This window comes from Streptomyces sp. NPDC043870, from assembly GCF_056435785.1.
Genome location: NZ_JBWKDT010000001.1, coordinates 275,293 through 332,963 on the forward strand (window position 1 = coordinate 275,293; position 57,671 = coordinate 332,963).

Annotated in this window: 45 protein-coding genes and 1 pseudogene (1 of these 46 running past the window's edge); 13 read left to right on the forward strand and 33 right to left on the reverse strand. The window is 70.2% G+C overall.

Going from position 1 to position 57,671, the window contains the following annotated elements; translation table 11 throughout:
- Positions 1 to 132 precede the first annotated feature (132 nt).
- From AC0699_RS01300 to AC0699_RS01350, 11 genes are all read right to left on the reverse strand, one after another.
- Positions 133 to 2,964, reverse strand: coding sequence for a DEAD/DEAH box helicase (locus AC0699_RS01300; RefSeq protein WP_478654181.1), 2,832 nt, complete (start codon positions 2,962 to 2,964; stop codon positions 133 to 135).
- Positions 2,965 to 3,068: 104 nt separating this feature from the next.
- Positions 3,069 to 3,983 (reverse strand): twin-arginine translocase subunit TatC, encoded by a 915-nt coding sequence (gene tatC / locus AC0699_RS01305; protein WP_478654183.1) that lies wholly within the window; start codon positions 3,981 to 3,983, stop codon positions 3,069 to 3,071.
- Between the two features lie 59 nt (positions 3,984 to 4,042).
- Positions 4,043 to 4,330 (reverse strand): Sec-independent protein translocase subunit TatA, encoded by a 288-nt coding sequence (gene tatA, locus AC0699_RS01310; protein ID WP_469767807.1) that lies wholly within the window; start codon positions 4,328 to 4,330, stop codon positions 4,043 to 4,045.
- Between the two features lie 213 nt (positions 4,331 to 4,543).
- Positions 4,544 to 4,741 carry a hypothetical protein gene (locus AC0699_RS01315; protein WP_478654186.1) on the reverse strand — a complete coding sequence of 66 codons (198 nt, stop codon included), beginning with the start codon at positions 4,739 to 4,741 and terminating at the stop codon, positions 4,544 to 4,546.
- A gap of 126 nt (positions 4,742 to 4,867) precedes the next feature.
- Positions 4,868 to 5,122, reverse strand: coding sequence for a CpXC domain-containing protein (locus AC0699_RS01320; protein WP_453668843.1), 255 nt, complete (start codon positions 5,120 to 5,122; stop codon positions 4,868 to 4,870).
- Between the two features lie 97 nt (positions 5,123 to 5,219).
- Positions 5,220 to 6,188 carry a helix-turn-helix transcriptional regulator gene (locus AC0699_RS01325; RefSeq protein WP_478654188.1) on the reverse strand — a complete coding sequence of 323 codons (969 nt, stop codon included), beginning with the start codon at positions 6,186 to 6,188 and terminating at the stop codon, positions 5,220 to 5,222.
- 17 nt (positions 6,189 to 6,205) lie between these two features.
- Positions 6,206 to 7,186: a helix-turn-helix transcriptional regulator gene (locus AC0699_RS01330; RefSeq protein WP_478654191.1), complete on the reverse strand. Its 981-nt coding sequence runs from the start codon at positions 7,184 to 7,186 to the stop codon at positions 6,206 to 6,208.
- Between the two features lie 122 nt (positions 7,187 to 7,308).
- A complete protein-coding gene (locus AC0699_RS01335; protein ID WP_469767803.1) occupies positions 7,309 to 7,683 on the reverse strand; it encodes an FKBP-type peptidyl-prolyl cis-trans isomerase in 375 nt (124 codons plus the stop codon).
- Positions 7,684 to 7,726: 43 nt separating this feature from the next.
- Positions 7,727 to 8,659, reverse strand: coding sequence for an FKBP-type peptidyl-prolyl cis-trans isomerase (locus tag AC0699_RS01340; protein WP_478654194.1), 933 nt, complete (start codon positions 8,657 to 8,659; stop codon positions 7,727 to 7,729).
- Positions 8,660 to 8,779: 120 nt separating this feature from the next.
- Positions 8,780 to 10,141 (reverse strand): Pup--protein ligase, encoded by a 1,362-nt coding sequence (gene pafA, locus AC0699_RS01345; protein ID WP_478654197.1) that lies wholly within the window; start codon positions 10,139 to 10,141, stop codon positions 8,780 to 8,782.
- A gap of 9 nt (positions 10,142 to 10,150) precedes the next feature.
- Positions 10,151 to 11,422 (reverse strand): MFS transporter, encoded by a 1,272-nt coding sequence (locus AC0699_RS01350; RefSeq protein ID WP_478654199.1) that lies wholly within the window; start codon positions 11,420 to 11,422, stop codon positions 10,151 to 10,153.
- A gap of 123 nt (positions 11,423 to 11,545) precedes the next feature.
- Between AC0699_RS01350 and AC0699_RS01355 the strand changes: the two genes are divergently transcribed.
- Positions 11,546 to 12,571, forward strand: coding sequence for a LacI family DNA-binding transcriptional regulator (locus tag AC0699_RS01355; RefSeq protein WP_478654201.1), 1,026 nt, complete (start codon positions 11,546 to 11,548; stop codon positions 12,569 to 12,571).
- Positions 12,572 to 12,649: 78 nt separating this feature from the next.
- Here AC0699_RS01355 and prcA read toward each other — a convergent pair whose 3' ends face one another.
- From prcA to arc, 5 genes are all read right to left on the reverse strand, one after another.
- A complete protein-coding gene (prcA, locus tag AC0699_RS01360) occupies positions 12,650 to 13,426 on the reverse strand; it encodes a proteasome subunit alpha (RefSeq protein ID WP_469767798.1) in 777 nt (258 codons plus the stop codon).
- Between the two features lie 62 nt (positions 13,427 to 13,488).
- A complete protein-coding gene (gene prcB / locus AC0699_RS01365) occupies positions 13,489 to 14,334 on the reverse strand; it encodes a proteasome subunit beta (protein ID WP_478654204.1) in 846 nt (281 codons plus the stop codon).
- A gap of 173 nt (positions 14,335 to 14,507) precedes the next feature.
- Positions 14,508 to 14,726: a ubiquitin-like protein Pup gene (locus AC0699_RS01370; protein ID WP_266375567.1), complete on the reverse strand. Its 219-nt coding sequence runs from the start codon at positions 14,724 to 14,726 to the stop codon at positions 14,508 to 14,510.
- 134 nt (positions 14,727 to 14,860) lie between these two features.
- Positions 14,861 to 16,372, reverse strand: a complete 1,512-nt coding sequence (gene dop / locus AC0699_RS01375; RefSeq protein ID WP_478654207.1) for a depupylase/deamidase Dop — start codon at positions 16,370 to 16,372, stop codon at positions 14,861 to 14,863.
- Positions 16,373 to 16,644: 272 nt separating this feature from the next.
- Positions 16,645 to 18,411 carry a proteasome ATPase gene (gene arc, locus AC0699_RS01380; RefSeq protein WP_478654210.1) on the reverse strand — a complete coding sequence of 589 codons (1,767 nt, stop codon included), beginning with the start codon at positions 18,409 to 18,411 and terminating at the stop codon, positions 16,645 to 16,647.
- Between the two features lie 257 nt (positions 18,412 to 18,668).
- Between arc and AC0699_RS01385 the strand changes: the two genes are divergently transcribed.
- Positions 18,669 to 18,947: a ferredoxin gene (locus AC0699_RS01385; RefSeq protein WP_469767796.1), complete on the forward strand. Its 279-nt coding sequence runs from the start codon at positions 18,669 to 18,671 to the stop codon at positions 18,945 to 18,947.
- A 15-nt stretch (positions 18,948 to 18,962) separates the two neighbouring features.
- On the opposite strand, the gene AC0699_RS01390 is transcribed toward AC0699_RS01385, so the two are convergent.
- The 3 genes from AC0699_RS01390 to AC0699_RS01400 all read right to left on the reverse strand — a co-directional run bounded on the left by AC0699_RS01390 (position 18,963) and on the right by AC0699_RS01400 (position 22,008).
- Positions 18,963 to 19,529 carry a hypothetical protein gene (locus tag AC0699_RS01390; protein ID WP_478654213.1) on the reverse strand — a complete coding sequence of 189 codons (567 nt, stop codon included), beginning with the start codon at positions 19,527 to 19,529 and terminating at the stop codon, positions 18,963 to 18,965.
- Positions 19,530 to 19,729: 200 nt separating this feature from the next.
- The gene (locus tag AC0699_RS01395; protein WP_478654215.1) at positions 19,730 to 20,617 is read right to left on the reverse strand and encodes a tRNA (adenine-N1)-methyltransferase; all 888 of its coding nucleotides are present in this window, start codon (positions 20,615 to 20,617) and stop codon (positions 19,730 to 19,732) included.
- A gap of 143 nt (positions 20,618 to 20,760) precedes the next feature.
- Positions 20,761 to 22,008 carry a site-2 protease family protein gene (locus AC0699_RS01400; protein WP_478654218.1) on the reverse strand — a complete coding sequence of 416 codons (1,248 nt, stop codon included), beginning with the start codon at positions 22,006 to 22,008 and terminating at the stop codon, positions 20,761 to 20,763.
- Between the two features lie 280 nt (positions 22,009 to 22,288).
- Here AC0699_RS01400 and AC0699_RS01405 point away from each other — a divergent pair, with 280 nt between their 5' ends.
- Positions 22,289 to 23,101 (forward strand): RecB family exonuclease, encoded by an 813-nt coding sequence (locus AC0699_RS01405; protein WP_453667343.1) that lies wholly within the window; start codon positions 22,289 to 22,291, stop codon positions 23,099 to 23,101.
- Positions 23,102 to 23,263: 162 nt separating this feature from the next.
- Positions 23,264 to 23,935 (forward strand): response regulator, encoded by a 672-nt coding sequence (locus AC0699_RS01410; RefSeq protein ID WP_453667334.1) that lies wholly within the window; start codon positions 23,264 to 23,266, stop codon positions 23,933 to 23,935.
- A gap of 135 nt (positions 23,936 to 24,070) precedes the next feature.
- Here AC0699_RS01410 and AC0699_RS01415 read toward each other — a convergent pair whose 3' ends face one another.
- The 4 genes from AC0699_RS01415 to metH form a co-directional block, all read right to left on the reverse strand.
- The gene (locus AC0699_RS01415) at positions 24,071 to 25,660 is read right to left on the reverse strand and encodes an ABC transporter substrate-binding protein (RefSeq protein ID WP_478654220.1); all 1,590 of its coding nucleotides are present in this window, start codon (positions 25,658 to 25,660) and stop codon (positions 24,071 to 24,073) included.
- Positions 25,661 to 25,719: 59 nt separating this feature from the next.
- Positions 25,720 to 27,321: an ABC transporter substrate-binding protein gene (locus tag AC0699_RS01420; protein WP_478654223.1), complete on the reverse strand. Its 1,602-nt coding sequence runs from the start codon at positions 27,319 to 27,321 to the stop codon at positions 25,720 to 25,722.
- A gap of 482 nt (positions 27,322 to 27,803) precedes the next feature.
- The gene (locus AC0699_RS01425; RefSeq protein ID WP_478654225.1) at positions 27,804 to 28,505 is read right to left on the reverse strand and encodes an HAD family hydrolase; all 702 of its coding nucleotides are present in this window, start codon (positions 28,503 to 28,505) and stop codon (positions 27,804 to 27,806) included.
- 243 nt (positions 28,506 to 28,748) lie between these two features.
- The gene (gene metH, locus AC0699_RS01430) at positions 28,749 to 32,315 is read right to left on the reverse strand and encodes a methionine synthase (protein ID WP_478654228.1); all 3,567 of its coding nucleotides are present in this window, start codon (positions 32,313 to 32,315) and stop codon (positions 28,749 to 28,751) included.
- Between the two features lie 241 nt (positions 32,316 to 32,556).
- Between metH and AC0699_RS01435 the strand changes: the two genes are divergently transcribed.
- The 4 genes from AC0699_RS01435 (at position 32,557) to AC0699_RS01450 (ending at position 37,556) form a co-directional block, all read left to right on the forward strand.
- Positions 32,557 to 33,321 carry an IclR family transcriptional regulator gene (locus tag AC0699_RS01435; RefSeq protein ID WP_478654230.1) on the forward strand — a complete coding sequence of 255 codons (765 nt, stop codon included), beginning with the start codon at positions 32,557 to 32,559 and terminating at the stop codon, positions 33,319 to 33,321.
- Between the two features lie 256 nt (positions 33,322 to 33,577).
- Positions 33,578 to 34,366: an MIP/aquaporin family protein gene (locus tag AC0699_RS01440; protein WP_478654232.1), complete on the forward strand. Its 789-nt coding sequence runs from the start codon at positions 33,578 to 33,580 to the stop codon at positions 34,364 to 34,366.
- A 37-nt stretch (positions 34,367 to 34,403) separates the two neighbouring features.
- On the forward strand, positions 34,404 to 35,933 hold the full coding sequence (gene glpK, locus AC0699_RS01445) for a glycerol kinase GlpK (RefSeq protein ID WP_478654235.1): 1,530 nt from the start codon (positions 34,404 to 34,406) through the stop codon (positions 35,931 to 35,933).
- Between the two features lie 15 nt (positions 35,934 to 35,948).
- The gene (locus AC0699_RS01450) at positions 35,949 to 37,556 is read left to right on the forward strand and encodes a glycerol-3-phosphate dehydrogenase/oxidase (protein ID WP_478654237.1); all 1,608 of its coding nucleotides are present in this window, start codon (positions 35,949 to 35,951) and stop codon (positions 37,554 to 37,556) included.
- 107 nt (positions 37,557 to 37,663) lie between these two features.
- Here the strand turns inward: AC0699_RS01450 and AC0699_RS01455 are convergent, their stop codons facing one another.
- Positions 37,664 to 40,474: an NACHT domain-containing protein gene (locus tag AC0699_RS01455; protein ID WP_478654240.1), complete on the reverse strand. Its 2,811-nt coding sequence runs from the start codon at positions 40,472 to 40,474 to the stop codon at positions 37,664 to 37,666.
- 196 nt (positions 40,475 to 40,670) lie between these two features.
- On the opposite strand from AC0699_RS01455, the gene AC0699_RS01460 reads away from it, so the two are divergent.
- Positions 40,671 to 41,342, forward strand: a complete 672-nt coding sequence (locus AC0699_RS01460) for a FadR/GntR family transcriptional regulator (protein WP_478654242.1) — start codon at positions 40,671 to 40,673, stop codon at positions 41,340 to 41,342.
- 77 nt (positions 41,343 to 41,419) lie between these two features.
- Here the strand turns inward: AC0699_RS01460 and AC0699_RS01465 are convergent.
- Positions 41,420 to 42,061, reverse strand: a pseudogene (locus AC0699_RS01465) (enolase C-terminal domain-like protein); the annotation flags it as partial.
- 551 nt (positions 42,062 to 42,612) lie between these two features.
- On the opposite strand from AC0699_RS01465, the gene AC0699_RS01470 reads away from it, so the two are divergent.
- Positions 42,613 to 43,608, forward strand: coding sequence for a PAC2 family protein (locus AC0699_RS01470; RefSeq protein ID WP_478654245.1), 996 nt, complete (start codon positions 42,613 to 42,615; stop codon positions 43,606 to 43,608).
- 59 nt (positions 43,609 to 43,667) lie between these two features.
- On the opposite strand, the gene AC0699_RS01475 is transcribed toward AC0699_RS01470, so the two are convergent.
- The 6 genes from AC0699_RS01475 to AC0699_RS01500 form a co-directional block, all read right to left on the reverse strand.
- On the reverse strand, positions 43,668 to 44,645 hold the full coding sequence (locus AC0699_RS01475; RefSeq protein WP_478654247.1) for an SMP-30/gluconolactonase/LRE family protein: 978 nt from the start codon (positions 44,643 to 44,645) through the stop codon (positions 43,668 to 43,670).
- Between the two features lie 204 nt (positions 44,646 to 44,849).
- Positions 44,850 to 47,894: an NPCBM/NEW2 domain-containing protein gene (locus AC0699_RS01480; protein WP_478654249.1), complete on the reverse strand. Its 3,045-nt coding sequence runs from the start codon at positions 47,892 to 47,894 to the stop codon at positions 44,850 to 44,852.
- 101 nt (positions 47,895 to 47,995) lie between these two features.
- Positions 47,996 to 49,225: a cysteine--1-D-myo-inosityl 2-amino-2-deoxy-alpha-D-glucopyranoside ligase gene (gene mshC, locus AC0699_RS01485; protein WP_478654252.1), complete on the reverse strand. Its 1,230-nt coding sequence runs from the start codon at positions 49,223 to 49,225 to the stop codon at positions 47,996 to 47,998.
- A gap of 126 nt (positions 49,226 to 49,351) precedes the next feature.
- The gene (locus tag AC0699_RS01490) at positions 49,352 to 50,185 is read right to left on the reverse strand and encodes an SCO1664 family protein (protein ID WP_478654254.1); all 834 of its coding nucleotides are present in this window, start codon (positions 50,183 to 50,185) and stop codon (positions 49,352 to 49,354) included.
- Positions 50,149 to 50,739: a DUF3090 domain-containing protein gene (locus tag AC0699_RS01495; RefSeq protein ID WP_453662440.1), complete on the reverse strand. Its 591-nt coding sequence runs from the start codon at positions 50,737 to 50,739 to the stop codon at positions 50,149 to 50,151. Before AC0699_RS01495 ends, AC0699_RS01490 begins: the two co-directional genes overlap by 37 nt.
- Before the next feature lie 64 nt (positions 50,740 to 50,803).
- Positions 50,804 to 51,490 carry a histidine phosphatase family protein gene (locus AC0699_RS01500; protein ID WP_478654256.1) on the reverse strand — a complete coding sequence of 229 codons (687 nt, stop codon included), beginning with the start codon at positions 51,488 to 51,490 and terminating at the stop codon, positions 50,804 to 50,806.
- Positions 51,491 to 51,744: 254 nt separating this feature from the next.
- On the opposite strand from AC0699_RS01500, the gene corA reads away from it, so the two are divergent.
- On the forward strand, positions 51,745 to 52,728 hold the full coding sequence (corA, locus tag AC0699_RS01505; protein ID WP_478654259.1) for a magnesium/cobalt transporter CorA: 984 nt from the start codon (positions 51,745 to 51,747) through the stop codon (positions 52,726 to 52,728).
- A 31-nt stretch (positions 52,729 to 52,759) separates the two neighbouring features.
- On the opposite strand, the gene AC0699_RS01510 is transcribed toward corA, so the two are convergent.
- Positions 52,760 to 53,569 carry a ferritin-like domain-containing protein gene (locus AC0699_RS01510; RefSeq protein WP_478654261.1) on the reverse strand — a complete coding sequence of 270 codons (810 nt, stop codon included), beginning with the start codon at positions 53,567 to 53,569 and terminating at the stop codon, positions 52,760 to 52,762.
- 225 nt (positions 53,570 to 53,794) lie between these two features.
- A complete protein-coding gene (locus AC0699_RS01515; RefSeq protein WP_453662447.1) occupies positions 53,795 to 54,844 on the reverse strand; it encodes an LLM class F420-dependent oxidoreductase in 1,050 nt (349 codons plus the stop codon).
- A 137-nt stretch (positions 54,845 to 54,981) separates the two neighbouring features.
- On the opposite strand from AC0699_RS01515, the gene AC0699_RS01520 reads away from it, so the two are divergent.
- Both AC0699_RS01520 and AC0699_RS01525 read left to right on the forward strand, forming a co-directional pair.
- A complete protein-coding gene (locus tag AC0699_RS01520) occupies positions 54,982 to 55,965 on the forward strand; it encodes an aldo/keto reductase (protein ID WP_478654264.1) in 984 nt (327 codons plus the stop codon).
- Positions 55,962 to 57,671, forward strand: the 5' portion of a protein-coding gene (locus tag AC0699_RS01525) for a helix-hairpin-helix domain-containing protein (protein WP_478654266.1). 534 nt of this gene lie beyond the right edge of the window; the window shows 1,710 of its 2,244 coding nt (coding positions 1-1,710); the start codon lies at positions 55,962 to 55,964; its stop codon lies beyond the right edge, outside the window. Before AC0699_RS01520 ends, AC0699_RS01525 begins: the two co-directional genes overlap by 4 nt.

Consider the following 57,671-nt stretch of genomic DNA (forward strand, 5'->3'; position numbering starts at 1 on the left):
CGGTCCCCACACCCCACCACCCGCCCCCCCCCCCCCACCTCACCCCCCCCCCACCCCCCCCCCCCCCCCACCCCCCCCCCCCCCCCCCCCCCCCCCCGGCCCCCCCCCCCACCGCAGTGGTGAATCGCCGGCTCAGCCGACCGAGCTGTACGCGACCACGCCCCGCAGCAACGCGTCCACCGCTCTGCGTGCGTTACGGGTGACCGTCGTGCCCTCGCCTGGGGTCGCCGCCGCGATCTGGCCGAGCACATCGATGACCTGCTTGCACCAGCGCACGAAGTCACCGGCGGGCATCTCCGCCTCGCGCAGGACCTCGTCCAGGCCCTTGCCCGACGCCCATTCGTACGCGGCCCACGCGAAGCCGAGGTCGGGCTCGCGCTGCCCCACGCCCTCGGCCTGGTTGATGCGGAATTCCTCCTCGAGAGCATCCAGCCGGCCCCAGATCCGCACCATCTCGCCGAGCGCGGCCTTCGCCTTGCCGGCCGGCAGCTTCGGTGCCACCGCGTCGTCGGCCTGGCGCGCCTCGTACACCAGCGCCGAGACGCACGCGGCCAGCTCGGCGGGGTTGAGCCCCTCCCACACGCCTTCGCGCAGGCATTCGCTCGCCAGCAGGTCCAGCTCGCCGTAGAGCCTTGCCAGCCGCCTGCCGTGTTCGGTCACCTCGTTGCCGCGGAGGTAGTCCATCTCGGTCAGCAGCGCGACGATGCGGTCGAAGGTGCGGGCGATCGTGTTCGTCCGGCCCTCGATGCGGCGTTCGAGCTGCTGGGTGTCGCGCTGGAGCCGGTGGTACCGCTCGGCCCAGCGGGCGTGGTCCTCGCGCTCGTCGCAGCCGTGGCAGGGATGGGCCTTGAGGTCCTTGCGGAGGCGGGCGATCTCACGGTCGTCCGCGGCGGCGGCGCGCGGCTTGCGATGCCGATCGGGCACGATGTGCCCGGCCTTCGTCCGCAGCGCCGATGCCAGGTCGCGGCGGGACTGCGGCGAGCGCGGGTTGAAGGACTTGGGGATCCTCATCCGCTCCAGGGGCTCGACCGGCACGGGGAAGTCGATCGACGCGAGCCGCTTGACCTGCCGCTCGGCGGTCAGCACCAGCGGCCGGGGGCCGTCGTGGTACTCGTATCCGCCCCGGTGCCCGCCGGAACGCCCGGCCGGCAGCCCCGGGTCCAGCACGAGCGCAAGACCCGCGAACTTGCCCGTCGGGACATGGATGACATCGCCGGGCTTGAGTTTCTCCAGCGAGCCCGCCGCGGCCGCCCTGCGCTGCGCGGCGCCCTGCTTGGCCAGTTCCGTCTCGCGGTCCTTGAGTTCGCGACGCAGCCGCGCGTACTCCTCGAAGTCGCCGAGGTGGCAGGTCATGCCCTCCCGGTAGCCTTCCAGGCCCTCCTCGTTCCGCTGCACCTGGCGCGAGATGCCGACGACCGACCGGTCCGCCTGGAACTGCGCGAAGGACGTCTCCAGCAGCTCGCGCGAGCGGTGGCGGCCGAACTGGTGCACAAGATTCACGGCCATGTTGTACGACGGCTTGAAGCTGGAGCGGAGCGGGTACGTGCGCGTACCGGCGAGGCCGGCGAGACCACCCGGGTCCATGCCGCGCTGCCAGAGCACCACGGCGTGGCCCTCGACGTCGATGCCGCGCCGGCCCGCCCGGCCGGTCAACTGGGTGTACTCGCCGGGGGTGATGTCGGCGTGCTGCTCGCCGTTCCACTTGACGAGCTTCTCCAACACCACCGACCTGGCCGGCATGTTGATGCCCAGGGCGAGGGTCTCGGTGGCGAAGACGGCCTTGACGAGGCCACGGACGAAGAGTTCCTCGACGACCTCCTTGAAGGTCGGGAGCATTCCGGCGTGGTGGGCGGCTATGCCCCGCTCCAGGCCCTCCAGCCACTCGTAGTAGCCGAGGACATGGAGGTCCTCGCCGGGGATGGACGCCGTGCGCTCCTCGACTGTCCGGCGCACCTCCTGGCGCGCCTCGTCGTCGTTGAGCCGCAGTCCCGCGTACATGCACTGCTGGACGGCGGCCTCGCATGCGGCGCGGCTGAAGATGAACGTGATGGCGGGCAGCAGCCCTTCCGCGTCCAGCCGCTCGATGACCTCTGGCCTGCCGGGGGTCCAGATACGGCTGCGCTGTCTGCGCTCCCGCTCCCGGTCGGCCTCGCGGACCATCTTGCCGCGGCGGCGGTCGCGCGGGTTGTACGTCTTCGAGTTCTCCATGCGGGCCATGCGGACCAGGTCGGGGTTGACCTCGCGCCGGGACGCACCGCGGCCGCCGTGGTCGGTCTCCTCCTCGAAGAGGTCGTACATCCGGCGCCCGGCGAGCACGTGCTGCCACAGCGGCACGGGGCGGGACTCGGAGACGATCACTTCGGTGTCGCCGCGGACGGTGTCCAGCCAGTCACCGAACTCCTCCGCGTTGGACACGGTGGCCGAGAGGGACACGAGCGTCACGGAGTCGGGGAGGTGGATGATCACTTCCTCCCAGACGGCGCCGCGGAAGCGGTCCGAGAGGTAGTGCACCTCGTCCATGACGACATGGCCGAGGCCGCGCAGGGACTGGGAGCCCGCGTACAGCATGTTGCGGAGGACCTCGGTGGTCATGACGACCACCGGGGCCTCGGAGTTGACGCTGTTGTCGCCGGTGAGCAGCCCGACCTTCTCCGGGCCGTACCGCTTCACCAAGTCCGAGTACTTCTGGTTGGACAGCGCTTTGATGGGCGTCGTGTAGAAGCACTTGCGCCCTTGTGCCAGTGCGAGATGCACGGCGAATTCGCCCACGATGGTCTTGCCGGACCCGGTGGGCGCCGCGACGAGCACGCCCTTGCCGGCTTCCAGGGCCTGGCAGGCCTCGATCTGGAAGGGGTCCAGATCGAATGCGTACATGTCGCGGAAAGGAGCGAGCGCAGTGGCCTGCTCGGCGGCGCGGGTCCGGGCGGCCGCGTAGCGCTCAGCTGGGGAGAGGTCCTCTGTCATCTTGTTGTCGAGCCTACCCGGCGCCTCTGACAGCGGGCGCGATCATTAACGAAGCAAGGGTGCCCAGCTCCCGCTCGGCACCCTTGCTGTTGTCACCACGGAGATCACGTGACGTCGTCGTAGCCGTTCACGCGGTCACGCTCCGGGCTCGCCTGCTCGGGCAGCGCGAGAGCCGCGGAGACCGGCTCGGGCGTCAGGTCGACCTGGGACGCCTCGTCGTCGGCCAGGTCCCTGTCCGGATTGCTGCGCCGCCGCCGCATGTCGTTGACGAGCGAGAAGGCCACGGCCATGAAGTAGAGGACAGTGATCGGCCCGGCGAGCGCGATCATGCCGACGGGGTCTGTCGTCGGCGTGATCACAGCGCCGAAGACGAATACGCCCATGATGACGGCGCGCCACCACCCGAGCATGCGCCGACCGGTCAGCAGGCCGGTGAGATTGAGCATCACCAGCACCAGGGGCAGCTCGAAGGCGAGGCCGAAGACGATCACCATGCGGAGGGTGAAGTCGAGGACATCGCCGAGCGAGAGGATGTTCGCCGAACCTCCCGGCGTGAGGCTGATGAGCACCTTCACGCTGATGGGGAGGATCAGGTACGCAAGGTACGCACCCGCGGAGAAGAGCGGCACCGCCGCGCCGACGAAGGCGTAGGTGTACTTCTTCTCGTTCTTGTGCAGGCCCGGCGCCACGAAGGCCCAGAGCTGGTACAGCCAGACCGGGCTCGCGATGACGAGACCGGTGGTGAGGCTCAGCTGGATCGTCGTGCTGAACGGCGCCATCAGCGTGTTGAAGGAGACGATGGCGCAGTTGCCGCCGTCGCTGGTGACGCCCGGCGCACACTTGGGCACGGACTGCGTCAGGAACTGCATGAGGTCTTCGCTGTACACGAGGGCCACGATCGTGACCGCCATGATGGCGAGCAGTCCCTTCGCGAGCCGGTTCCTCAGCTCACGCAGATGCTCCGCGAGCGGCATCCGCCCCTCGGGATCCTTCTCCTGCTTGCGGGCAGACTTGAGCAACCCACGTCCTCATCTCGTGCGGCAGACCGCCATCCTGCGGCGGCCGCGGCGGCCCAGGGTCAGCGCTTGGTGGTGTCCGTCGGCTCGGTCACGGGCCGCGAACTGGTCACATCGCCGGGAGCGGCCTGGATCGTGCGCGGCGCGGAGTGGTCCTGGGCGGAGCCCGGGGCCGGCGGGTCGGCCGGGGCGCTCTTCTGGTCGTCCGACTTCATCGCCTTGGCCTCGCTCTTGAGGATCCGCGCCGACTTGCCCAGCGAACGGGCCATGTCCGGGAGCTTCTTGGCGCCGAACAGCAGGATGATGACGACGAGAATGAGAATGATCTCGGTGGGGCCGAGCCTACCCATAGCTGTTTACCTTCTTCACCGAGGCGACAAGTAAGTGCATCTGCCCGGCGGGCCGGACATACGTCCGACCACCGTGCTGTAAGCGATCGTAACCCGCAGCGGTGAACGCAGGGCAATGCCTGTGCATACACGCCATTGCGGCCCGCGGCCCGGCTTCCCGGCCGCTTTCTGCAGCGTACCGCCCGCTTTGGCAGCGCCGGAGACCACGCTCTGCTATCGCAAGGCCTCGCCGGTGCGCGCCAGGCTCGCCGCCGCACCCTCCAGCTCCTCCGCGGCGCGATTGATCCGCTCGGTGGTCGCGGCCACCTGACGGCCGAGGCGCTGGGCCTCCAGGAAGACCCGGATGCCAAGGGTGCCGAGGACGGCTATCCCGAGGAAACCAAGGGCGATGGCGAGCATGGGCCAGAACATGGTGCAGAGCCTAGGCCCTGTCCGGGCGATCTTCGAGGACCGGGCGCGGCGTCGGATGCCCGGGCCCCGTGCCCGGAGGGCCGAGGGGACGCATCGCAACCCGGACAGGGGCCAGGGGCAGAGGGGTCAGGGGGTGGAGTGGAGACGTAGCGTGCGTACGCCGCTGCCCGTGAGGAGCTCGACGATCCGCTCCCCCGCGGGCTTGCGGACCGCGGCCCCGCATTCCGGGCAGGTGAATGAGTAGAACGTGGTCCGCCGGCTCCCGCCGATCGCCAGTCGCAACGCGCCCGCGGAGAGCTCGAAGCGGGCCCGGCAGTCCGGGCAGGCGGCCTTGAAGAGGACCGGAACCTTCGGTACCGAGATACCGGGCGGCATGGACATATTGCTCATATCTCCTTGATCTCGGTCGTTGTCCGTCGTGGTCGCGGTCGTTGGTCCTGGCCGTCGTGAGGCCTGGCCGCTGTCGGGCCGGCCGTCGTCAGTCCTGGCCGTCGTACGCGGCGAGCGCGTCGCGCGCCGCCCGGCGCGCGTTGTCCGCCAGGTCCTGCGGGGCGACGATCCGCCCGTCACGGCCCAGCCGCAGCGCGAGCCGCCGCAGCGAGGTGGGGTCAGGGGTGCGCAGGGTGATCCGCAGGCCGCCCTCGGGCAGCTCCTCCGCGCTGTCGTGCGGGTAGTACTCGGCAACCCAGCGGCCGCCCGGTCCGACGTCGACCACGACCTCCGGGTCCTCGGCCGAGGGCTGCACCAGTCCCTCCGACAGATCGCGCAGCTCGATCTCCGGCGGAGCGGACGGCTCGTCCAGCAGCCGGATCTCGGCGACCCGGTCGAGGCGGAAGGTCCGGCGCGCCTCGGAGAGGTAGCACCACGCCTCCATGTACGTATGGCCGACGGCGAACAGCCGGATCGGGTCGACCTCGCGCTCGGTGAGCTCGTCACGCGCCGGGGAGTAGTAGCGCAGCCACAGCCGGCGGCGCTCGGAGATCGCCCGGTCGACGTCGGCGAAGACGCCGCCCTCGGATTCGAAGGTGACCGAGAGCCGGGAGCTGGCGCCCGCCGCCTCGCCGGCCGCCGCCTCCAGCTTGGCGGTGGCGCGCAGCAGTGCCTCGCGGTCGCCCTCGCGGAGCCCGGGGAGCGTGGCCACGGCGCGCGCGGCGACCAGCAGCGCGGTGGCCTCGTCGGCGGCGAGCCGCAGCGGTTCCGCTGCTTCTGCGACGAGGGCGCCCGGGTTGCGCCACCAGATCCGGTCGCCGTCCGTGTCGATGTCGAGCAGATCACCACCGCGGAAGCTGGTTCCGCACATGGGCAGTACGTCGAGGTCCGAGATCAGCTCGTCCTCGGTGATCCCGAAGGCCCGGGCGACGTCCCCGACGCGGGCGCCGGGGCGCTCGCGCAGATACGTCACCAGCGAGAGCATTCGCCGGGTCTGGTCGATGGCGTTCGCGGCCATGGTTGTCGCAGTCCCCCTCAGCCCTTGGCCACGGCGCGCAGCCGGTCCACGACATCGGCCCGCAGATCGGCGGGCTCCAGTACGACGACGTCCGGGCCGAACTCGACCAGCCAGGCGTCCAGCCCGTGCCCGTACGGAATCTCCAACTCGTCCCAGCCGTCGCCCAGTTCCCGTACCGCGGTGGCGCGGGCCCGCAGCGGGTAGCCGGCCCCGGCGCGCAGCCTGATCAGCGCGGAGCGGGTCGCGGTCTCGCCCGCCCAGCTCTCGACGGTCTCCCGGACGGTGACCACGTCGGGCACGGGCGCGGTGTACGAGCCGGCGCGGGAACGGACCTTCCCGGTGATCCGGGAGAGCCGGAAGACCCGCTCGGCGCCGCGGTCGCGGTCCCAGCCGGCGAGGTACCAGTGACCGCGCCAGCACTCGAGCGTCCAGGGCTCGACATGGCGCGTCTCGGGGCGTACGGCATTGGACTTGCGGTAGTCGAAGACCACGGGCCGGCGGTCGCGGCAGGCGAGCATCAGCGGCTCGAAGGCGGACTCGTGGACCGGGATGCGCGGTTCGAGGGCGCTGTGCCGGTCGTCGTACGAGTCCTCCGCCTCGGGCATGCCGGCCGCGCGCAGTTTCTGCAGCGCGCCGCTGGCGGCTCCGGCGAGACGGGCCTGCTGCCAGACCTTTGCGGCGAGGCCGAGCGCCGCGGCCTCCTCGGCGTCGAGCGTGATGGGCGGCAGCCGGTTGGAGTCCCGGCGGGCGAGGTAGCCTATCTCGCCGTCGAGGTTCTCCACGGTCGCGATGACCAGGCCGAGTTCGCGCAGATCGTCCTTGTCGCGCTCGAACATCCGGTTGAACGAGTCGTCGGACCCGGCTGCGCCGCCACCCGGCCCGAAAGCCTCGACGTATGCCTCGATGGAGCCGCGCAGCTCCCGCTTGCTGAGCGGTCGCCGCGCCCCGAGCAGACACAGCGCCAGGTTCATCAGCCGCTCGGCCTTGGCAATGGCCATCGACGCCCTTCCGCCCTTCCTCACAGTCCTTCTGATCGTCGAACCTACCGCCACGGGCTGTGATGGCAAAAGCGTGGGGCCCATGCCTGGTCAGGCATGGGCCCCAAGGTGACCGGTTGCGATCAGGCAGCGACCAGGTCGCAGACGAAGATCAGCGTCTCGCCCGGCTGGATGCGGCCGCCACCGGCGCCGCGGTCGCCGTACGCGAGGTGCGCGGGGATGGTCAGCTGGCGGCGGCCGCCGACCTTCATGCCCTGCACGCCCTGGTCCCAGCCCTGGATGACCTGGCCGGCACCGAGCTGGAACTGCAGCGGGGTGCCGCGGTTCCAGGACGCGTCGAACTCCTCGCCGGTGGAGAAGGCCACGCCCACGTAGTGGACGGAGACGGTGTCGCCCGCCTTGGCCTCGGGGCCGTCGCCCTCCCAGATGTCCTTGATCTCCAGGTCGGCCGGCGGCTCGCCGCCCGGGAAGTCGATCTCGGGCTTTTCGATGCTCACGTGTTGCTCCTTGCGTTCTCTGAGCGAGTCAACCCGGACAGTCTTACAGAACCGCCAGGATGTCGACGGAGAAGACCAGCGTGGCCTTGGCCGGGATCGGGCCCTGGCCCTGGTCGCCGTAGGCCATGTCCGGGGGTACGACGAGGAGGACGCGGCTGCCGACCTTCTTGCCCTCCAGGCCCTTCTGCCAGCCCGGGATGACGTTGGCGAGCGGGAAGCTGACCGGCGCGCCCTTGGAGTAGCTGCTGTCGAACTCCTTGCCGTCCTTCCACAGGACGCCCTTGTACTGCACGGACAGCGTGTCGCCGGCCTTCACCACCGGACCGCTGCCCTCGATGATGTAGTTCGACACGAGCTTCGCCGGGGCGGGCTTCTTGGGCACGGTGATGGACGGAGCCTTGCCGTCGGTGTTGGTGCCGACCTTGGGCAGGTCGATGTTGTCCTGGGCGACCTCGGTGCCCTTCGCCGACACCGGGATGGTGACACCCTTCACGATGTCCATGACGAACACCAGCGTGGCGTTGGGCGGGATCTCGCCCTGGCCCTGGGCGCCGTAGCCGAGCTCCGGCGGGATCGACACCTCGAGGCGGCTGCCGACCTTCTGGCCGTCGAGGGCCTTCTGCCAGCCCTCGATGACACCGCCGCCACCGATCGTCACCGCGAACGGCTCACCCCGGTCGAAGCTGTTGTCGAACGGCTTGTTGCCGTTCCACAGCTGCCCGAGGTAGTTCACCTGGGCCTGGTCGCCCTTCTTGAGCGTCTGGCCCTTGCCCTCGCTGATGACCTCGACCTTGAGGTCCTTGGGCGGATCCCCCTCGCCCTTGGCGAGGGTGGGCTTCTCACCGAACTTCTGCCCCGCGGTGATCGCGGGCAGCCCGTTCGTCGGCGATGCGGAATCGGAGGCCTTGTCGCTTCCGCACGCCGCTGTGGAGAGCAGCAGCAGGGGGACGACGAGAAGGCCGGCAAGTCGGCGCACGTGTTCCTCAGATCTCAGACGGCACATCGGTCGCTCGACACTCTAGGGCGTGCCACGGGCCCCGTACGAGCTACGTACGGGGCCCGGTCCGCGTTCACGGCTGCGCCGAACCGGCGGGTCCTACATCCCGGCGATCAGCTTCTCGACCCGGTCGTCCACCGACCGGAACGGGTCCTTGCACAACACGGTGCGCTGCGCCTGGTCGTTGAGCTTGAGGTGCACCCAGTCGACGGTGAAGTCGCGCCTCTGCTCCTGGGCGCGACGGATGAAGTCGCCGCGCAGCCGCGCCCTGGTGGTCTGCGGGGGCACGGACTTGCCCTCGAAGATCTTCAGATCGTTGCAGATCCGGGCCGCCTGGCCCTTCTTCTCCAGGAGGTAGTACAGCCCGCGGCGACGGTGGATGTCGTGGTACGCGAGGTCTATCTGGGCGACCCGGGGGTGCGACATCGTCATGTTGTGCTTGGTCCGGTACCGCTCGATGAGCTTGTACTTGATCACCCAGTCGATCTCGGTACCGATCCGGTCGAGGTCCTCCTCCTCGATGGCGTCGAGCGTCCGCCCCCAGAGTTCGAGGACCTGTTCGACCGTGCCGGTGCGGATGCCTCGGCGGTCGACGAAGTCCACGGCCTTTTCGTAGTACTCGCGCTGCACCTCCAGGGCGGAGGCCTCGCGGCCGCTGGCCAGGCGCACCTTGCGCTGTCCCGTGATGTCGTGGCTGACTTCGCGGATCGCCCGGATGGGGTTCTCCAGGGTCAGGTCGCGCATCACGGTGCCGGCCTCGATCATGCGCAGGACGAGGTCGGTCGCGCCGACCTTGAGCAGCATGGTCGTCTCCGACATGTTCGAGTCGCCGACGATGACATGGAGACGGCGGTAGCGCTCGGCGTCCGCGTGGGGTTCGTCCCGGGTGTTGATGATGGGCCGGGAGCGAGTGGTGGCGGAGCTGACGCCCTCCCAGATGTGCTCGGCGCGCTGGCTGACGCAGTAGACCGCGCCGCGCGGGGTCTGGAGGACCTTTCCGGCGCCGCAGAGCAGCTGCCGGGTGACGAGGAACGGGATCAGGATGTCCGCGAGCCGGGAGAACTCTCCGTGGCGGGCGACGAGGTAGTTCTCGTGACAGCCGTAGGAGTTTCCCGCCGAATCGGTGTTGTTCTTGAAGAGGTAGACGTCGCCCGCGATTCCCTCCTCGTGCAGGCGGCGTTCGGCGTCGACGAGCAGGCCTTCGAGGATGCGCTCGCCCGCCTTGTCGTGGGTGACCAGTTCGGTCACGTTGTCGCATTCGGGAGTTGCGTATTCCGGATGCGAACCCACGTCGAGGTAGAGGCGGGCCCCATTGCGCAGGAAGACGTTGCTGCTGCGGCCCCATGACACAACTCGGCGGAAGAGGTAGCGCGCCACTTCGTCAGGAGACAGTCGGCGCTGTCCCCTGAACGTGCACGTGACGCCGTACTCGTTCTCCAGCCCGAAAATGCGGCGGTCCATGACTGAACATTACGCCTGATGCCCTGAGCTGAAACCGGGTTCGACAGCACCGCTTCGATCATTTTCATCCATCGACGCGATCTGTTCGGTGCGGCCGGGAACTGCGAGGACCCGTCCGGTGGCCAGCAGAACGAGCAGCGCGGCGATTCCGCCGGCACCTGCGACGGCGAAGCCCGATGAGGTCCCGCCGAGTTCCACGGCCGGGCCCGCGGCCGCCGTTCCGACCGCCGCGCCGATGCCGAACGTGGTGACGAGCCAGGAGAACGCCTCGGTGACGGTGCCCCGGGGGGCGTGCCGGTCGACGACGATGAACGCGCAGGCGATCGCGGGTGCGAGGAAGACTCCGGCGACGGCGGCGAGGGCGGTCATCGCGGGGACGCCGGGAGTGAGCACGAGCGGCAGATAGCCCAGTGCGAGGAGGCCGGTGATGACGCGCAGCCGCCGTTCCGGGGCGCCCGCCCAGTGGCGTGCGCCGTAGACGGCGCCGCCGATGAGGGCGCCGAGGCCGAGGGCGGCCATCAGCCAGCCGTAGACGGATTCGCGGCCGTGGTCGTCGGCGTAGGCGATCCCCGCGACAGTGATGGAGCCGAGCGCGAGGCCGACGAAGAAGAACGAGCCGAGCAGGGCGAGCAGGCCGGGCGAGCGGAGGGCGCCGAGCCAGTGGGCCTCGCGGGGTGCGGATCGCCAGGTGCGGGAGGGCTCGCAGACCACCACGGAGAGCGCGCCGAGAACGCCCACGGCGTTGATGACGAGGAGCGCGGCGGCGGGCGAGAAGAGCCAGACGAGCAGCGTCACCAGCAACGGACCGAGGGTAAACATGACTTCCTGAGCGATCGCGTCCATGGCGTAGGCGCGATGCACCCGGTCCTCGCGGTGGCCGAGAACGCTCGGCCAGAGGGCGCGCAGCCCGCCTTCCAGGGGCGGTGTGAAGAGTCCGGCGATGACGACGGCCCCGTAGGCCACCGGGAGCGAGGCGATGCCGGCCGCGGCGAAGAGGACCATGCCGAGGGCGGAGACGACCGCGGCGGGGAGCTGGACGCGGGGCTGTCCGTGCAGGTCGACGAGCCGCCCGAGGAGCGGCTGGCCTATCGCGGTGGCGAGGCCGTAGACGGCCGCGAGGGCTCCGGCGAGCGTGTAGCTGCCGCCCTCTGCGCGGGTGAACAGGACGATCGCGATATGGGCGGTGCCGTTCGGCAGACGGCCCACGAGCGTGCCCGCGAGCAGCCGGGCGGCGTGCGGCGCCCTGAGGATGTCTGCGTATCCGGAGGCTCCCGCGCCCATGTTCTGCCTCTTCACGTGCTTCGGTCAGGAAGGTTTTACGTATAACTAGATGCCTCATACGTACCATGTCCGCAGACCGCGAGTCCACCCCGCGGCGAGCGACAACAGAGCGCGGAGGCGAGTGTGCGGACCCGGGATTCCTCCGGCGGCGCGCGGCCGACCAGCAGGGATGTGGCGAAGGCGGCCGGGGTGTCACAGGCCACCGTCTCGCTGGTGCTGGGCGACAAGTGGCGTGGCCGGGTGTCCGAGCGCACCGCGGGTCTGGTGCGTGAGACGGCCAGGGAGCTCGGCTACCGGCCGAATCTCGCGGCCCGCAGTCTGAGGCTCGGCCGGACGCGGACGGCCCTCCTGGTGGTGCCCGCGCTGACCAACGAGTTCTTCGCGCGGGTCTACGCGGGCGCGGCCGCGGTGGCGGCGGAGCACGGCTTCGGCGTGGTCCTGTATCCCTCCCCCGAGGGCGTCGGCCCCGCGAAGGACCCCTTCGCATCCGCACGCGCCGCGCTGGACGGGGTGATCGCCTCCTCGATGGCGGCCCGGGCGCTGGACGCGATCCGCGGCACGGATCTGCCGCTGGTGATGCTCGACAGCGATCCGTCGGATCCGGCCTCCGGGGCCCAGGTGAACCTCGATATCGCCGACGGCATGCGCCAGGTGACGGACCATCTGCTCGGTCTCGGCCACCGCCGCTTCGTCCACCTCGCATCGGCCGTGCCGTCCTGGACCTTCGAGGTACGGGCCCGGGCCCTGGCGGCGTCCCTGCGCGCGGCCCCGGACACGGAGCTGCGCACGCTCCCGGCGCCGCTGGAAGTGGACGGCGCTCGCGAGGCCGCCCAGCTGGCCCTGACCACGGCCGGACCCCGCCCGACCGCGCTGGTCTGCGACGACGACATCATCGCCGCGGGCGCCTGCAAGGCCGTCCGCCGCCTCGGCCTTCGGGTCCCGGAGGACGTCTCGGTGACCGGATTCGACGACCTGGCCCTCGCGACGGCTCTGGAACCGGAACTCACGACGGTCCGGCTCCCCGCGGAACGCATCGGCGAGGCGGGGATGTCCGCGCTGCTCACGATGCTCGACGGCGGTGCCCCGGCCCGCGGGGCCCTGCCGGTCACCCTTGTCCCCCGGGGCTCCACGGCGCCGCCGCCGCGCTGACCCGGCCCGCGCCGGCACCGCACGCACAGCGCCCCGGCCGACTGAGCGGCCGGGGCGCGTGTGCGAGAGCTCCGGAGGCTACTCCTCCGTGCCGGTCTCCTCCGTGCCGGTCTCCTCCGTGTCGGACGGCACCTCCGTGGGCGCGGACGCCGCGTCGTCCGCCTGCAGCAGGCGCGACAGCTGCCGTCCCACGATGCGCTTGAACTTGCGCTGCTGCGGGCGTGTACGGTCCAGGATCGCGACCTCCAGCCGCTCCGCGGGGATCTCCCGCTCGCTGCCGTTGGTGTCGCGGGACAGCGCCTGGACCGCGAGCTTGAGCGCCTCGGCGAGAGACATCCCGTCGCGGTGCCGCTGGTCGAGGAAGGTGCTGATCTGCTCCGCGTTGCCGCCGACCGCGACCGAACCGTGCTCGTCCACGATCGAGCCGTCGTGCGGCAGCCGGTAGATCTGGTCCCCCTCGGGCGAGGTACCGACCTCGGCGACGACCAGCTCCACCTCGTACGGCTTCTCGCCGGCGCTGGAGAAGATCGTGCCCAGCGTCTGCGCGTAGACGTTCGCGAGGCCACGGGCCGTCACATCGTCGCGGTCGTAGGTGTATCCGCGCAGATCGGCGTAGCGGACGCCGCCGATCCGAAGGTTCTCGTACTCGTTGTACTTGCCGGCCGCGGCGAAGCCGATCCGGTCGTAGATCTCGCTGAACTTGTGCAGCGCACGGGACGGGTTCTCACCGACGAAGACGATGCCGTCGGCGTACTGCAGCACAACCAGGCTGCGGCCACGGGCGATGCCCTTGCGGGCGTACTCCGCCCGGTCGGCCATGGCCTGCTGGGGTGAGACATAGAACGGCGTCGACACCGGCTATCCGTCCCTTTCTGTCAGTGGCGAGGGGGCACCGCCCCCCGGGAGCTGGGGGCGCATCAGAGCAGCGCGGCGCGCGGCCCGTCGGGCTGTTCGAGCCGGCGCTCCAGGACCGAGCGGGCGATCTCGGAGGACTCGGCCTCGGTCAGCTTCCGGAAACCCTCGTCGGTGATGACGGTGACGATCGGATAGATGCGGCGGGCCACGTCCGGGCCACCCGTCGCCGAGTCGTCGTCGGCCGCGTCGTACAGCGCCTGAATGACGAGGGTGATGGCCTGCTGCTCCGTCAGGTCGTCGTGGTACAGCTTCTTCATCGACCCACGGGCGAAGATCGAGCCGGAGCCGGTGGCCGCGAAGCCGTGCTCCTCGGACCGGCCGCCCGTGACGTCGTAGGAGAAGATGCGGCCCTTCTCGCGGTCGATGTCCCAGCCTGCGAAGAGCGGGACCACGGCAAGGCCCTGCATGGCCATGCCGAGGTTGCTCCGGATCATCGTGGAGAGACGGTTCGCCTTGCCCTCCAGGGAGAGCTGGGCTCCCTCGACCTTCTCGAAGTGCTCCAGCTCCAGCTGGAAGAGCTTCACCATCTCGACCGCGAGTCCCGCGGTGCCGGCGATGCCCACGGCCGAGTACTCGTCGGCCGGGAAGACCTTCTCGATGTCGCGCTGGGCGATCATGTTGCCCATGGTCGCCCGACGGTCACCGGCGAGCACCACGCCGCCGGGGAACGACGCGGCGACGATCGTCGTGCCGTGGGGTGCTTCGATGGCGCCCTGTACCGGTGGCAGGACGCGCTTGCCCGGGAGCAGCTCCGGGGAGTGCTCGCCCAGGAAGTCCATGAACGACGACGAGCCGGGCGTCAGGAAGGCTGCCGGCAGACGCCCGGTGCTACGAGGGTTGGCTTCCACGCGTTTCCTTCCGGATTGGCGGCGGCCCACCTGCTGACGAGCCGCGGGCCGATCTTGCATGCGTTGCACGGACCTTACCCGTGCCGTCGCCGGTCATCCGCCCCGGAGCGGCCTGCCTGAGGCCGGCGGGCCGGGACGGACGACCGGGATACCCCGACGAAGTCAGGGGGGAGCTACTCTCCGCCCTTTTGCACGAAGGACCGTACGAAGTCCTCGGCGTTCTCCTCGAGAACGTCGTCGATCTCGTCCAGTACGGAGTCGACGTCGTCCGACAGCTTCTCCTGGCGCTCCTTGAGGTCCTCGGAGGCCTGCGCTTCCTGCGCCTGCTCCTCGACTTCCTCGGTGGAACGCGTGGCCCGCTGCTGCCCGCCGCCGGTGTCCTTGGTCGCCATATCCCTCACCCCGCTCGGTTTGCCCGTTGGTTCGGCTCACTCAAGATCAGACCCTACAAGCAGGGTCTGACATCGGCCCCGCACTTTCCTCAACGTCCGGCAGCCACCTTCATGATTCCCGGACGCGGGCCATTTCAGCCTCCGGACAGCACGCGTACCAGGTCCTCCGCGGTACGGCACCGGTCCAGCAGCTCCTTGACATGATTGCGTGTACCACGCAGCGGTTCCAGCGTGGGCACTCGTTGCAGAGAGTCACGGCCCGGCAGATCGAAGATGACCGAGTCCCACGAGGCCGCGGCGACGTCGTCCGCGTACTGCTCCAGGCAGCGCCCGCGGAAATACGCCCTGGTGTCCTCAGGAGGCTTGCTCTCGGCCCGCTCCACGTCGGGCTCGTTCAGCAGCCGCTTCATCTTGCCGCGGGCCACCAGACGGTTGTACAGGCCCTTCTCGGGGCGCACGTCGGCGTACTGCAGGTCGACGAGGTGCAGCCGGGCCGCGTCCCAGTCCAGGCTGTCGCGGCGCCGGTAGCCCTCGAGAATCTCGCGCTTGGCGATCCAGTCGAGCTCGCCGGACAGGCTCATCGGATCGTGCTCGAGCCGGTTGAGGGTGTCCTCCCAGCGGACCAGGACGTCCTTGGTCTGGTCGTCCGCGTCCACGCCGAAGCGTTCCTCGACGTACTTCCTGGCCAGCTCGAAGTACTCCATCTGCAACTGGACAGCGGTGAGTGTCCGGCCGCTGCGCAGCGTGATCAGGCGCTGCAGGGTCGGGTCGTGGGAGACCTGGTGCAGCGTCCTCACCGGCTGGTCCACCGCCAGGTCCACGTTGATGAAGCCGTCCTCGATCATGGACAGGACCAGCGCGGTCGTGCCGAGCTTGAGGTACGTCGAGATCTCCGACAGATTCGCGTCGCCGATGATCACATGGAGCCGCCGGTACTTCTCGGCGTCCGCGTGCGGCTCGTCCCGGGTGTTGATGATGGGCCGCTTCAGCGTGGTTTCCAGACCGACCTCGACCTCGAAATAGTCGGCCCGCTGGCTGATCTGGAAGCCGTGCTCGTGGCCGTCCTGGCCGATGCCGACGCGGCCGGCGCCGGTGACGACCTGCCGGGACACGAAGAACGGCGTGAGGTGCCGCACGATGTCCGAGAAGGGCGTCTCCCGCTTCATCAGGTAGTTCTCGTGCGTGCCGTAGGACGCGCCCTTGTTGTCGGTGTTGTTCTTGTACAGGTGGATGGGCTGGGCGCCGGGGAGCTGGGCGGCCCGCTCGGCCGCCTCCGCCATGATCCGCTCGCCGGCCTTGTCCCAGAGCACGGCGTCGCGCGGGTTGGTGACCTCGGGGGCGCTGTACTCGGGGTGGGCGTGGTCGACGTAGAGCCGGGCCCCGTTGGTGAGGATCACATTGGCCAGGCCGATGTCCTCGTCCGTGAGCTGGCTGGAATCGGCGGCCTCGCGGGCGAGGTCGAAGCCGCGGGCGTCCCGCAGCGGATTCTCCTCCTCGAAGTCCCAGCGGGCGCGCCGCGCCCGGTGCATCGCCGCCGCGTAGGCGTTGACGATCTGGGACGAGGTGAGCATGGCATTGGCGTTCGGGTGGCCGGGGACGGAGATCCCGTACTCCGTCTCGATGCCCATTACTCGCCGTACGGTCATGCGGCCCTCCTTGCCCGGCGGCGCTCCCGTCCGGGAGCGGCGCTCAAGTACCGCTCGTTCCCCGGTGCGTGTGCGGTGCCCGTCCCCGCACTGCGCAACTCGGCGGTACGGAAGAGCCTAGAACGCCTCTGCGCTGGTGGGGAGATCAATTCAGTCATTGCCCTGTGTGGTCCGATTACCCGTCCGGGGCCCATGGAAAGCAGGCGGCTGCGGACGCCTTCCCCCCTGCCTCCGGCGGGGGGACCCCCAGGCATCCGCAGCCGGTCTGCGATCTACAGGTACTGACCGGTGTTTGCCACCGTGTCGATGGAGCGTCCGGTGTCCGCGCCCTGCTTTCCGGTGACAAGGGTGCGGATGAATACGATCCGCTCGCCCTTCTTTCCGGAGATCCGGGCCCAGTCGTCCGGGTTCGTCGTGTTCGGCAGGTCCTCGTTCTCCTTGAACTCGTCCACGCACGCCTGGAGGAGGTGGGAGACCCGCAGACCCTTCTGGTTGTGGTCGAGGAAGGCCTTGATGGCCATCTTCTTGGCCCGGTCCACAATGTTCTGGATCATTGCGCCGGAATTGAAGTCCTTGAAGTAGAGGACTTCCTTGTCACCATTCGCATAGGTGACCTCGAGGAAGCGGTTCTCCTCGGATTCGGCGTACATCTGCTCCACGACCGACTGGATCATGCCGTGGACCGCCGCCTCCTTGGAGCCGGTGTGCTCCGAGAGATCGTCCGCGTGGACCGGCAGCGAAGGCGTGAGGTACTTCGCGAAGATGTCCTTCGCGGCCTCCGCGTCCGGGCGCTCGATCTTGATCTTGACGTCGAGCCGGCCGGGCCGCAGGATCGCGGGGTCGATCATGTCCTCCCGGTTGGAGGCACCGATCACGATCACGTTCTCGAGGCCTTCCACACCGTCGATCTCGGCGAGCAGCTGCGGAACGATCGTGTTCTCGACGTCCGAGCTGACACCCGAGCCGCGGGTGCGGAAGAGGGACTCCATCTCGTCGAAGAAGACGATGACGGGGGTGCCCTCGCCGGCCTTCTCACGAGCACGCTGGAAGACGAGGCGGATGTGCCGCTCGGTCTCACCGACGTACTTGTTGAGGAGCTCAGGACCCTTGATGTTGAGGAAGTAGCTCTTCCCCGCGGGCTGGCCGGTCACCTCGGCGACCTTCTTGGCAAGGGAGTTGGCGACGGCCTTCGCGATCAGCGTCTTTCCGCAGCCGGGCGGGCCGTAGAGCAGGATGCCCTTCGGCGGCCGAAGTTCGTGCTCCTTGAAGAGGTCCGGGTAGAGGTACGGAAGCTCGACCGCGTCCCGGATCATCTCGATCTGGTTGCCCAGACCGCCGATCTTGTCGTAGTCGACATCCGGAACCTCTTCGAGGACGAGCTCTTCGACCTCGCTCTTCGGGATCACCTCGTACACGTAGCCGGAGCGCGGCTCGAGCAGGAGGGCGTCGCCGGGCCGGATGGTCATGTCCAGCAGCGGCTCGGCGAGCCTGACCACCCGTTCCTCGTCGGTGTGCCCGAGCACCAGGGCGCGCTCGCCGTCCTCGAGGATCTCCTTGAGGGTGACGATGTCCCCGGCGCGCTCGAACTCCATGGCCTCGACCACGTTGAGCGCCTCGTTGAGCATGACTTCCTGGCCGCGCCGGAGCTCGTCGAGCTCGACGCTGGGGCTGACGTTCACCCGGAGCTTGCGGCCTCCGGTGAAGATGTCCGCGGTGCCGTCCTCGTTCTGCTGCAGGAAGACACCGAAGCCGGCCGGCGGCTGTGCGAGCCGGTCGACCTCCTCCTTGAGGGCCACGATCTGGTCGCGGGCCTCACGGAGCGTGTTCGCCAGTCGTTCGTTCTGAGCGGACACGCCGGCCAGGTTTGTCTGCAGCTCGACGATCCGCTCTTCGAGAATCCTCGTATGACGCGGAGAGTCGGCGAGCTTGCGGCGCAGGACGGCGATCTCCTGCTCAAGATAGGCAACCTGGCCGGCAGGGTCTTCAGACCCCCGTCCCGGCCGGAAGCCGCGGTTGTTGTCGTCGTCGTGGGCTGCCACGGTCCTCACCTCCTCCAAGGGGAGCTGGACGCTTCCTGACCCTACCTGGGTGGGTGGTGATTGAAACCCCTAGATCACAAAGACGGAAGGGGTGTGTCCGATCTTCACCCTTGCGCTCTCCCTCACGCCAGGGGAATACCCACCCATCAACATCGGAAAGCGGGCGGTTGTATCGTCAGAACGGTCAACACCCGTCAGGGCTGGCCCATATTGATACAACACGGCTTGATACACACCGCGCAGGAACGGCAGGCGACATGAACGACGGTCTCGAAGTCTGGATCGACCAGGACCTGTGCACCGGCGACGGCATCTGCGCCCAGTACGCCCCAGAGGTCTTCGAGCTGGACATCGACGGTCTCGCCTACGTGAAGAGCGCGGAGGACGAGCTGTTGCAGGAGCCCGGTGCCACAACGCCCGTGCCACTGCCGCTGCTGACCGACGTCATCGACTCCGCCAAGGAGTGTCCGGGCGACTGCATCCATGTGCGCCGCGTTTCGGACAAGGTCGAGGTGTACGGACCCGGCGCCGAGTAGACGCAGGGTGAGCGGTCACGCACCGCCCGTGGCGGAATCGTCCTCGCCGGACTGGACGAACTTCCCCCCGCGCCACTGCCACTTGACCTTCTCCTGCTGATCGGGGCAGCAGCTCGGCACGTCGGGCGACGAGTAGCCGAGGAGAGTGGCCGTGACAGCTCCGTCACGGACGGCGAAGTCCGCGACGCTGAGCCGCTTCGCGGGCTCCAGCAGGGTCGCGACCACCCGCGGTGCGCCGGCGGTGGACCGGGCCAGCACATAGACGCCGCTCGGCGGGGTGCCGGAGCCCGCCGCACAGCGGGCCACCACGACCGTCTCGGCGCCGCCGTCCCCGTCGAGGTCCCCCGAGGCCTTCTTGACCACCTGGGTGCCCCCACCGCCGCACTCCAGCGGCAGCTCGACGGCGGTCACGTCCGGGGCCGGGGCCGTCGCGATCCCGGAGTCCGACTGGCCGGCGTTCGCGGGGTCGGGCTGGAGCAGTCCCGCCCCGGCGACGACCGCGGCCATCGCCGTCGCGGTGGCGAGCCAGTGTGCCGGGCGGGCGTGGGTGTGCGCGAGATCCGGAACGGCGGAGGTCTGCACTGAGGCGTCTCCTGTGAACAACGGTGCCGGTGGGGGTGCCCCGCATAGTGCCACACGTCACAGGAGGCGGGAACAGGGGGGTGCGAAACCTCTACGGGGCGTGCCCAACGTAAAGGAGCCGCCGCCCAGTTCCGTTTTGTCCCCCGGGAACTCGGCGGCGGCGCCGTCGCGTTGTGAAGGGCGTCAGCCCTGATGGGCGGTCAGCCCTTGTTCGGGCCCTCGTAGTCCTCGCCGTAGGCACCCTTGGCCGGCCGGCGGCGGCGCATCGGGGGCTCCACGCCGTCCGCGAGACGGCGGGCGGTGACGAGGAAGCCGGTGTGGCCGATCATCCGATGGTCCGGGCGGACGGCCAGACCCTCGACGTGCCAGTTGCGGATCATGGACTCCCAGGGCTGCGGCTCGGCGTAGCAGCCGAACTCGCGGATGGACTCCACGGTCCGCGCGAGCTGAGTGGTGGTCGCCACGTAGCAGCAGAGGATGCCGCCGGGGACGAGCGCCTTGGAGACGGCCTCCAGGCACTCCCAGGGGGCGAGCATGTCCAGGATGACGCGGTCGACGTCGGTGTCGGACAGATTGTCCTGCAGATCACCGACGGTGAGCGTCCATGCGGGGTGAGGTCCGCCGAAGTAGCGCTCGACGTTGCCCTTGGCGATCTCCGCGAAGTCCGCACGCCGCTCGTACGAGTGCAGCATGCCCTCGTCGCCGATGGCGCGGAGCAGGAAGCTGCTCAGCGAGCCCGATCCGACACCGGCCTCGACGACGCGCGCGCCGGGGAAGATGTCGGCGAAGGCCAGGATCTGCCCCGCGTCCTTGGGGTAGACCACGGCGGCGCCGCGGGGCATGGACAGGACATAGTCGGGGAGCAGGGGGCGCAGCGCGAGGTAGGCGACGTTTCCCGTGGTACGGACAACACTGCCCTCGGGAGCACCGATCAGCTCGTCGTGCGGGAAGGAACCCTTGTGGGTGTGGAAGTTCTTCCCGGCCTCGAGCGTGAACGTGTAGTGGCGTCCCTTGGGATCGGTGAGCTGGACCTGGTCCCCGACCTTGAAGGGCCCGCGACGGCGGGCGGCACCGGTCGGTTCGGACATGTGACCAGAGTACCGGGCCTTGGTCACGCTCCCGACCGCGCCCGCACGCGGGCGAGCGGGCCGAAGGGGCACGCTGCCGTTCACAGCCGGCCGGAACCTCCCGGTGGAGTCCCCCCGCCGAGGGGCAGGGGGAGAACGGCCCCTCAGTTCGTCGGTCGTGCCATGGCCTGGACGAAGGCCCGCTCGACGTCCGCCGTGGAGAGCACGCCGTAGATCTCGCCGGTCTCCTCGACCACCAGGTACTCGGAGGCGGGGGCGGCACGCAGCCGGTCGAGGAGGGCCTCACCGGCCAGCTCGGCGGAAACCCTCATGCCGTCGGTGAGCTCCTGGGCGAGGCCGCTGACGGCCACCCAGGGACGGCGGTGCTCGGGGACGCCGACGATCGCGCTCTCGCGTACCAGGGCCGTGGGGTCGCCGTGCCCGTCGACCACGACCAGGGCACGGGCTCCCGCCTCGTTGGCGCGGCGGAGGGCCTCGGAGAGCGGGGTGTCGGACTCGACGGGGACGGCCCGCCGGGTGAGGGTGCGGGCGCGCAGTTCGGGGAGGTGCTCACGCAGCCGCGCCATGCGCAGACTGTTGCCCGCTCCGGTCCAGATGATCGCGGCGAGGATGGCGGCGAGCAGGGCGTCGGTGACGGTGTCCATGCCGCCGAGTTCCTTGGTCGGGTTGCCCAGCGCGCCGGTGTGGGTGAGCAACGGCAGGCCGACGAGGACGGCGACGGCGAGCGCCCGGCCGACCCAGGCGGCGGCCACGGTGCCGCTCATGGGCTTTCCGGTGATCTTCCAGACGACGGCGCGCAGCATCCGGCCGCCGTCCAGCGGCAGTCCCGGCAGCAGGTTGAACGCGGCGACGATGAGGTTGGAGATCATCAGGCCGGCCAGCAGGACGCGGGGGACGGTGTCCGGCTCGACGACGTACATCCCGAGGTAGAAGACCCCGGCGAGGACGAGGGACAGCAGCGGGCCGACGAAGGCGAGGACGAATTCGCGGCCAGGTGTCTCGGACTCCTTCTCGATCTCCGACACTCCGCCGAAGAACTGGAGCTGGATCCGGCGTACGGGCAGCTTGTAGCGGAGCGCGACGACCGTGTGGGCCAGCTCGTGGACGAGCACGGACGCGTAGAAGGCGACCGCGAAGAAGAGCGCGACGAGATAGCGGGCGCCGCCGAGTTCGGGCAGGGCTCTTTCGAGCTGCCCGCCGAAGACCCAGGTGATGAGGGCCGCGACAAGGAACCAGCTGGGAGCGACGTACACGGGCACGCCGAAGGGGCGGCCCATGAGGATGCCGCCACCCGGATCCGTGGAGCGCTGCGGCTTTCCGCCTCCCGGGTCCGAGGCCTCCGTCCCGGACCGCGGCTGCGTGCTGCTGCCGCTCTCCTCGTCCTCTTTCACGGGTTCCCTTCGTTGCGAGACGTCACGCCGCGAGGCGTCGCTCGCTCGGTCTTGTCTCGATCATGCAGTGCGAGAGGGTCTGCCGTCGATGGTATGCCGCTCGCTGTCAGTGGCGGGCCGTAGGGTCTGAGTCATGAGTACGAGTCAGCCTCCCGCCGCGGAAGGCCGCGTGCCCGCTTCGGCGGTGCCGCCGCCCGTCCTGGACGACCAGCCCTCGGTGGCGGACGGCCATCCGGCCCCGCCGGAAGGGCAGCCGTCCGTGCCGGAGAGCCGGCCGCCCATGTCGCTGTCGCCTTCGCGCGCGAGCGATTTCATGCAGTGCCCTCTGCTGTACCGCTTCCGGGTGATCGACAAGCTCCCGGAGAAGCCGAGCGAGGCGGCCACCCGGGGCACGCTCGTCCACGCCGTGCTGGAGCGGCTCTTCGACGTGCCGGCGGTGGAGCGTACGGCGCCGCGGGCGAAGGCGTTGATTCCCGGGCAGTGGGACCGGCTGCTGGAGTCGAAGCCGGAGCTGGGTGAACTGTTCGCCGAGGACGCGGGGGGCGAGCGGCTGGCGCGCTGGCTGTCGGAGGCCGAACAGCTCGTCGAGCGGTGGTTCTCGCTGGAGGATCCGACGCGTCTGGAGCCGGCTGAGCGTGAGCTGTTCGTGGAGACGGAGCTGGATTCTGGGCTGCGGCTGCGCGGGGTGATCGACCGGGTCGATGTGGCGCCGACCGGCGAGGTGCGGATCGTCGACTACAAGACGGGCAAGGCCCCCCGGCCTGAGTACAGCGAGGGCGCACTGTTCCAGATGAAGTTCTACGCCCTGGTGATCTGGCGGCTCAAGGGTGTGGTGCCGCGCCGGCTTCAGCTGGTGTACCTGGGCAGCGGGGAGGTGCTGACGTACGACCCGGTCGTGGCGGATCTGGAGCGGGTGGAGCGCAAGCTGCTGGCGCTGTGGGAGGCGATCATGCAGGCCACGGAGACGGGCGACTGGCGGCCGCGTCCGACGAAGCTCTGTGGCTGGTGCGACCACCAGGCGGTGTGTCCGGAGTTCGGCGGCACGCCGCCGGCGTACCCGCTGCCGGTGGGGCCGACGGGGACCCCGGCGTAGGCAAGCCCTCCTGCGGGGCGACGGGTGGTCCGTACCCGCCCTCGCCCAGCGCTTCGCCCGGGGGCTGGGGGCGCCCCTGCCGTCCGGGCGGAACGGCCGCCCGCGAGCCATGTGCCGGGTCAGGGCAGAATGGGCCCCGTCCAGCACTCTTGAGGAGATCTCGTGGCTATCCGCGTCCTACTGGTCGACGACCAACCACTGCTGCGCACCGGTTTCCGGATGATTCTGGAGGCCGAGCAGGACATCGCGGTGGTGGGTGAGGCCGGGGACGGTCTCCAGGCTCTGGACCAGGTGCGCGCACTGCAGCCCGATGTGGTGCTGATGGACATCCGGATGCCGCGGATGGACGGGGTGGAGGCGACCCGCCAGATCACCGGCCCGGAGCGGGACGGTCCGGCGAAGGTGCTGGTGCTGACCACCTTCGACCTCGACGAGTACGTCGTGGAGGCGCTGCGGGCGGGGGCGAGCGGCTTTCTCCTGAAGGACGCCCCGGCGACTGAGCTGGTGCAGGCGATCCGGGTGGTCGCGGGGGGCGAGGCGATGCTCGCGCCGAGCATCACGCGCCGGCTGCTCGACAAGTACGCGGGCCATCTGCCGTCCGGCGAGGAGCCCGTCCCGGACACGCTGCACACGCTCACCGAGCGCGAGGTCGAGGTCCTCAAGCTGGTGGCCCGCGGGCTGTCCAACGCGGAGATCGCAGCGGATCTGTTCGTCAGTGAGACGACGGTCAAGACCCATGTGGGCCATGTGCTGACGAAGCTGGGCCTGCGCGACCGGGTGCAGGCCGCGGTGTACGCGTACGAGAGCGGCCTGGTGCGCCCCGGCGCCCAGTGAGCGAAGCGGCTCGCGTGGGCAAGGGGCCCAGGTGAGCAGAACGGCCCGGTGAGCAAAGGGCCCAGGTAAACAAAGGCTCGCTAAGCAAGGGGCTCGGTCCGCCAGGCGGACCGAGCCCTTCGCTGTCGGTCTTCGTCAGCCCTTCTTGATCTCCCAGAAGCGGAAGACCGTCGACGCGTCGAGCGTCCACTCCAGACCGGTGATGTTGCCGTTGAAGACGGCGTACTGCTTGCCCTGCCACAGCGGGAGGACCGGCAGATCCTCGGCGACGAGGTCCTGGAGCTTTCCGAACTTGTCGCTCGTGGCCGAGCGGTCCGTCACGGCCGCGGTCTCCGGGATGATCTTCCCGGTGATCTGCTTGTTCTCGTAGCCGTTGCCGAGGACGTTGCCGTCGCCGAAGAACGGCTGGGTGAAGTTGTCGGCGTCCGGGTAGTCGGGGACCCAGCCCTTCACATAGACGCCGTACTTACCGGCCTGGATGCCCTTCTCGTACTGCTCGAACTCGACGGACTTGACGTCCGCCTCGAACAGCCCGCTCTTGTTGAGCTGCTGCGCGATCGCCCGCATCTCCAGGTCGGTGGCGGGACCGTAGCGGCTCGGCGTCGACCAGAGAGTGATCTTCACCTTCTCGTCGATGCCGGCGGAGCGCAGGGCCTTGCGGGCCTTGTCGGGCTGCGGGCTGCCGCCGTAGCGGTCGAAGAAGGCGGTGTTGTGGCCGGCAATTCCGGCCGGGATGATCGAGTGCAGCGGCTCGGCCGTGCCCTTGTAGACGTCCCGGACCAGGGCGTCGCGGTCCACGAGATAGGCGAAGGCCTTGCGGACGGCGAGCTTGCCGGCGATCGGGTCCTTCATGTTGAAGACCAGATGCTGGACCTCGGCGCTGCCGCCCTCGACGACCTCGATGCCCTGCTCGCCGGCCGCCACGGAGCCCTTGAGCCCGTCGATGTCGTGCGAGGTCAGTCCTCGGTAGGCGACATCGACATCGCCCTTCTTGAGCGCGGAGCCGAGGCCCTGCTGGTCGCCCCGGAAGAAGGTGAGGGTGACGCCGGTGTTCTTCACCTGCGCGGTGCCCTTGTACTCGGGGTTGACCGAGAAGACCGCCTCCTTCTCGCTGAAGGAGTCGAGCTTGTACGGGCCGGAGCCGACGGCCTTGCCGTCGGTGCGCAGGGATCCGGCCTGGTACTCGCGGTGGTCCACGATGGATCCCGCACCGGAGGCGATCTTGCTGGGGAAGGTGGCGTCGGGCACCTTCAGCCGGAAGACGACCGTCCGCTCGTCGGGGGTCTCGATGCTGTCGATCGTGGAGAGCAGCGGCCCCGGTCCGGAGTCACTGCCGATCTTGAGCGCCCGCTCGAAGGAGAACTTGACGTCCTTCGAGGTCAGGCTGTTGCCGTTGCTGAACTTGAGGCCCTCGCGCAGCGTGCAGCGGTACACGGTGCTGCCGCTGCTGTCGAAGTTGCACTTCTCCGCGGCCTCGGGCTGCGGGGTCGAGCCGCCCTTGGGGAAGCTCAGCAGGGACTGGAAGACGTTGTTGAACAGCAGCCACGAACCCGGGTCGTAGCCGTCCGCGGGGTCCGTGGCGAGAACCTCGTCGGAAATGCCGACGGCCACCCGGACGCCGTCGCCGTCGGAGCCGTCACCCTGCTCCGAGCCGCAGCCCGCCAGCAGGACGGCGGACAGACCCGCGGCGAGCGGAGCCGTCGTTCTCTTGAGTCGTGCCTTCACAGATCCTTGCCTCTTGCTCTCGTGGCCGGCCGCGCCCTTCGCGGCCGGGGTGATGAAGGTCAGGCGGTGCCGCGCTCGAGCTCCCACAACTGGAGGTCGGAGGAGGAGTTCAGCGTCCACTCGACGCCGTTGATGTCCGTCCGGGCGGCGACGTACTGCTTGCCCTGCCACAGCGGCAGCACCGGCACATCATTGGCGACGATGTCCTGCAGCTTGGTGAAGGGGGCGGATGCGGCGCTGCGGTCGGCCTCGCGGCGGGACTGCGGGATGAGCTGATCGCGCGCGGCGGTGCTCACATAGGGGGTGTTGAGGAAGTTGTCCTTGTCCAGGAACGGGGCGATGAAGTTGTCCGGGTCCGGGAAGTCGGGGAACCAGCCGAGGCCGTAGACGGCGTACTCGCCGCGCTTCTGGGCGGGCCGGAACTGCGCCCACTCGGTGCCCTTGACCGTGACGTCGAAGAGCGCGGTGGCGTTGAGCTGGTCACGCAGCGCCGCGAACTCCTTGGCCGTGCCGGATCCGTAGCGGTCGCTGGTGTAGTGCAGGGTGAGCTTCACCGGGGTGGTGATCCCGGCGTCGCCCAGGATGCCGGCGGCCTTCTTGCGGTCCGGCTCGCCGTACTTGTTGAAGAACGCGTTGGTGTGGCCGGTGATGCTCGACGGGACCAGCGAGTAGAGCGGCTGGGCGGTGGCACCGTAGACATTGCTCGCGATCCGGCCACGGTCGACGACGGAGGCCATGGCCTGACGGACCGCCTTGTCCTTCACGGACGGGTCCTTGGTGTTGAAGCCGAGGTAGCGGATCTCCAGGCCGGGCATCTCGCTGAGCTCGATGTCGTCCTTGGGGTGCTCGGCGAGGTCCTTGATCTGCTCCGGGGACATCACACGGGCCATCATGTCGATGTCACCGGACTCGAGCGCCGTACCCATGGAGTCGGCGTCGGGGTACGAGCGCAGCTCGACCTTGTCGTTGCGGACCTTCAGATCGCCCTTGTAAGCGGGGTTCTTGGTGAAGACCGCCCTGACGAGCTTCTCGCCGTCGGTCTGGGCCCTCATGGTGTACGGGCCGGAGCCGTCGATCTGGAAGCCGTCGCGGAGCTTCTTCCCGTCGTACGCGTCGCGGCTGAGGATGCCGGCGACGGGCGTGGAGAGCTTGTACGGGAACGTGGCGTCGGGCGTGCTGAGGTGGAAGACGATTTCCTTCTCGCCCTTGACCTCGATGGTGTCGATGTTGGAGAGAAGCGCGGCCGTACCGTTGTCGGACTTGATGTCGAGTACGCGTTCGATGGAGAACTTCACGTCCTGGGCGGTGACGGGCTTGCCGTTCGCGAACGTCAGGCCGTCACGGAGGGTGCAGCGGAAGCTCTCGCTCTCGGTGTCCGTGAATCCGCAGCGGGACGCGGCCTCGGGCACCGGCCGGCCGCCGCCGCGCGGGATGTGCATCAGTGTCTGTACGGTCTGACGCAGGACGTTCCAGGCGCCGGTGTCGTAGGCGTAGGCCGGGTCGAAGGGTGCGGGAGCATCGCCGGTCGCGACGAACTGGTCCGTGGTGCCCACGACTATGGCGTCGCCTCCGCCGGAGCCACCGGGCGTGCTGCCACAGGCGGCGAGTGCGGGGGCGAGCAGGCCGATCACGGCCGGCAGCACCAGAGTCCTGCGGTTCATCCTGGACGTTCTCCCTCAATCCCTCACTGGGATACAGCGGTGTTACGGGACACTCCGCCGCACCGCCCGTTCGGGGCGGTGCGATGGGGCCGGGATACAGAGCGATCGGTGCGGCTGCCGCGGCGACTTGGGTGGTCTCCGAGGCGCATCGTTGCTGCGGCGAAGTTCTCGCGACGAGATTAGTGGGCCGCGCCATGAACGCCGGACCGGGCCGAAGTTGAGGCGTAAACGCCTGGCGATCAGGCATGGCGGGATGTCGATATTCACGCGCCGGAATGATTCGTACACATCCGCACCAATCCGGACACAAGGGCACGCCCGAAGCACCCCAGACCGGGCCCTGACGGCCTGGACCGGGCTATTTATGCAATGCACCGAGTGGCGATGAGTGACGAACGTCACGCCGATGCGTGGTTACGGAAAATACACGGGCTGCTGCCGAGAGTTTCCGGCGTTATTCGCATACACGCTCGGTGAATACGTCAGTTCATTCGAGTGATCAATGTACGCAGAAACGACAGGTCGACTTCCTCGAGCGAACCGACGACGATCCGGCCGTCGGCGGGCGCGATCGGTGCGACGGAAGGGACCGCGACGACCCGGCAGCCGGCCGCCTCGGCGGCGGCCACACCCGTGGCGGTGTCCTCGATGACGGCGCATCTGGCGGGTTCGGCTCCCAGCCCCCGGGCCGCCAGGAGGTACGGGTCGGGGTGCGGCTTCGTACGGACCACCTCGTCGCCCGCGACGGTGAGTGCGAAGCGGTCGCGTCCGAGGGAGGCCAGGACCCGGTCGATGATGCGCCGGTGGGAGGCGGAGACGAGGGCGGTGGGTACGTTGTGCGCGGCCAGCTCGGCGAGCAGCCGCTCGGCGCCCGGCATCAGCGGCACTCCGCGGCCGATGCGGTTCTCGAAGCGTTCGTTGAGCAGCACGGTCAGTTCGGCGAGGGTGATGTCCGCCCCGGTCGCCTCGATGAGGTAGCCCGCGCTGCGGGTCATCGGACCGCCGACCACCACGTCGCGCCAGGCCTCGTCCAGGTCGTGGCCGAGGTCCGCGAAGACCTCCACCTCGGCGTCCCACCAGAAGCCCTCGGTGTCCACGAGGGTGCCGTCCATGTCGAGGAACACCGCCTGCAGGGCGGAGCCCCCGGCCGTGCGGGTCAAGGACGCGGGGACCGTACTGGTCATCCGGCACACCTCCGTGAGGGAAGAGAAGGCCGGCCGCCCTCCCGGTGGAGGGAGGACGACCGGCCTGCACTGGACCGACCAGTGTACGACGCTCGCCGCCGAAGTGCGCGGCACGCCACCCGGGGGCGACCTGAGGGGTCCCTGCAGGGCCCTGTCGGGCGATGCTGTGCCTCCCGGGGGGAACCCCCGGACTCCCGCAGCCCGGACCTCCGGACCCCGGCTGCCCGGACCCCGGCAGCGCCCCTATCGGGCGTTGAAGTACTTCGCCTCGGGGTGGTGGATGACGATCGCGTCGGTCGACTGCTCGGGGTGGAGCTGGAACTCCTCGGAGAGCTTGACGCCGATCCGCTCGGGTTCGAGCAGCTCCGCGATCTTCGCTCGGTCCTCCAGATCCGGGCACGCTCCGTAACCGAGGGAGAAGCGGGCGCCCCGGTACTTCAGCGCGAACATGTCCTCGACGTCCGCCGGGTCCTCGGCGGCGAACCCGAGCTCGGCGCGGACCCGGGCGTGCCAGTACTCGGCGAGCGCCTCGGCCAGCTGGACGGAGAGTCCGTGGAGTTCGAGGTAGTCGCGGTACGAGTCGGACGCGAAGAGCTTGGCCGTGGCGTCGCCGATCTTCGAGCCGACGGTGACGACCTGCAGCCCGACGACATCGGTCTCGCCGGACTCCTCCGGGCGGAAGAAGTCGGCCAGGCACAGCCGGCGGCCGCGCCGCTGACGCGGGAAGGTGAAGCGGGTGCGCTCGGAGCCGTCGTCGTTGAGCAGGATCAGGTCGTCACCCTTGGACACGCAGGGGAAGTAGCCGTAGACGACGGCCGCCTCCAGCATGTTCTGGGTGTGCAGCTGGTCCAGCCAGCCGCGCAGCCGCGGACGGCCCTCGGTCTCCACCAGCTCCTCGTAGCTGGGGCCGTCGCCGGTACGGGCCTGCTTGAGGCCCCACTGGCCCTTGAACAGCGCGCCCTCGTCGAGCCAGGAGGCGTACTCCTTGAGCGGGATGCCCTTGACGACCCGGGTGCCCCAGAAGGGCGGCTCGGGGACGCGGTTGTCGGTGGCGACGTCGGAGCGTACGGCTCCTTCGGTGACGCCCTCGTCGACGACCGCGGCCGTCGTGGCCCGGACCCGGCGCTGCTTGAGCTCGGGAAGCGCGGCGCCGGGGACGCCGCGCTTGACCGCGATCAGGGCGTCCATCAGGCGCAGGCCCTCGAACGCGTCGCGGGCGTAGCGGACCTCGCCCTCGTAGATCTCGTGCAGGTCCTGCTCGACGTAGGCGCGGGTGAGGGCCGCGCCGCCGAGGATCACCGGGTACTCGGCCGCCAGCTTGCGCTGGTTCAGCTCCTCCAGGTTCTCCTTCATGATCACGGTGGACTTCACCAGGAGGCCGGACATGCCGATGACATCGGCCCTGTGCTCCTCGGCGGCTTCCAGGATCGCGGAGACGGGCTGCTTGATGCCCAGGTTGACGACGTTGTAGCCGTTGTTGGAGAGGATGATGTCCACGAGGTTCTTGCCGATGTCGTGGACGTCGCCGCGGACGGTGGCGAGCACGATCGTGCCCTTGCCCTCGGCGTCCGACTTCTCCATGTGCGGTTCCAGGTAGGCCACCGCGGACTTCATGACCTCGGCGGACTGCAGGACGAACGGCAGCTGCATCTGGCCGGAGCCGAACAGCTCACCGACGACCTTCATGCCCTCCAGGAGGGTGTCGTTGACGATGTCGAGCGCGGGCCGCTCCTGGAGTGCCTCGTCGAGGTCGGCCTCCAGGCCGTTCTTCTCACCGTCGATGATGCGGCGCTGAAGGCGCTCCTCCAGCGGCAGGGCGAGGAGTTCCTCGGCCTTGCCGGCCTTCAGCGACTTGGTGTTGACGCCCTCGAACAGCTCCATGAGCTTCTGGAGCGGGTCGTAGCCCTCGGCGCGACGGTCGTAGATCAGGTCCAGGGCGGTGGTGACCTGCTCGTCGTCGAAGCGGGCGATCGGGAGGATCTTGCTCGCGTGCACGATCGCCGAGTCGAGGCCCGCCTTCACGCATTCGTCGAGGAAGACGGAGTTGAGCAGAATGCGGGCGGCCGGGTTGAGGCCGAAGGAGATGTTGGACAGGCCCAGGGTGGTCTGCACCTCGGGATGGCGGCGCTTGAGCTCGCGGATGGCCTCGATCGTGGCGATGCCGTCCTTGCGGGACTCCTCCTGACCGGTGCAGATGGTGAAGGTCAGCGTGTCGATGAGGATGTCGGACTCGTGGATGCCCCAGTTGGTGGTGAGGTCCGTGATGATCCGCTCGGCGATGGCGACCTTGTTCTCGACGGTGCGGGCCTGGCCCTCCTCGTCGATCGTGAGCGCGATGAGAGCGGCGCCGTGCTCCTGCGCCAGCCGGGTGACCTTCGCGAACCGGGACTCCGGCCCGTCGCCGTCCTCGTAGTTGACCGAGTTGATCACGGCACGGCCGCCGAGCTTCTCCAGGCCGGCGCGGATGACATCGACCTCGGTCGAGTCCAGCACGATGGGGAGCGTGGACGCGGTCGCGAAACGGCCGGCCAGCTCCTCCATGTCGGCGACGCCGTCGCGGCCGACGTAGTCGACGCAGAGGTCGAGCATGTGGGCGCCTTCGCGGATCTGGTCGCGGGCCATCTCCACACAGTCGTCCCAGCGGCCCTCCAGCATGGCCTCGCGGAACTTCTTCGAGCCGTTGGCGTTCGTCCGCTCGCCGATCGCCATGTACGACGTGTCCTGGCGGAACGGCACGGTCTGGTAGAGCGAGGCGGCGCCCGGCTCGGGTCGCGGCTCGCGCCGGGTCGGGGCGAGGTCACGGACGCGCTCGACGACCTCGCGCAGATGCTCCGGGGTCGTACCGCAGCAGCCGCCGACCAGGGAGAGTCCGTATTCGCGGACGAAGGTCTCCTGGGCGTCGGCCAGCTCGGTGGCGGAGAGCGGGTAGTGCGCCCCGTCCTTCCCGAGCACCGGCAGACCGGCGTTCGGCATGCAGGAGAGCGGGATGCGGGAATGGCGGGCGAGGTAGCGCAGGTGCTCGCTCATCTCGGCCGGGCCGGTGGCGCAGTTCAGCCCGATCATGTCGATGCCGAGCGGCTCCAGGGCGGTGAGGGCCGCGCCGATCTCGGAGCCGAGGAGCATGGTGCCGGTGGTCTCGACGGTGACCGAGCAGATCAGCGGCAGGTTCGTGCCGGTGGCGTCCAGGGCTCGGCGGGCACCGATGATCGAGGCCTTGGTCTGCAGCAGATCCTGGGTGGTCTCGACGAGCAGCGCGTCGGCACCGCCCGCGATCATGCCTTCGGCGTTCTGCTGGTAGGCGTCGCGCAGCGTGGTGTACGGGGCGTGGCCGAGGGTGGGCAGCTTGGTGCCGGGGCCCATGGAGCCGAGCACCCAGCGCTGCTGTCCCGAGGAGGCGGTGTACTCGTCGGCGACCTCACGGGCGATACGGGCGCCGGCCTCGGACAGCTCGTACACCCGCTCGGGGATGTCGTACTCCCCCAGCGCGGCGAAGTTCGCTCCGAAGGTGTTGGTCTCGACGCAGTCGACGCCGACCTCGAAGTAGGCGGAGTGGACCGAGCGGACGATGTCCGGGCGGGTCACATTGAGGATCTCGTTGCAGCCCTCGAGGTTCTGGAAGTCGTCGAGGGTGGGGTCCTGCGCCTGGAGCATCGTGCCCATCGCCCCGTCGGCGACGACCACACGGGTGGCCAGCGCCGCGCGGAGGGCGTCGGCGCGGGTCCTGCCGTCAGTGGACGTACCACTGCCTGCGGACGTAGCACTGCCTGCGGAAGTCGGGCTGTCGGCGGAAGGGGTCGGCAACGAGGCCATGGATGTGCTCCCTGGGATGCGACGGCTGTCGGCTTTGCGGCTTCCTGTGGAAGGCGCACTCGGTCAGCGTAGCCGGGCACGGTCGCGCACGGCGGCCCGGTCCAGGGGGTGGACTCCGTGTGGTCCCGGTGATGACCGGGTGCGCAGCGTCTTGACACACTGTTCCGGCAGTAACGCTGATTCGGTATCGGCCGATAGTGTTCAGCATTGTCGAACGATGTCGGGGAGAAGGGCCGCAACGATGGCGAAGAACATCCAGTCACTTGAACGGGCGGCGGCGATGCTGCGACTGCTCGCGGGTGGCGAGCGCCGTCTCGGGCTGTCCGACATCGCATCCTCGCTGGACCTGGCCAAGGGCACGGCCCACGGCATCCTGCGCACCCTCCAGGCCGAGGGCTTCGTCGAGCAGGACCCGGCTTCGGGCCGCTACCAGCTGGGGGCGGAGCTGCTGCGCCTCGGCAACAGCTATCTGGACGTGCACGAGCTGCGGGCCCGTGCACTGGTCTGGACGGACGACCTGGCCCGCTCCAGCGGTGAGAGCGTCCATCTGGGCGTGCTGCACCAGCACGGCGTGCTCATCGTCCACCACGTCTTCCGGCCGGACGACAGCCGGCAGGTGCTGGAGGTCGGCGCCATGCAGCCACTGCACTCGACGGCGCTGGGGAAGGTGCTGGCGGCGTACGACCCGGTGGCGCACACCGAGGCCCTGGAGGTCGACCGGACGGCGTTCACGCCGCGCACACTGACCACCCTCAAGGACTTCGAAAGCGTGCTGGCCCTGACCCGGGCGCGGGGCTGGGGCGCCGACGTGGAGGAAACCTGGGAGGGCGTCGCCGCGGTGGCCGCACCCATCCACGACCGGCGCCGGATGCCGGTCGGCGCGGTGGCCATCACGGGCGCCGTCGAGCGGGTCTGCGCGGGCGAAGAGCTGCGGTCCGACCTGATCGCGGCGGTACGGGACTGTGCCCGCGCGGTCTCCAGGGACCTGGGCGCCGGTCGGTTCTGACGTTCACGGCGGGCGATTCCGCCCGTTCCGGCGCACCATCGATAACGAAACGGGTTTCAGCCACACAACCCTTGACGTCGCATTAACCAGAGGGCAAAACTGCCGTTCATCGGTCGGCATTGTCGAACACCTACCGGCAATAAGCGCTAGAGTGTGGCAACGCCAAGGGCCGGCATCGCTCTCACCCCCGAGGGCGCGGACCACGGAGGGACCCGTTGGTTCGCCTTCCCCTGGACGAAGGACAAAGGAGTCGCGGGTGTCCAGCTCCGACATCTTCATCGGCGAGATCATTGGTACCGCCGTACTCATCCTGCTCGGCGCCGGCGTTGTCGCCGCCGTCGTACTCAAGCGCTCGAAGGCACAGAACGCCGGCTGGGTCGCCATCACCTTCGGGTGGGGCTTCGCAGTCATGACCGCGGTCTACATCGCGGGCCCCCTGTCCGGTGCGCACCTCAACCCCGCGGTCACGCTGGGTATCGCCATCACCAGCGGGGACTGGAGCAACGTTCCCGTCCAGGTGGCGGGCGAGCTGATCGGCGCCATGATCGGTGCCTTCCTGGCCTGGGTCGCCTACTACGGACAGTTCAAGGCCCATCTGACGGACCCGGAGATCATCTCCGCGCCGCCGCACGAGGAAGGCCTGGTCACCGAGGAGGCCGCCCCGAAGGCGGGCCCCGTGCTCGGCATCTTCTCCACCGGCCCGGAGATCCGTAGCGTCTGGCAGAACCTCGCCACCGAGATCATCGGCACCCTCGTGCTGGTCCTGGCCGTACTCACCCAGGGCCTCAACGACGGCGGCAAGGGCCTCAGCATCCTCGGCGGACTCATCGTCTCCTTCGTCGTCGTCGGCATCGGCCTCTCCCTGGGCGGCCCGACCGGATACGCCATCAACCCGGCCCGTGACCTGGGTCCGCGCATCGTGCACGCCCTGCTCCCGCTGCCGAACAAGGGAGGCTCCGACTGGGGGTACTCCTGGATCCCCGTCGTGGGACCGCTGATCGGCGCCGCCCTTGCCGCGGGTATCTACCAGATCGCGTTCGCCTGAGCCGCACGTCCTTCCCTCAGACTTTCAGGAGCACACCGTGACCGACGCACACACCGCCGGCCCCTTCATCGCAGCCATCGACCAGGGCACCACCTCTTCCCGCTGCATCGTCTTCGACAAGGACGGCCGGATCGTCGCCGTCGACCAGAAGGAGCACGAGCAGATCTTCCCGAAGCCGGGCTGGGTCGAGCACAACGCCGCAGAGATCTGGACCAATGTCCAGGAGGTCGTCGCCGGCGCCATCAACAAGGCGGGCATCACCGCCGCCGACGTCAAGGCCGTCGGCATCACCAACCAGCGCGAGACCACTCTCCTCTGGGACAAGAACACCGGTGAGCCCGTCCACAACGCCATCGTCTGGCAGGACACCCGCACCGACGCGCTCTGCAAGGAACTCGGCCGCAACGTCGGCCAGGACCGCTTCCGCCGCGAGACCGGCCTGCCGCTGGCGAGCTACTTCTCCGGCCCGAAGGTCCGCTGGCTGCTGGACAACGTCGAGGGCCTGCGTGAGCGCGCCGAGCGCGGCGAGATCCTCTTCGGCACCATGGACTCCTGGGTCATCTGGAACCTCACGGGCGGGGTCGACGGCGGCCACCACGTCACCGACGTCACCAACGCCTCGCGCACCATGCTGATGAACCTCCACACCATGGAGTGGGACGAGAAGATCGCCCAGTCCATGGAGGTCCCCATGGAGGTGCTGCCGGAGATCCGCTCGTCCGCCGAGGTGTACGGCCACGTCAAGGGCGGCGTCCTGGACGGCATCCCGGTCGCCTCCGCGCTGGGTGACCAGCAGGCCGCACTGTTCGGCCAGACGTGTTTCGCCGAGGGCGAGGCGAAGTCCACGTACGGCACCGGCACCTTCCTGCTGATGAACACCGGCGACAAGATCATCAACTCCTACTCGGGGCTGATCACCACCGTCGGGTACAAGATCGGCGACCAGGCACCGGTGTACTCGCTGGAGGGCTCCATCGCCGTCACCGGCGCGCTCGTCCAGTGGATGCGCGACCAGATGGGCCTGATCAACTCCGCTCCCGAGATCGAGACGCTCGCCGCGTCCGTCGAGGACAACGGAGGCGCGTACTTCGTCCCGGCCTTCTCCGGTCTCTTCGCCCCGTACTGGCGCTCCGACGCCCGCGGTGTGATCGCCGGACTCACCCGGTACGTCACCAAGGCGCACATCGCGCGCGCCGTTCTCGAGGCGACGGCCTGGCAGACCCGTGAGATCACGGACGCCATGACCAAGGACTCCGGTGTCGAGCTGACCGCGCTCAAGGTCGACGGCGGAATGACATCCAACAACCTGCTGATGCAGACCCTCTCTGACTTCCTGGACGCCCCCGTGGTGCGCCCGATGGTCGCCGAGACGACCTGCCTCGGCGCCGCCTACGCCGCCGGCCTGGCCGTCGGCTTCTGGCCGGACACCGACGCTCTTCGCGCCAACTGGCGCCGGGCCGCCGAGTGGACCCCCCACATGGATGCCGACAAGCGTGAGCGCGAGTACAAGGACTGGCTCAAGGCCGTCGAACGGACCATGGGCTGGATCGAGCACGACGAGAGCTGATTGGAGCTATCGACAATGACCACCCTGCAGAGCGTCCCCGCCCTGGGGACGCACCCGGCCTCCGGTTCCCTGCCGAGCCGCGCCGAGACCCGGGAGCAACTTTCCAAGGCGACATACGACCTCCTGGTGATCGGCGGCGGCATCCTGGGCATCTCCACTGCCTGGCATGCCGCGCAGGCCGGGCTGCGGGTGGCGCTGGTGGACGCCGGCGACTTCGCCGGCGCCACCTCCTCCGCCTCCTCCAAGCTGCTCCACGGCGGTCTGCGCTATCTGCAGACCGGCGCGGTGAAGCTGGTCGCGGAGAACCACTTCGAGCGGCGTGCGGTCTCCCGTCAGGTGGCCCCCCACCTGGCCAACCCGCTCACCTTCTATCTGCCGGTCTACAAGGGCGGACCGCACGGCGCTGCCAAGCTCGGCGCGGGAGTCTTCGCCTACTCGGCGCTCTCCGCGTTCGGCGACGGCGTCGGTCACGTCATATCCGCGGCGAAGGCACAGCGTGATGTGCCCGAGCTGCGTACGGAGAATCTGAAGGCCGTCGCCGTGTACGGCGACGACCAGATGAACGACTCCCGGATGGCGCTGATGACGGTCCGCGCGGCCGTCGAGGCGGGCGCTGCCGTCCTCAACCACGCCGAGGTCACCGGGCTCCGCTTCACCAAGGGCAGGGTGACGGGCGCGGAGCTCAAGGACCGTACGGACGGCACCGAGTTCGGTGTCAGCGCCCGGCTCGTGCTCAACGCGACCGGCCCGTGGGTGGATCACCTGCGGAAGATGGAGGACCCGAACGCGGCACCCTCCATCCGGCTGTCCAAGGGCGCGCACCTGGTGCTGAAGCGCACCTCCCCGTGGAAGGCCGCCCTCGCGACCCCCATCGACAAGTACCGCATCACCTTCGCCCTCCCCTGGGAGGACATGCTGCTGCTCGGTACGACCGACGAGGAGTACGAGGGCGACCCGGCGGATGTCGCGGTCAACGAGAAGGACATCACCCAGATCCTGGACGAGGCCGCCTTCTCCATCCGCGACCAGCAGCTGTCCCGCGATCTGATCACGTACTCGTTCGCGGGTCTGCGGGTGCTGCCGGGCGGTCCCGGCGACACCTCGAAGGCAAAGCGCGAGACGGTCGTCACCGAGGGCCGCGGCGGCATGCTGTCCGTGGCCGGCGGCAAGTGGACGACCTTCCGCCACATCGGCCGTACGGTGATGAACAAGCTGGCCGAGCTGCCCGGCCGGCCGCTCGCCGACGACATGGAGCCGATCTCGCAGCTGCCGAAGAAGCTCCCGCTGCCGGGCATCGCCAACCCGCGGGCGGTGGCCCACCGTCTGCTGGTGGACGGTCCCGCACCCGGCCCCCGCATGGCCGCGGACACCGCGCGCCACCTGGCCACGCACTACGGCTCGCTGTCCTTCGACATCGCACGGCTGGCGAACGACAACCCCGAGCTGGCCGAGCGCATCCACCCGGACGCCCCCGAGATCTGGGCGCAGGTCGTCTACGCGCGCGACCACGAGTGGGCCGAGACGGCGGACGACGTGCTGCGCCGCCGTACAACCCTGACGATCCGGGGGCTGGACACGGAGGACGTCCGGGCCAGGGTCAAGGACCTGCTGAACGGCAAGTAGCCGTAGGGCGGGGCGCATTCGAGGGGCGGCTGCCGCGAGGGAGCCGCCCCTCATTCCTGTCATCGCCCCTCATTCCTGTCATCGCCCCTCACTCCTGTCATCGCCCCTCACTCCTCCTGCCATCTGCCGCCGGAGAAACGGCGGAGGGCGTCGACGATGTCGGGTGGCATGACGGGACGGATGTACAACGGCATCACCAGGTACCAGCCGCCCCGACCGCGGAAGACCGCGGGCGGCTCGGGCGCGCCCGGCCGCAGTCGCACGTGCGGACCGTACGTCCGCTGGTTCCTTCCCCGGACGACGACCTGGCGGACGCTCACGGCGACGACATCGCGCCAGGCGTACGAGGCCCTGCGCCGGCCGAGGCCGGCGGTGACTCCGTGGGGGTCGATCCGCAGGGTCATGCGCACCTTCGGCAGCAGGAACGCCACGATGTTGATCAAGAGGGCCAGGCAGGGCCACAGGAGCACGCTGGTCCAGCCGATCCAGGTGTCCCAGTTGCCGGTCACGGCGGTACGCATCAGGGCGACCACCGCGAAGACTCCGCACGGCACCCAGTGGCCCAGGGGCACCCGGCGTTCACGTCCCGAGAGCACGTACTCCCGGTCGTTGGAGACGACGGTCCAGCCTGGCAGGCCGTGCATCGGCGGCACCGCATCGAGGATCTCCGAGAACCTGGGCAGCGGCTCGGAGGCCGCGGGCCCGGGGACGGGCCGCGACTGTGGTCCGGTGACCGTGAGCGGCTGCTGCCGGGGTGCCCTGGCGGCTGCCCTCGGCTCCGGCCGCGGCGCGAGGTGCTCCTGCAATCTGAGGTGGCGGAAGCGGTAGGTTCCGCCGTACCGCTGAAGCAGGCCCGCTCCGTGCGCGTCGCGCAGGAACTCCATCAGTGACCACGGCACCCGTCCGAGGACGGCGAGCCAGGCCTTGGAGACGACCCACAGGCTCCACGGACTCAGCAGAGCGAGCACCAGTGCCGCGCCGGTGAAGCCCTTGGCGAAGGCGACCCCCGCGTCCACGGCACCGTGGCCGGTCAGCAGGCGATGCGCTCCGGTACCCAGGCCGATCAGCGGGGCGACGAGGGCGAGGGTGAGCAGCGCCGTGCGGCGCTCACTGGTCAGCAAGGTGTTGGGGGTTGCCGCGTCGGTGGTGTCCGACGGCGCCGCGATCACCGCCATCAGCAGGGTCGGCAGGACGAAGCCGAGGACGGCCTGGGCCGTGAACGCGTCCGGATCGTGCGTACTCAGGGCGGACCACAGAAGCAGCAGGCTGGGCACGAACAGAACGGCGGCAGCGGTCAGGCCACGGCGCACGGAGACCGGGCGCGATGCGGAGCGCAGGGCCGCCCCCGAACGGAACGGGTTGGCCCGGCGGCGTGGCTCGCCGAACCGGTCGCCGAACCAGTACAGCTGGGCCACCCGGATCCCGGAGCCGAACACGAACCCGCCGAACACGTAGTTCCGCTCGAACAGGTCGATGCGGAAGTACACCGGGTCACCGTGGTGGTCCTGGACCCAGGCCGAGGCCGCGAGCACGGACTCGGTCGCCGCGATCGCGAGGGCCAGGAGCGTCGGCACGGCAAGCAGCCGGGCCGCGGTCGCCCTGTGCAGCTGCCACCAGGCGAACTCGGACGTGCGGCGGCGCTGCAGCTCGCGCGCCAGGAACGCCAGCCATCCGCGGGCCCGGGCCGGGTTCCAGCCGCCCGGGGCGTGCAGACGCTCGCTGTCGGAGGCACGGGGCTCGAAGGCGGCCGGGATCACCGCGTCCATCAGGTGCTTCTCGACGGCCTCCCGGGTGGGGAGCGCGGCGCGGTCCGTGAGATGCGCCGGGTCGGTGTGCCGGCGGCGGTAGGCGCGGCGGGCCAGCCAGATCATCAGGGGTGTGGACAGGGCCTGGCCGAGGGGGCCTTCGGGGTGGTCGGCCAGCTCGTCGACGACCGGGCCCCACTGGGCGTGCCGTTCCGGGGAGGCCGTCCGCAGCAGATGGACGGCGGTGTCGCGCTGCCGGACCGGCAGCGCCTCGATGTCGGAAGCTCCTTCGAGCCGCTGCTCCAGGGCCCGGTACTGCTCGGTTCGGGAGGCCAGCACACAGCCCAGCCGGCGGGGCGCCGCGTTCAGTTCGCGGACGACGGCGACGCGGCGGTGCTCCGGCAGTTCGTCGAGTCCGTCGAGGACGGCGAGAATCCGGCCGTCCCGGACCAGGCGTCTGGCCGGGTGCACGCCGTCCAGCCGGGGCAGCCCCGGGTGGTCCGCGGTGACGCGCGTGATGAGCCAGTCCGCGAACGCCACGTTCTCCGCGTCCCACGACTCCAGCGAGAGGAGGACCGGCACGGGCACCGTGCGGTCGCCCGCCGCTGCGCGGGTGACGTCACCGAGATGGCGTCCGGCCAGCAGCAGGGCCGTCATGGCGAGCAAGGTCGACTTTCCGGAGCCCGGGCCGCCGAGCACGACCAGGCGGCGGACGGGGAGGTCCTGAAGCCTGTCCACGACGGCGTCGGCGCGGTCACTGCGTACCCCGCGTGCCTCGGTGCCGGCGGCGCGCCCGTCACCACCGGCGGCGCCCGCTGGGCCGCCGGGGCCGGGCCCGGCGGCCCAGCGGGCGAGGAAGCGCACGGACAGCGGGGACTCCATGTCGCCCAGCTCCCAGGCGGCGACCTCGGCCGACCACTGGGCGTGCACGGCACGGGCGAGCTCCTCGGCGGCCGTGTCCACGGGTGCGGCGGGAGCCGGCAGGTTGACGACGATGTCGCCCTGTACGTGGCCCGCCTGGATGAGGTACTCGACCGTGCTGTCCCGGACGATGTTGCGCACCTCGGTGGGCGGGTGCCAGTTGTCCCGCGAGTCCCGGGCGTCCCGAGCGCCCCACTCTCCCTGCTGGTCCCCCTCGTCCCGCCCGCCCTGCTGGCCCTGTCGAGTCCCCATGGGGAGGATTCTCATCGCCCGCACCACAGCCCGTCAGGCGAATTCACGCGATTTACCGTCGGGTTGAGAGCGCTGCCGAGCAGGAACGAGGGGCGTGCGCCGCCCCCGGGACCCGTTCCCCGCACTGCGGCACACCTCAGCCCTCAGGAGCCGCATAATGAACGCAGACATCGGATGTCTGAGCGGGAGGCGGGCCATGGCTGTCACGGACGAGGCAATCGAGAAGATCAAGGGAATGATCGTCTCCGGCGCGCTGCGGCCGGGCGACCGGCTCCCCAAGGAGAGCGAACTCGCCGCCGAACTGGGCCTGTCGCGGAACTCGCTGCGCGAGGCGGTGCGCGCGCTGTCGCTGATCCGCATTCTCGACGTACGCCAGGGCGACGGTACGTATGTGACCAGCCTGGACCCCCAGTTGCTGCTGGAGGCGCTGCGCTTCGTGGTGGACTTCCACCGGGACGACACGGTCCTGGAGTTCCTGGCCGTGCGGCGCATTCTGGAACCGGCCGCGACGGCGATGGCGGCGTCCAGGATCAGTGAGGCGGAGCTGGATGTGCTCAGCTCACAGCTGGACGCGCTGGGGCCGCAGCCGTCGGTGGAGGAACTGGTCGCCACGGACCTGGAGTTCCACCGCGGGATCGTCCAGTCCTCCGGCAACTCCGTGCTCTGCTCGCTCCTGGACGGCCTCTCCGGACCGACCACCCGGGCCCGGGTGTGGCGTGGGCTCACCCAGGAGGACGCGGTCGGCCGTACGCTCCACGAGCACCGGGCGATCCTGGCCGCGCTCCGCGACCGTGACGCCGAAGCGGCCCGGTCGTGGGCGACGGTGCACATCGCGAGCGTGGAGCAGTGGCTCCGGTCCACGCTGTGAGCGGCCGCGACCTCGTCGGCGGCGACCAGCCGTCCGGTGGGCCGGCGGGCTTCGAGCGCGGCCCGCTCGGCTGCGGTGGTACGGCGGTCCTGCCAGACGGGCCCTTCCGGATAGCGGTGCGCGGCGAGCGACTCGGGCCGCATCCGGGCGGAGAAGCCCGGGGCGCGCGGCGCGACATAGTGGCCGTCCTCGACGACGGCGGGGGCGGGGGCCGGGGCGGTGAAGTGTTCGTGGAGGTGGTCGACGTACTCGATGACGCGGTTCTCCTTGCTGCCGGAGACGGCGACGTAGTCGAACACCGCGAGATGCTGCACGAGTTCGCACAGGCCTACCCCGCCGGCGTGCGGGCAGACGGGGATGCCGTACTTGGCGGCGAGCAGCAGGATCGCGACGTTCTCGTTGACGCCGGCGACGCGCGCCGCGTCGATCTGGACGAAGTCGACGGCTCCGGCCTGCAGCAGCGGTCTGAAGACGACCCTGGTGGCGACGTGCTCGCCGGTGGCGACCTTGACGGGCTGCCCGGCGCGTACGGCGGCGTGGCCGAGGACGTCGTCGGGGCTGGTGGGCTCCTCGATCCAGTACGGCTGGTACGGAGCGAGGGCTTCCATCCAGCGCAGGGCGTCGGCGACGTCCCAGCGCTGCTTGGCGTCCACGGCGATGCGCACGGCGGGGCCGACGGCCGCACGGGCGAGTTTCAGCCGTCGTACGTCGTCGTCGAGGACGGTGCGGAGCACGACATGGGCGGCCGAGTAGCCGGGGCCGGGGTTCATGGCGTCGGAGCCGTCGAGCTGTTCCGAGGTGGGGAAGCGGATGTCGTGGACCTCGAACCCTGTGACGGTCTGACTCATGCACGCCCCCGACGGTAAGTACGGTGAGTCCGGCGAGTCCGGCGAGTCCGGCGAGTCCGGCGAGTCCGGCGAGTACGGTGAGTCCGGCGAGTCCGGCGAGTCCGGCGAGTCCGGCGAGTCCGGCGAGTCCGGCGAGTCCGGCGAGTCCGGCGAGTCCGGTGAGTCCGTCCAGAACATCGGACCAGGACATCGGACCTCTTACGGTCATCCGATGTATAGCGCCGCTGCGACCATCAGGTCCCGGGTCCGGACCAGAGTTTGTCGGTTACAGCTCGGATGAATCTGCGGCTGGAACCCGTATTCCTCTGACCTATGCCCCTGCCGTATGGAAGTTCACCCGGCCGTGCGCAGGGGCTGCGGGCGGGCACCTGTGAAGCCGTAAGGTTGGGGCGTACGAAAGGGAACGTCGGAAGGAGGCCTGGGTGATCGAGCTCGAGGGGGTTCCCGAGCTGATCGACCCGGTCATGGTGGCCGCGTTCGAGGGCTGGAACGACGCGGGTGACGCCGCCTCCACCGCTGTCGCGCATCTGGACCGGGAATGGAAGGGCGAGGTGTTCGCGGCGCTCGACGCCGAGGACTACTACGACTTCCAGGTCAACCGGCCCACGGTTTGGCTGGACGGCGGGGTACGGAAGATCACGTGGCCCACGACCCGGCTCTCCGTGGTCCGGGTCGGTGGCGAGAAGCCCCGCGACCTGGTGCTGGTCCGCGGGATCGAGCCGTCCATGCGCTGGCGCTCGTTCTGCAACGAGCTGCTCGGCTTCGCCCATGAGCTGGGCGTCGAGATGGTGGTGATCCTGGGCGCGCTGCTCGGCGACACCCCGCACACCCGCCCGGTGCCCGTCAGCGGTGTCACCTCGGATCCGGACCTGGCGCGGACCATGGACCTGGAGGAGACCCGCTACGAGGGCCCCACGGGCATCGTCGGCATCCTCCAGGAGGCGTGCACGCACGCCGGGGTGCCGGCCGTGTCGCTGTGGGCCGCGGTGCCGCACTATGTGTCACAACCGCCCAATCCGAAGGCGACGCTGGCGCTGCTGAACCGGCTGGAGGACCTCATCGACCTCCGTATCCCGCTGGGCGAGCTGCCCGAGGACGCGCGGGCCTGGCAGCTCGGGGTGGACCAACTGGCCTCCGAGGACAGCGAAGTGGCGGAGTACGTGCAGACGCTGGAGGAGGCGCGGGACACCGCGGAACTTCCCGAGGCGTCCGGTGAGGCCATCGCCCGCGAGTTCGAGCGGTATCTGCGGCGGCGGGACGGAGGGCCCGGCCAGGCGCCGGGCGGTCATGCCACGGAGAGCGGGGACGGCTCGTACCTGCGGGACACCTCCAGCGGACGGACGCGGCCGCCGAAGCCGCCGAGGACGGAGCCGGGGCCCGAGGACGACTCGGACTCCACGGACACGTCCGAGGACTGACCGGGACGACGAGCGGGGTGGTGCCGCACCGGCACCACCCCGCTCTGCCGTTCACGCGCTCACACCTGGTCGACCGCCACCACGTCGTACTCGACGTCGGGCGCCGGCTCCACGTCGAAGCGGGCGTTCGGCAGATAGATCCGGTCGCCCCAGGCCGCGGCGGTCGTCGGGATCCGGAAGCGCTCCGGGTCGGTGATCCGGGCGATCGCCCTGCCCCTGGTGCCCGACTCGTTCAGCCGGACCACATCGATCTGGTTCAGCTGCTGCTGCACGATGTACAGGACCCTGCCGAGCAGCAGAATGCCGTCCCCGAACGGGATCCTGAGGTCTCCGAGGTCGACCTTGCGGGCGACGGCCGTGTGCGGGTCGACGCGCATCAGCGAGCCGCCGTCCACCACGGTGTTCACCACCAGCAGAGCGCACCCGTCGGGCGTCCGCTCGATGCCGTTGGCCGTGAAGTCCGGGCCCTGCGCCCAGTCGCCGCTCAGCGCTACGGTCGCCACCTCGCGGGCCGGTTCGCCGTGCCGGTCCAACGGCAGCCGGTAGAGCTGGGGTTGGTAGGAGTCCGTGAACCAGGCCGCGCCCGGGGTGAGGATGACGTCGTTCACCATGGTGCTGGGCGCGCCGACGGTGAAGTTCCTGACGAGCTCCCCGGTGTGGGCGTCGGCGACCCTGATCTCGCGGCTGTAGCCGCCGGAGAGGAACAGCCGCCGCTCCTGCCGGTCGATCTTCAGCCCGACGGTCATGTGTCCGGCGCCGAGCCCCTTGCTGACGACCCGGCCGCGGCCGGTGGCCAGGCTCGCCCGGTACACATCGCCGTTGACGAGGGAGCCGAAGTAGGCGTACGGGCTGCGCCCGATGGTGATGCCCTCGGGTGCGAACCCGTTGGGCAGGAGGAAGCGGGTCGGCCGGAGTTCGCCGCCGGCGGCGGATCCGTCCGCCGCGTGAGCCGGCCCGGTCAACGGTCCCAGGAGCGCGGCCGCGCCGAGGGCGGCGGCCGCCCCGAGAACATTTCTGCGTGCGAAGGAACGTTCCACTGTGCGTCCTTCCAACAAATGATCGACAGATGCTGATACCTCACCACACACCGGGCACCCTCGTACCGCGAATCATGAAGCGGAGGAGAGGGTGCCGGACGGGCACGGGCCCGCCCGGCACCGGGCGTTGACGAGCCGTCAGCCACCGTACGAGCTGTCGGCCCGCGTACGAGCCGTACAGGCCGTCAGCCGCCGTACGAGTAGTCAGCCGCAGCGGAAGCGGGCGGCCGCCCAGTCCGCGTGATCACCGCTCTTGGAGCCGTTGGTGTCGGTGACCTTGAGATGGACGTGCCGTGCCCCCGTCACGTCGACCTCGGCCGGTACGGTCGCGGACGCGCCGCTCAGCTTGGGCGAGGTCCACAGCACCTTGCCGTCCGCCTCGACCGAGAAGGCCACTTCGCCGTAGCCGTTGATCTCGTCGTCGATGCCCACGTCGGCGGTGAACGCGGTGCAGCGGCCGCCGAGGTAGACCTCGATGCCGGAGTCGGCGTGTGCCCCGATCCCCTTCTCGTAGGCCTGTCCGGCGAGGGTGAGCGGATGTCCGTCGCTCGCACCTGATTCGCCGTTGCTGCGGTCCCGTTCGGGCGGACCCCATCCGTTGGTGGACTTCAGCCAGACCAGATCGCTCGCCCAGACGTCGTCGGCCGGTGGCTCCGGCATCACTCCGGCCGCGAACCGCTGGACGGCGGTTCGGGATTCACCGGCGGACCGGTAGCGGGCGGTGGCCGTGAGCGTGGCCTCGCCCGGCTTGGCGTCCTTGGCGGGGGTGACCGCGACCTCGACGCGCTTCGTGGTCCCCGCGGGGATGCGGTCCACGGTCGCAGCCGGCGTCACCTGCCAGCCCGCCGGGGCGTCCAGCGAGACGGAGACCCCGGTCGCGTCGCGGCTGCCCGCGGTGACGTCGACCGCGACCGTGCCCGGCGTACCGGCGCCCAGTTCCTGTCCTCCGGGCGCTGCGACGACGGCCGCGGCTCCCGGGACGCCGCCGCCGACCGCCGCGGTGTTCTTGAGCTCCAGCTCGAAGCCACGGTCGGTGCGCAGGGCCGCGGTCCTGACCTTGACCACACCGCCACGGTCGTCCCGGTCGTACCACCAGCCGTGGCTCGCCGCCTCGTACGCCGCTCTGGAGGAGAGCCGGGGCAGCGTGCGGCCGTCGAGTTCCACGGCGCTGGGTGCGTCACCGGTGTGCAAGGTGAAATGGTACGGCCGCCCTGTCTGCTTGCCCGTGAAGGAGCCCTTGCTCGGGCCGATCCGCACGCTCACATCGCCCGCGCCGCGGCTCGGGGCCTCGACGTCGGCGCGCTGAGTGGCGTACTTGCCGGCCCGGTGTTCGCGCGTCACTCCGTCGTCCTCGTAGAGAGTGAACGACGATGTGCCCTGCGGGTAGATGTCCCAGGCCAGCGGGGAGTCCGCGGTGCGGTCGGCGTACGAGCGGATGCCGCCGGGCCACATGGGGACGGTGGCGCCGGCACGGACGAACAGCGGGAGCGTGTCGAGCGGGGCACTGTAGTTGTCGACGGTGCCCGGACCTTCGTAGGTCCGTCCGCTCCAGTAGTCGATCCAGGTTCCCTTGGGCAGATAGATGCCGTCGCGCTGCACGGCGTCCTGGTAGACGGGTGCGACGAGGAAGTCCTTGCCGCTGAGGAACTCGTACTTCGCGGCGTCCGTCGCCGCCTTGGGATCGTCCGGGTACTCCAGCACGAGCGGGCGGGCGAGGCCGACGCCGGTCTTCGTCGCCTCGTGGGCGTGCGAGTAGATGTATGGCAGCAGGGACTCGTGGAGCTTGAGGTAGTCGCGGTTGACGGAGGTGTACGGCTCGCCGTAGCGGAAGGGCTGCTTGTCGCTGGCGGCCCAGCCGTCCATGGTCATCGTGACCGGGAGGAACATCTTCCACTGCAGATCGCGGGTGTACGTCTTCGGGCTGCCGCCGAAGATGCCGTCCACGTCGCCCGTCGTGTAGGCGAGGCCGGACATGGACGCGCCCGCGTAGGTCGGGATCTGCCAGCGGATGTACTCCCAGGTGCCGGACTGGTCGCCGGACCACTGGACGCCGCAGCGCTGGGCTCCGGACCAGCTCTCGGGCGCCCAGGTGAAGCCGCGGGCGTCACTGTTCGCCTCGATGCCGGCGTGGGCGTCCTTGCAGCCGTCGAGGGCGAACTTGTAGCCCGCGCCGACCCAGGCGACATCGAGCTTGGCGACGCGCTGGCCGGCCTTCACCTGGTCGGCGAGCTTGTCGAGGCCGTCCTCGGTCCACAGGCCGAGCTGCATCTTGCGCTGCTGGAGGCCCTGGGCGGTCTCGGCGAGGTTCTCGTAGCCGCAGCCGTAGCCGTCGTTGACGAGCATCCAGCCGTTGGGCATGTCGTGCTCGACGTAGCCGTCGGCGACCTTGAGTGCGTCCAGGGTGTGCCGTTCACCGCGGTTGGCGTTGTGGAGATAGCAGTCGGCGTCGCCGATCTCCAGGCCGTAGACGGGCGGCATGAAGGGCTTTCCGGTGAGCCGGGTGTACTGCCCGATGACGTCCTTGGCGCTCGGCCCGGCGAAGTAGTAGGCGTCGAAGCGCTGTTCCTTCGCGGTGGTGGTCACCGGCTCGCCGAAGACATACGTGTTGGGCGCGTAGGTGTTGCGGTAGACGCCGTAGCCGGCCGAGGAGAGGTAGAACGGGACGGAGTTGGGGTGGCCGCCGTCGTTCCAGTTGTAGTCGACGCCGACCTCGACGGTCTTTCCGCGGTGGGAGGTGTTGCCGCGGCCGTTCTGCATGCCTGCGCCGTAGTACTGCTCGTCGGCGCCGCGGGCGAGGCTCTGGGTGGTGGTCGTGCCGGTCCAGGTCAGGCCCTTGGTCTCGGCCCAGAGCTGGGTGCCGTCGGCGCGGTGGAGCGCGAAGCGCAGCGGTGACTTGTAGGCGCGCAATGTCACCTTTGACGTGCTGAGTTCGTAGCGGTCGCCGCGGTCCGTCCAGCGGGTCGCGGGCGGTTTGCCCTGCGGCAGGACGATGTCGGTGCCGGTGGGGTCGGTGAACCTGCCGTCCGGGGCGAGTTCGAGGCGGAAGGTCTCCGCGGAGACGAAGCTGACGCGGGCCTCGGCCTGCCCGGCGGTCAGTCGGTAGACGGGTCCTTCGGCGGTGAAGCCGGTGACGTCCCCGACGGTGGTGGGGGCCGGGTCGGCCTCGGCGCTTCCCGGTCCCGCGAACACCGCGAGGAGACCGAGCAGGGCTCCGGCCACCGCCGCTCTGATGCGTATTGGTGATTGCATAGGGCGTACTTAGCGCAGAAACGAGCATGTGACCATGGACAAAACAGACCCGCCCCCGGACTCGGGTCGAGTCCGGGGGCGGGTTTCGGAAAGGGACAGGACTACAGGGCGACGCCCAACAGGGCGTCCACGGCACGCGACACCAGACCGGGAGCGCTCTCGTCCGTGCCGCCTTCGGCCTGCTGGCGCTCGGCCCAGCGGTCGACGGCGGCCAGCGCGGCGGGGGCGTCCAGGTCGTTCGCCAGGGCGTCGCGGATCTCCTCGACGAGCGCGTCGGCGGACGGCCCGTCAGGACGGGACACGGCGGCGCGCCAGCGGTCGAGGCGGGCCACGGCGTCCTGCAGGACCTGGTCGGTCCACTCCCAGTCGGCGCGGTAGTGGTGCGAGAGCAGCGCCAGCCGGATGGCGGCCGGGTCCACGCCCTCGCGGCGCAGCGTGGAGACGAAGACCAGGTTGCCCTTGGACTTGGACATCTTCTCGCCGTGCAGGGCGACCATCCCGGCGTGCACATAGGCCTTGGCGAACGGGTACTCGCCGGTGAGGGCCTGGGCGTGCGAGGCGCCCATCTCGTGGTGCGGGAAGGCGAGATCGGAGCCGCCGCCCTGGACGTCGAAGCCCATGCCGAGGTGGTCGAGGGCGATGGCCACGCACTCGATGTGCCAGCCGGGACGGCCGGGGCCGAGGGTGCCGCCGTCCCAGCTCGGCTCGCCCGGGCGGGCGGCCATCCAGAGCATGGGGTCGAGCGGGTTCTTCTTTCCGGGGCGGTCGGGGTCGCCGCCCCGCTCGGCGGAGAGGGCGCGCATCAGGTCGGCGTCGTAGTGCGACACCTGGCCGAAGTGCGGGTCGGCCTCCACCGAGAAGTACACGTCCCCGTCGAGCTCGTACGCGGCGCCGGCGTCGCGCAGCCGCTCGACGAGCGGAACGATTCCCGGTATGGCCTCGACGGCGCCGATGTAGTGCTGCGGGGGAAGCATCCGCAGGGCGGTCATGTCCTCGCGGAACAGTGTGGTCTCGCGCTCCGCGAGCTCGGTCCAGTCCTGTCCGTCGCGGATGGCGCGCTCCAGGAGCGGATCATCCACGTCGGTGACGTTCTGGACGTAGTGAACCTGCCGCTTGGTGTCGAGCCACACGCGCTGCACGAGGTCGAACGCGTTGTAGGTCGCCGCGTGACCCAGGTGGGTCGCGTCGTACGGGGTGATGCCGCAGACGTAGATACGGGCGACGGGACCGGGGTCGAGGGTGACGAGGCCGCCGGTCGCGGTGTCGTGGATCCGGAGGTCGCGGCCCGTGCCGGGCAGGGCGGGGACCTCAGAAGCGGGCCAGGCATGCATGTCATGAGCGTAACCGGATGCGCGTTCCGGATACGAACCGGATGGCTCCTCTTGGCCGGTTCGGCCCTCTTGCGCTTACGACCGGCGTGGGGGTACGGCGCCCTGTGGCGACGCTCCTGGGGGTGCCTACACCGGGGGCCACGGGATCGCGGGCCAGCTGCCCGAGGGCTCCGGATGGTGGGCCGTCTCACGCAGCGCCGCGACCCGGGAGCGGACGGCGTCCAACTCTGCCGGGGTGAGGAGTGCCGCGAGGCGTGCGGCCAGGGGTCCGTCCTCGGCGAGGGACGCGGCCAGGATCCCGAGGACCTCGACGGCCTCGGGGGGCAGCGGCTCACCCGCCCATCCCCACAGCAGCGTCCGGAGCTTGTCGTCCACGTTGAACGTCACCCCGTGGTCGATCGCGTAGAGATGCCCGTCCGCGGTCGGCAGCAGGTGCCCGCCCTTGCGGTCACCGTTGTTGATCACCGCGTCCAGTACGGCCAGTCTCCGCAGCCGGGGGTCGTCGGCGTGCACGAGGAGCGCCGTCCGCCCCTCCCCGACCTCCGCCAGGGCGACCGCCTTCCAGCCGTCCCCCGGCTCGTCGTCCTCCACCAGTGCCAGCAGGGAGGGTGCCGAAGGGTCCGCTTCGATCCAGAGCTGGACCATGCCCTCGCCGTAGGGCCCGTCCCGCAGCACGGTCGGAGGCACCAGCCCCCAGCCGGTCGCCTCGGACAGCTCGTACGCCGCCACCTCCCGCTGCGCCAGCGTCCCGTCGGGGAAGTCCCACAGCGGCCGCTCCCCCGCGACCGGCTTGTACACGCAGTGCGCTTCCTCGCCGTCGTACGCGACGGAGCAGTACAGCACCGCGTTGGACGCCTCGCGGACCCGGCCGCGAACGGTCAGCTCACCGTTGGTGAGCAGGTCGAGCGCCGGGTCGAGCGCGGTCACGCTCCGCGGCGGTATCCGTTCTGGCGCGGACATACATGTCCCTCCGGGTCGAGCGGCAGGCTGCACAGGGGGCACGGCGGCCGCCCCGCGTTCACGACGTCCAGGGCACGCTTGGCGAAGGCCCTCGCCTGCGCGCCGGTCAGCCGGACGCGCAGCATCGGCGGACCGTTCTCCTCGTCCTGCAGCAGCCGTTCCTCGGCCTCCGCGAGGTCCTCCTCGGAGTCCGCGTCCAGCTCGACGAGCGCCTGCGCCTCGACGATCATGCGCTGTTCCTCGCCGTCCCAGGCCAGCGCCATCGTGCCGACCCGGAACTCCTCCTCCACCGGCACGTCGAGCGGCGCGGTGTCGGCGATGTCCGCGGGCGCCATGGCAGGCACCGGGGCATTGCCCCCGGTGCGCCGCACGACCTCGTCGAGCAGTTCGTCGATCCGCTCGGCGAGCGCGGCCACCTGGGTCTTCTCCAGGGCCACACTGGTCACCCGCCCCCCTGCGGAAGCCTGCAGGAAGAACGTACGGCGTCCAGGCAGCCCGACCGTACCGGCGACGAACCGCTCCGGTGGGTCGTAGAGGTACACCTGACGGGACACGTCCTGTCTCCCTCGGATCAGTGGTGGGGTCGTTTCGGCCCGTCCACCCTACTGCGCGGATCGATCACGGTGCGCCCGCGCCGCCGCCGACGACCGCGGACCCGTCCTTGCCGTTCTCCCGCGACTTGAACGCGCCGAGGTCGCCGGTGTCTCCCAGCCGCAGCAGGAAGGGGCGGAGCGGGGTGTAGCGGATCGCCGTCACGGAGCACGGCTCGACGTGGAGCCGCTGGAAGAGGTCGAGGTGCATGCCCAGGGCGTCGGCCACCACCGACTTGATGATGTCGCCGTGCGAGCACATCAGATACACGGCGTCCTCGCCGTGCTCCGCCTCGATGCGCGCGTTCCAGTCCCGTACGGCCTCGACGGCCCGCGTCTGCATGGCGCGCATCGACTCGCCGCCGGGGAACGCCGCGGCGGAGGGGTGCTGCTGCACGATCTTCATCAGCGGTTCGTCGGCGAGTTCGGCGAGCTTGCGGCCGGACCAGTCGCCGTAATGGCACTCGCCGATCCGTTCGTCGGTGTGCAGCGGCAGTTCCGGCCGTGCGTCGAGCAGCGGCCGCAGGGTCTCCCGGCAGCGCTCCAGGGGGCTGGTGACGGCGGCGGCGAGCTGCACGTCCGCGAGCCGTCCGGGCAGCGCGGCGGCCTGCGCGGCGCCGCGGTCGTCGAGGACGACGCCGGGCGTCCAGCCCGCGAGCACCCCCGCGGTGTTGGCGGTGGACCGTCCGTGGCGTACGAGGATCAACGTGGCCATGGCGGCCAGCCTAGGGCCTGTCGTTCGGATCTTGCCGGGCTCGCGTGCCCTGGCACGCACATCTGCGGCGTTGTCGTCAGTCGCCTCCACAGTGGCTCCCTCCTCCGCCTTGCATCTGCACGCGCCAGACCCCGCTCGCTGATCCGGCCTGATCCGAACGACAGGCCCTGGGCGGTGTGCCAGCGACCGCATACGCCGAGGCATCTCCTCGCCGTGGGGATGCGGGCGGACCGCCGGCGCGGAAGAATGCGCCCGTGATCGTCGACTACGCCATCTACCGGGAGGGCCGCCGTACCAAGGGCCCCGACGACTTCTCCGACGCGCTCGACGAGGCCCGCGCGACCGGGGACGCCTTCCTGTGGATCGGGCTGTACGAACCGACCCAGGACGAGTTCGACACCGTCAGCAGCGAGTTCGGGCTGCACCCGCTGGCGGTCGAGGACGCGCTCACGGCCCATCAGCGGCCCAAGCTCGAGGTGTACGACGACTCCCTGTTCATGGTCCTCAAGCCGGTGGCGTACGACGCGGAGCGCGACACCGTCTCCGCCGACGAGGTGATGGTCTTCATCGGTGACTCGTTCGTGGTGACGGTCCGGCACGGGGAGAGCGCGCCACTGCATGCGGTACGGGTGCGGCTGGAGGCCGATCCGAACGTGCTCAAGCACGGCCCGACGGCGGTCCTGTACGCCGTCAGCGACGCCATCGTCGACCACTACATCGACGTCGCCGGCGAGCTCCAGCTGGATCTGGAGGGGATGGAGGCGGAAGTCTTCGCGCCCGTCGGAGGGGACACCCGGAACACTGCCGCCAAGATCTACAACTTCAAGCGGCAGGTGCTGGAGTTCCGCCGGGCCACCGTGCCTCTGGCGTCGCCGATGGCCCGGCTCGCGGGGGCGGCCGTGCCCTTCGTGCATGAGCACTCGCAGCCGTTCTTCCGGGACGTCAACGACCATCTGACACGCGTCAACGAACAGGTGGAGGGCCTCGACAGGCTGCTCTCGGACATCCTGTCCGCGCATCTCGCGCAGATGGGCGTGCAGCAGAACGACGACGTGCGGAAGATCTCCGCATGGGCGGCCATGATCGCCGTCCCCACCATGGTCGCCGGGATCTACGGCATGAACTTCGACCACATGCCCGAGCTGCACTGGGGGTGGACGTACCCGGCGCTGATCCTGGCCATGGCCGCGGTGGTGCTCGGGCTGCACCGGCTGTTCAAGCGCCGCGGCTGGCTGTGATCCGGGCTGCGGTGCCTCAGACGACGGTGCCTCAGACGACGGTGGCCGTGGTCGCCGGTCCTCCCCCTGCCTCCGGCGGGGGGACCCCCAGGGCGTCGCGCCGCTCGGGCATCGTCAGAGTGACCATGCGCCGCCAGCCTCCGGCGCGCTCGTACGCGTACATGGCGTGGATCCCGGCGGCAAGCACGGCGGACTTGGGCCTGGGCCACCTGAGCAGCCTGGCCATGTGGGACATGACGGCGAGGCTGACGTCCCGGTAGATCGCGATCTCGGTGAGGGCGCACTCGCGCAGGGTGCTCTGGATGGCGCGGCCGTGGCCGGCGTAGGCGAGGCGGAGCAACTCCTCGTGGCAGTACGCCAGGTGGTTGTCCTCGTCGTGACAGATCTGCGTGATGGCCTTGCCGACCTCGGGGTGCTCGCCGAAGTGCTTCACCAGCATGTCCATCTGGTCGGCGGCGCGCTGCTCGGTGACCCGGCTGTGCGAGAGGTAGACGACGATGTCGTGCTCGGTGAGCGGCTCGTCGCGGCGCAGCTTGTCGTGGGCGAGGCCGATGCCCCGGCGCTCCAGCAGCATCGTGTAGTCGGTCTCGGGCGGGACCTCGACCGGGTCGAGGCCCCGCTTCTTCAGCAGCCCGTTGAAGATGCGGCCGTGTTTGTCCTCGTCGGCGCCGTGCCGGGTGATCTTCGGGGCGAGGGCCCGCATGGTGCCGGGGACGAGCGCGGCGATCCGGCCGTTCTCCCAGCCGCCCTGGGTCTCGCCGCTGGCCGCGATCGAGCAGAAGAGCTGGTAGGAATCGTCGTTGTCGAGGATTTCCTGGAAAAGGCTCCGGGCCGAGAGCATCACTGCCACCTCCGTCAGGTGTCCGCAAAGAACGAGTCAAATGCGGACCGGACGGACCGGCAACAGCAGCGCCGGACGACTCGGCCGAATGAGAGCGCAGGGGGCGGGCGGCGAGGGGTGCGGCAGGCCGCGCGGGGAGCGTTACCGAGGGGGCGGTGGCGCGTTATCAGCGTGACGGCCGTGGCGGGGATGACCCCGAGCCCCCACCACGGCCGCAGACGTTTCTCAGGCGAGGCCGGAGCGCTCCAGGGCGTCCGTGCCGGCCCGCAGGGCGGCGAGCCGCTCGTCGAGGGTGAAGCCCGCGGGAGCCAGAGTCAGGGTGGTCACACCGGCCGCGGCGTACGCCTGCATCCGCTCGGCGATCCGGTCGACGGAGCCGAGCAGGGTGGTCGAGTCGATCAGCTCGTGCGGTACGGCGGCGGCGGCGCCGTCCTTGTCGCCGGAGAGGTACTTGTCCTGGATCTCCGCGGCTTCCTTCTCGTAGCCCATGCGCTGGGCGAGCTGGTTGTAGAAGTTCTGCTTGCGGCTGCCCATGCCGCCGACGTACAGCGCGGTGTACGGCCGGAACATGTCGGCCAGGGCCTTGACGTCGTCGCCGACGGCGAGCGGCACGGTGGGGCAGACGTCGAAGCCGTCCATGGTCTTCCCGGCCTTCTCGCGGCCCGCGCGGATGTGGCGGATCGCGGTGTCCTCCAGGTGGTCGGCGGAGGGGAAGATCAGCAGGGCGCCGTCGGCGATCTCGCCGGTCTGCTCCAGGTTCTTGGGACCGATGGCGGCGATGTACAGCGGGATGTGCTCGCGCTGCGGGTGGACGGTGAGCTTGATCGGCTTGCCCGGGCCGCCGGGCAGCGGAAGGGTCCAGTGCTCGCCTTCGTACGAGAGGCGCTCGCGGGTCATCGCCTTGCGGACGATCTCGACGTACTCGCGGGTGCGGGAGAGGGGCTTGTCGAACTTGACGCCGTACCAGCCCTCGGAGACCTGCGGGCCCGAGACGCCGAGGCCGAGGCGGAAGCGGCCGCCGGAGAGCGAGTCGAGGGTGGCGGCGGTCATCGCCGTCATCGCGGGCTGGCGGGCGGGGATCTGGAGGATGGCGGAGCCGACGTCGATGCTCTCGGTCTGCGCGGCGACCCAGGCGAGCACGGTCGGGGCGTCGGAGCCGTACGCCTCGGCGGCCCAGCAGACGTCGTAGCCGAGGCGGTCCGCCTCCTGCGCGACGGCGAGGTTGTCGCCGTCCATCCCCGCGCCCCAGTAGCCGAGGTTGATGCCGAGCCGCATACCGCTCCCCTTACCGATGAGTAACGTCCCTTCGCGGGGACTCTAGCGCGGGCGGCCGGGATCCGTCAGTGCCGGTTCGGGGGCGAGTTGTCCACAGGGTCGCTCCGGGTGGGGCTGTGGCCAGTAATCTCGCGGCCATGGAGCAGAGGCATCTCGGCCGTACCGGCCTGCGTGTGTCCCGGATCGGGCTCGGCACCCTGACGTGGGGGCGCGACACCGACGAGCACGACGCCGCCGACCAGTTGAAGGCCTTCTGGGAGGCGGGCGGCACGCTGGTCGACACGGCCGATGTGTACGGCGGCGGGGAAGCCGAGTATCTGCTGGGGCAGCTGGTGGAGCGACTGGTGCCGCGGCGCGATCTGGTCATCGCCACGAAGTCGGGCAGCGTGCTCGACCCGGACCGCCGGTTCGACGGCTCGCGAGGTCATCTGCTGGCGGCGCTGGACGCGTCGCTCGAGCGGCTCGGCACGGACCATGTGGACCTGTGGCAGGTCCACGGCTTCGATCCGCACACCCCGCTGGAGGAAACCCTCCAGGCGCTGGACGTCGCGGTGAGCAGTGGCCGGGCGCGCTATGCCGGTGTGGCGGACTTCTGCGGCTGGCAGCTCGCGAAGGCGGCGACCTGGCAGCTCGCGGCCCCGGGCATACGGACCCGCCTGGCCAGCACGCAGATGGAGTACTCACTGCTGCAGCGCGGTGTCGAGCGAGAGGTGCTGCCCGCGGCGCTGGACCTCGGCGTGGGCCTGCTGCCGTCGTCTCCGCTGGGCCGTGGCGTGCTCACCGGCAAGTACCGGCACGGGACGCCGGCGGACTCGCGCGGGGCTTCGGAGCAGCTGGCGCCCTTCGTGGAGCCGTATCTGGACGAGGCCGCGAGCCGGATCGTGGACGCGGTGACGACGGCCGCCGACGGGCTCGCGACCACGCCGCTGGAAGTGGCGCTCGCATGGGTCCGGGACCGTCCCGGCGTGGTGGCCCCGATCGTCGGCGCGCGCAACGCGCAGCAGCTCACGGCCGCATTGTCAGTGGAGAGCCTTAGTCTTCCTGACGAGATCTGCCAGGCGCTCGACGATGTGTCGGCGCCCGTGCACCGCTATCCCGATCAGGACTGGAGCACGCTGTGACTGCGCTTCCCGGGGCGACCCCCGGATCCCCGGCCGACGACTCCGCCGCCGAGGCCCCCGAGGGCGTCGCCTCCGACGCACCCGCCCAGGCGGACCCGGGCCCCGCGACGGGCGGTCCCGGTCCGGCCGACGGTGCGCGGGACACGCGGACGGACGGGGAGACCGGCAGCGCGGACGGCTCGGGCGAGCCGGACGGGGGGACCGGCGAGGACGGCACGGCGGACACGGCGGGCCGGGCGGGCGAGGGCGCCGAGGTGTCCGAGGCGGAGGCCGAGCTTGCCGCGCAGCGGGAGCTGAGGGCGCGCATCGAGCAGCGGAAGGCCGAGAAGGGCGGGCCGATCGCGGCCGGCGGGAAGCTGAGCGGGACGGCCGCCGATCTGCTGGCCGCGGTACGGGCCGTGGAGAGCGGGGAGAAGCCGGGGGCCGCGTTCTTCGACGCGCCGACCTCGCCTCGGCGGCCGGCGCCGTCCTCCGTGCCCGCACCGGCCCGGCCGAGGGTGCCGAAGCCGGAGCGCGGCCCGCAGCAGGCCGACCCGCAGGCCGTGGCGGCCGTGCTGGAGGTGCTGGTGACGGGTGGGGCGCCCGAGGGGCTCGCGACGCGGGTCGCCGGGGTGCTCGGTGAGCAGGCCGCGGAGGCGCTGCGCGAGGATCCGTGGCGGCTGCTGGCCGTGCCCGGGGTGCGGCCGGAGCAGGCCGACGGATTCGCCCGGGCACTGCTCGGCGCGGAGTGCGGGCCGGGCGACGCGCGGCGGGCGGCAGCGCTGGTGACCTGGCTGCTGGAGCGCGCTGCGCTCCAGGGGCACACGGCGCTGGAGTCGTCTTCCGTGCGCGCCGCGCTCGCCGAGCGTTCCGTGCCCGAGCCGGACGAGGCGCTGGAGCACGCCATCGGTGAGGGAACCGTGCTGGTCTTCCAGGACGGTGTGGAGGACCACGAGCAGGGTGAGGAGGCAGCGGAGGGCGAGGAGGCCGCCGAGGAGCAGCGGTCCGTGCCCGTGCTGCTGGGCCTCGACCGGTATGCACTTGCCGAGGAGAGCCTCGCGGACGGACTGGCCCGGCTGGTCAGGACGGTCCAGGAGACGTCCTTCGAGGACGCGGCGGACAAGGCCGGCTCTTCGTCGGCCGCGGAGCTGATCCGTGCCGCCGCCGCGCACGGGCTCGTGGTGCACACGGGCGGCGAGGCGGCGCGGGCCGAACCGGCGGCCCTGGTCGAGGCGGCCCGCGCCCTCGGGCTGCGCGCGGTGGCCGCGGCCCACGGTGAGAACGGCCGGCGCAGGCTGGGCGCCGACGCGGTCACCGTGCAGGGGCTCCTCTCGGGTGCGCAGGGCCCGGTCCGGGGCGAGGACGGCACGCTCGCCCTCGATCTGCTCGCCGTGCTCGACGCACCGCAGCTGGATGTCGAGACCGCGGCGATGCTCGTGGAGTCGCTCCCGGACGGCTGTCGGCTGGTGCTGAGCGGTGACCCCGGGGTGCTGTGGTCGGCGGGTGCGGGCCGGGTGTTCGCCGATGTGGTGGCCGCCCGTGTGTGCCCGCAGATCGCGTCCCGCACACCGGACCCGGGCCCGCTGGGCGAGCTGGTCTCCGGCATCGGCATCGGTGAGCTGACGCAGGTGGACGCGCCGGGCAAGGAGGTCGTCATCGTTCCCGTGCGGGACGCGGGCGAGGCGGTGCACCGGACGGTCCAGCTGGTCGCGGACTCGGTGCCCCGG

Bases quoted from the DNA above. Each gene is read 5' to 3' on its own strand.
- AC0699_RS01300 (WP_478654181.1), bottom strand. From the start codon at position 2,964: ATGACAGAGGACCTCTCCCCAGCTGAGCGCTACGCGGCCGCCCGGACC.
- tatA (WP_469767807.1), bottom strand. From the start codon at position 4,330: ATGGGTAGGCTCGGCCCCACCGAGATCATTCTCATTCTCGTCGTCATC.
- AC0699_RS01315 (WP_478654186.1), bottom strand. From the start codon at position 4,741: ATGTTCTGGCCCATGCTCGCCATCGCCCTTGGTTTCCTCGGGATAGCC.
- AC0699_RS01320 (WP_453668843.1), bottom strand. From the start codon at position 5,122: ATGTCCATGCCGCCCGGTATCTCGGTACCGAAGGTTCCGGTCCTCTTC.
- AC0699_RS01325 (WP_478654188.1), bottom strand. From the start codon at position 6,188: ATGGCCGCGAACGCCATCGACCAGACCCGGCGAATGCTCTCGCTGGTG.
- AC0699_RS01330 (WP_478654191.1), bottom strand. From the start codon at position 7,186: ATGGCCATTGCCAAGGCCGAGCGGCTGATGAACCTGGCGCTGTGTCTG.
- pafA (WP_478654197.1), bottom strand. From the start codon at position 10,141: ATGGACCGCCGCATTTTCGGGCTGGAGAACGAGTACGGCGTCACGTGC.
- AC0699_RS01350 (WP_478654199.1), bottom strand. From the start codon at position 11,422: ATGGGCGCGGGAGCCTCCGGATACGCAGACATCCTCAGGGCGCCGCAC.
- AC0699_RS01370 (WP_266375567.1), bottom strand. From the start codon at position 14,726: ATGGCGACCAAGGACACCGGCGGCGGGCAGCAGCGGGCCACGCGTTCC.
- dop (WP_478654207.1), bottom strand. From the start codon at position 16,372: ATGACCGTACGGCGAGTAATGGGCATCGAGACGGAGTACGGGATCTCC.
- AC0699_RS01385 (WP_469767796.1), top strand. From the start codon at position 18,669: ATGAACGACGGTCTCGAAGTCTGGATCGACCAGGACCTGTGCACCGGC.
- AC0699_RS01395 (WP_478654215.1), bottom strand. From the start codon at position 20,617: ATGTCCGAACCGACCGGTGCCGCCCGCCGTCGCGGGCCCTTCAAGGTC.
- AC0699_RS01405 (WP_453667343.1), top strand. From the start codon at position 22,289: ATGTCGCTGTCGCCTTCGCGCGCGAGCGATTTCATGCAGTGCCCTCTG.
- AC0699_RS01420 (WP_478654223.1), bottom strand. From the start codon at position 27,321: ATGAACCGCAGGACTCTGGTGCTGCCGGCCGTGATCGGCCTGCTCGCC.
- AC0699_RS01425 (WP_478654225.1), bottom strand. From the start codon at position 28,505: ATGACCAGTACGGTCCCCGCGTCCTTGACCCGCACGGCCGGGGGCTCC.
- metH (WP_478654228.1), bottom strand. From the start codon at position 32,315: ATGGCCTCGTTGCCGACCCCTTCCGCCGACAGCCCGACTTCCGCAGGC.
- AC0699_RS01435 (WP_478654230.1), top strand. From the start codon at position 32,557: ATGGCGAAGAACATCCAGTCACTTGAACGGGCGGCGGCGATGCTGCGA.
- AC0699_RS01450 (WP_478654237.1), top strand. From the start codon at position 35,949: ATGACCACCCTGCAGAGCGTCCCCGCCCTGGGGACGCACCCGGCCTCC.
- AC0699_RS01455 (WP_478654240.1), bottom strand. From the start codon at position 40,474: ATGGGGACTCGACAGGGCCAGCAGGGCGGGCGGGACGAGGGGGACCAG.
- AC0699_RS01460 (WP_478654242.1), top strand. From the start codon at position 40,671: ATGGCTGTCACGGACGAGGCAATCGAGAAGATCAAGGGAATGATCGTC.
- AC0699_RS01480 (WP_478654249.1), bottom strand. From the start codon at position 47,894: ATGCAATCACCAATACGCATCAGAGCGGCGGTGGCCGGAGCCCTGCTC.
- mshC (WP_478654252.1), bottom strand. From the start codon at position 49,225: ATGCATGCCTGGCCCGCTTCTGAGGTCCCCGCCCTGCCCGGCACGGGC.
- AC0699_RS01490 (WP_478654254.1), bottom strand. From the start codon at position 50,185: ATGTCCGCGCCAGAACGGATACCGCCGCGGAGCGTGACCGCGCTCGAC.
- AC0699_RS01500 (WP_478654256.1), bottom strand. From the start codon at position 51,490: ATGGCCACGTTGATCCTCGTACGCCACGGACGGTCCACCGCCAACACC.
- AC0699_RS01510 (WP_478654261.1), bottom strand. From the start codon at position 53,569: ATGCTCTCGGCCCGGAGCCTTTTCCAGGAAATCCTCGACAACGACGAT.
- AC0699_RS01515 (WP_453662447.1), bottom strand. From the start codon at position 54,844: ATGCGGCTCGGCATCAACCTCGGCTACTGGGGCGCGGGGATGGACGGC.
- AC0699_RS01520 (WP_478654264.1), top strand. From the start codon at position 54,982: ATGGAGCAGAGGCATCTCGGCCGTACCGGCCTGCGTGTGTCCCGGATC.